Here is a 57,671-nt window from a genome sequence, read left to right on the forward strand (position 1 = left end):
TTTTAATGGCAGTCTTGTAAAGTAAAGATTGGGCGCATAGCTCAGCTGGATAGAGTACCTGGCTACGAACCAGGCGGTCGGAGGTTCGAATCCTCCTGCGCCCACCACTCTTTACACACTCTGCTTAGAGTATAAATAAGTTAAAGTGTTTGGTTTAAAACCAAATCGGTCGGAGGTTCATTCTTACAAGATACGTCCTGCTTCCAGCACTTTTTACACACTCTGCTTAGAGTATAAATAAGCAAACAGTAAAAGTGGGCGCATAGCTCAGCTGGATAGAGTACCTGGCTACGAACCAGGCGGTCGGAGGTTCGAATCCTCCTGCGCCCACCACTTTTACACACTCTGCTTAGAGTATAAACAAGTAGAAAGTGTTGGTTAAAGCCAAGCGGTCGGAGGTTCACTCTTAGAAGTTACGTCCTACGCCCACCACTTTTACACACTCTAACTTAGAGTATAAACAAGTAACTAATGAAAGTGGGCGCATAGCTCAGCTGGATAGAGTACCTGGCTACGAACCAGGCGGTCGGAGGTTCGAATCCTCCTGCGCCCACCACTTTCATAAATAAGCCGACAAAAGTCGGTTTTTTTGTGTCTGAAATAACATATGAGTTAAGCGCGTATTTTACGATGTATACTTATATTTATTGTTTCAGAAACTCCACTTAGAGTATAAATAAGAAAAAATGAAAGTGGGCGCATAGCTCAGCTGGATAGAGTACCTGGCTACGAACCAGGCGGTCGGAGGTTCGAATCCTCCTGCGCCCACCACTTTCATACATATGCCGACATTAAGTCGGTTTTTTTGTGTCTGAAATAAAGTAAAGCGTAGATATAGATAAAGTAGCTTACTGCGAGCCAAGCGGTCAGAGGTTCACTCTTAGAAGATACGTCCTGCGCCCACCACTTTCATACATATGCCGACATTAAGTCGGTTTTTTTGTGCCTGAATTTTGAGAAAGCTATCAGCTATCAGGTATTAGTAAAATCCAATTTTACATAGTGCCAAATCTTCTATTCAGTCACTTCTCTAAAAGCGCAGCGCCTCTTAACCTCTTTGTGAATAATTTGTTTTAAGAAACATTACAAAGAGAAGTGAAAGAGGAATAAATGAGAAGCTCAAAACCAACATTAGTATTTAACCCATTTACATGCGATGCTCGTCGCGCTAGCAAGCTTAGCGCCTACGGGGAAACTTTAACTCTGAGTTAAATCGTCGTAGACGTAAGCGTGCTCATGAAAGAAGCGCAGCCTCTAATTACTTACGTACAGCTCAAAACCATTCACTGCTCTTTAACTTAAGCTGTGGTATTTTAAACACCTTGTTTAAAAGGAACTTGCTGTATGTTTAAAGCTGTATTCATCACCTTTGTTTTACTATTTATCACTATTTTTAATGTGGGCGCGCACGCTCACACAGCTCAAACAACGCCAATTGTTGGCGCTGCTCAATACAAACATTATTTGCCGCAGCTACAAAATAAACGTGTTGGGCTTGTGGTAAATCAAACATCGCTTGTTGAAAATACTCATTTGGTTGATGCTTTACTCACTAAAAATATAACCATAACCAAAATTTTTGCACCTGAACATGGCTTTAGAGGCGATCACGACGCAGGAGCCCATGTTAAAAATGCGGTTGATAGTAAAACCGGTATCCCGCTTATTTCTATTTATGGCAAAAACAAAAAACCAAGCGCTGAGGCTCTAAGCGAAGTAGATGCTATTATTTTTGATATACAAGATGTGGGCGTGCGCTTTTATACCTACATAAGCTCTATGCATTACATGATGGAGGCCGCAGCCGAGCAGGGCATAGAATTTATTGTGCTTGATAGGCCAAACCCCAATATTGTCTACGTTGATGGGCCAATACTTGAGCGCCAATTTAAATCGTTTGTAGGTATGCACCCAATCCCCGTGCTGCACGGCATGACGGTAGGCGAGCTTGCAAAAATGATCAAAGGCGAAAGCTGGATCAATAAAGCGGCTGATTTAAAGCTTACGGTGATCCCAGTTGATCATTACACGCGCTCAACATCCTACAATTTACCTGTAAAACCCAGCCCTAATTTACCTAACGATCAATCAATTGCGCTGTATCCGTCGCTGTGCTTTTTTGAAGCAACCCCTGTAAGTATTGGCAGAGGCACCGACTTTGCGTTTCAAGTAATTGGCTACTCTCCCGTTGCGCTTGGGGGTTTTAGTTTTACACCGCGCTCGATAAAAGGGGCGGCAGCAAACCCTAAATTTAAAAATATAAAGGTAAAAGGGCTCGATCTACGCACAGCAAACACGCGCGGGCTTGATTTAAGCTATTTAATTACGGCTTATAATAAATTATCTAAAAACAATATTACCTTTTTTGAACGCGCTGATTTTATGGATAAATTGGCTGGCACTAACAAACTACGGTTAGCTATTGAAGCAGGGCAATCAGAGCGGCAAATAAAACAAAGTTGGCAGCAAGGGCTTGCAGCATTTAAAAAGCAACGAGCGCCTTATTTGCTGTACAAGTAAGGGGAGCAAATGGCTTTAGTAATAAACAAAAAATTAAGAAGCTGTTTTAAAACGGCTTTACTGGCGCTTGTTAGTATTACTCTTGTAGCGTGCAGTTCGGCAAATAAGCCAAATGAGTTTACAGCCAGTGAGCTTAAGCAAAGCAAATTAGTAACGCTTCCAAACGCCCAAGTTATTGTCACTTTTCCTGAGGCTAACCCAAGTAGCCGTGAGTACGTAAATAACCGTGGCACATTTAAAGCGTATAAAGGGCGAGGGCAGTTATTAATTCAAAATAATAACGCGATAAGCGCCGATATTTTTATAAATAACCAAAAGCTTAATATTACCAACCAATTAGCCGCCAATACTTTATATGAGTATTCGCTAGCAAGGCGCACCCACAACGGGGTAAATACGTTTAAGGTTGAAAATATTAAACCTAAAGGCGCAAGCCTTACCTTGCGCTTTGAGTTTCCGACCTTAAATACCGCTGCACAAAGTAATATAGACTTTAGCCAGGTCGATGCCCTTATTGAAAAAGACATACAAGCTGGTTTTCCTGGTGCGGTATTGGCTGTTATTAAAAGTGGTGAACTAATAAAGCTTAGCGCCTATGGCGATGCCAAACAGTACCAGCAAAGTGATTTAATGCTACTACGCCCAGAGCCAATGCAAACACATACTCTGTTTGATTTAGCCTCTAACACCAAAATATTTGCCACTAACTTTGCCCTTATGAAACTTGTAAGCGAAGGACTTTTAAATATAAACAAGCCCGTACAAAGTTACTTACCCGAATACAAAGGTGATGGCCGCGAGCTGCGCACAGTTAAAGATTTACTTACGCATACAGCGGGGTACCCGCCTGTGTTTGATTTTCATCGTAAAGGTGCTAAAAATGGCGATGCGTATTTTTCGCAAAATAGCCAAACCACAAAGCAGCTGTTACTTACGCAAGTGCCGCTGAGCAATAAATACCCCGCACAAGCCGTTTACTCCGATATTGATTACATGATTTTAGGCGTACTGGTTGAGCGTATAACCGGGCAACCACTTGATGACTACCTAGAGCAACACATTTACGCCCCACTTAAATTGACCAATACGGTATTTAATCCACTTAAAAAGGGTTTTAAACGCGCTGAATTTGCAGCAACCGAGCTTAGCGGCAATACCCGTGATGGCCGTATTACCTTTGATAATATTCGTACCAATGTTTTGCAGGGCGAAGTGCACGACGAGCGAGCATTTTATTCGTTTGATGGCGTAGCAGGGCATGCCGGTTTATTTAGTAACGCACCCGATTTAGCTGTGCTTTGCCAAGTACTATTAAACCAAGGTGGCTTTGGCAATATCCAGTTATTTAGCGCATCAACCTTAGCGCAGTTTGTAACGCCACAATTAAACAACGAAACCTATGGCCTAGGCTTTAGGCTTGCAGGTAACAACCAAGCTAGGCGTTGGCATTTTGGCCCTTATGCAAGTGCACAAGCGTATGGTCACACCGGCTGGACGGGCACAGTAACGGTTATTGATCCAACCTACGATTTAGCCATTATTTTATTGACCAATGCACGGCACACAAAAATAAAAGGAAGCCAAAAACATTACCAGTTTTTGGGCAAACAATACGAGACCGCGCAATATGGCTCGGTGGTATCGCTTATTTACGAAGCACTACTAAATCAATAAATTATCGTTTAGGCTAAAACGGCCTAAGTGCAGTGCCTTAAGTGATTTATTTGCAGGTGACTTAACTAAGCCAATCCATTAAGCTAAGCGGTTTACAAATTCAGGCCTCATTTTTAAAACGGCCTGTAAAATAAGCGTTTCAACGTGAATAAAGCGAACGCACTTCGCTATTAATAAAGGTTAATTTATGTCTTGGTATTCTATATTACCGCCGCTCATTGCTATCGCTATCGTATTTTGGCGAAAAGAAGTAATAATGGCACTTTTGGTGGCCGTGGCTTCGTCAGAATTTTTACTCGCTATACAAGGCGAGGGTAATACCTTATTTGCTACATTTTTAAATACCATTGAGCGCATAATATCGGTAGCCAGCTCGCCGGGTAACACTCGCATTTTAATATTTAGTATTATGATTGGTGCCTTGCTTGCCTACATACGCGAATCTGGCGGCGTAGCAGCCACCGTTAATATGCTTATGAATAAAGGCATTGCAAAAAGTAAGCGCCAAGTTGGCTTTTTAACCATGTTTACCGGCATCGCGGTATTTATAGAGTCAAACCTCAGCGTATTAACCTCAGGTATTGTATCGCGCGGCTTGTTCGACAAGTTTAAAATGAGCCGAGCGCGCCTTGCTTATATTATTGATAGTACCAGTGCACCGGTGTGTATTTTAATATTACTTAACGGTTGGGGCGCATTTGTACTGGGTTTACTTGGCAATTACGAACTAAGCGAATCGGCGGTATCTATTTTATGGGGCAGCGTAGGGTACAACTTTTACGCCATTATCACGTTAGTCATTGTGTTTTACACTATCGCGTTTGATAAAGTACATGGCCCAATGAAAGAAGCCGAGCAAAAGCTAGAGCTGCAAAAAACCGATCTAAAAGAAGAAGTAAAAGGCTCTAAAGCGCGTTACATGCTAGTGCCATTACTTACTTTAATTGTGAGCATGGTAGGCTTTATGTTTTACACCGGCAACGGCGTACTTGCAGAAGGCAGCGGCTCTAAATCGGTTTTATACGCAACGGTATTAGCCATTGTGGTTGCATATGTTTTAATGATTAGCTCGCGCCAATTTACTCACCATCAATTAGTCGACACCGGCTTTAAAGGCATGGGCGAGTTATTACCGCTGGTGAGCATTGTATTGCTTTCACTTACACTGGGCGCAAGCTTAAAAGAGCTAGGCACGGGCGTATTTGTCGCATCACTAGTGGGCGATTACCTACCTATTTACTTAATTGTACCAGTGCTGTTTTTAACCGGCGCGGTTATGTCGTTTACTACGGGTACCTCGTGGGGCACATTTGCCATACTTATTCCTATTGGTGTGCCGCTTATTCAAGCGTTAGGCTTACCACCTTCACTGGTGGTAGGCGCTATTTTAGGCGGCGGTATATTTGGCGATCACTGCTCCCCTATATCCGACACCAGCGCTGTATCGGCACTCGCCTCGGGGTGTGATTTGCTCACCCACGTCAAAACGCAGCTACCGTATGCATTATTCGGCGGCGCACTGACGTTTATAGCGTACTTAGTAACAAGCATAATAGTGTTATAAAATTTGCTCGTTTAAATACTCAAAGGCCTGCTTAATCGCAGGTTTTTTTGTTTTAAATATGCAGTTAAGTACCCGTATTTATATTTTTTAGGTTATTGTATGGCATGAGCTTTAAGCTTTTTAATAGCTATAAATTCTTACTTTTTAACTTATACAAGGCTGTAAACCCACACTATGTTTGTAATAGATAATATCATTCTTGTTAGTGCCATTTTAATTTTACTAGGGGTTATCTCGAGCAAGCTATCTGCGCGCGTTGGCTTACCCGTGCTGGTGCTATTTTTACTGGTGGGCATGCTTGCAGGTGAAGACGGTATTGCAGGTATATCATTTGATAACGCAGAGGCTGCGCATGCTCTGGGCACGTTAGCACTGGCTATTATTCTATTTGATGGTGGGCTACAAACGCCAACCAGCTCTATTAAACAAGTGTGGAAACCTGCTTCGGCTTTAGCAACGGTCGGGGTGCTTTTAACGGCTGTAATTACCGGCCTTGTCGCCACTTATATTTTAGACTTACCCGTATTACAAGGCGTTTTGCTGGGCGCGATTGTGGGCTCTACAGATGCCGCAGCCGTATTTGCACTTTTACGTAGCGCCGGTATTCACTTAAATAAAAAGCTTAAATCAACCCTTGAAATAGAAAGTGCCTCGAACGATCCAATGGCTATTTTTTTAACGGTTGGTTTGCTCGAAATGCTAGTGAACGACATGCCAATAGGGCTGGGTTTACTGCAGTTATTTGCCCAGCAAATGGGCGTAGGCGCCGTTTGTGGGTTTTTAATTGGTAAGGTGTCGGTGTGGTTTATTAATCGAATAAAATTAAATGCATCAGGTTTGTATTTAGTAATGGTAACCGCATTTGGGCTGCTTTCTTTTGGCCTTTCTGCAACGCTTGGCGGCAGTGGCTTTTTAGCCGTATTTATAACCGGCGTTATTTTAGGTAACAGTAAATTTGTATATAAACGCGGTATTTTTCTGTTTCACGATGGTTTAGCGTGGCTTGGGCAAATAACCATGTTTGTTGTGTTAGGGCTTTTAATTAACCCCTCGTCGTTGGTTGATGTATGGCTAGAAGGGTTGTTAATTGCACTGGCACTTATTTTTGTTGCTCGCCCACTAGCGGTAGCGCCAATTTTAAAATTATTTGGCTTTAATAATCGCGAAACTTTATTTGTATCTTGGGTGGGGCTAAGAGGCTCAGTGCCCATTATTTTAGCCATATTCCCACTGTTGTTTGGCCTTTCAGGGGCGGAGCTTATTTTTAATGTGGTTTTTTTCGTGGTGTTAATCTCGGCTACGTTGCAAGGCTCAACTATGCCTTGGATGGCTAAAAAGTTAAGTTTAATAGAGCCGCCACCCGATTTAGCAGCTGCAACGCTCGAAATTACCGCCTTAAACGATATTGATATAGAAATTGTAGAGTACACGTTAAGTGAGGTTTCTCGCGTTTCTGGGCGCAGTTTGTCACATGCTGCACTACCAGAAAGTGTAGTTGTAGCCATGATCACACGAGGGCCTTCAATTATACCGCCACGCGGCTCTACTAAATTAAAACCAAACGATCATTTATTTGTTGTTTTAAAACCCGCTAACAGACCTTTTGTTGATTTAGTTTTTACAGCAACCGATAAAACAAACCACCAAGACAGCCACTTAGCGCGCAACGAACTTAAAGTGAAAGGGGTTACGTTAGTAGGCGATATATTTTACTCATACCACATGAAAATAGACGCGCCAGAGGGTATAAGCTTGGAAGAGGTGATCAACCAAAAGCTCTCAGGAGAAATCAGTAAAGGCTCAATTGTGGTTATTGGTAATGTTCAACTACGCGTTATAACAATGGTACATACACGTATAGTGACCATCGGCTTAAAGTACTTACACAATCCAGAGCAACGACTTTTAAAGCAGTAGTCATTAACGCTGATTTATAAGATATTAGCGACGTAGGTTGGGTTGAGTGACACGAAACCCAACGTATCACCAATGTAATGAGCACACCCAAAGCTAATTATATGTAGTGTTTGTTGTAGGCGTACAGCTTGCTGGCGCGTCGGGCGTTAGCTCGGAGAACTCAGCGATAGAACGTTTTATATTGCACTATGTAAAAAAGACTATTTAAAGGGAATTAAATGAAAGAATTCAATTGGAGTAAAGCAACTAAGCCACCATTAGAAGAATATTTTCCTGCCGATAAATTAGATCGTGCTCGCTACGCCACTTTCTTATCAAGGCTATTGGCTCAAGAAGGTTATGACGAAAGTAGGCCTGATGCTGAGCAAAAGAAAAACTATGTATTAAATCTCAATGCTGAATGGGGGGCAGGTAAAACCTATTTTCTTAAGCGTTGGTCACGAGAATTAATAGTAGATTTTCCTGTTGTATATATTGATGCATGGCAGCAAGACTATTCAGACGACCCATTTTTAACTGTAATTGCAGGTATCATCAAGCAGCTTCAACGTCAGGCTAAGTTTAATATAACTATTCCTAAGAGTGCAGTTTCTATGTTTAAGGCCGTTGCACCTGCTATTGCACAAGGCCTAACTAAAAAAATATCAGGCATAGATTTAGATGAGTTACACACATTACTATTCTCTGATGAAGAAATTGAAGATGATCAAAAGCAAAATTCTAACAAGTTAACTGGCAGCGACTTTTCGCCTGCTGTAAAGGCGCTTGCGCAAAACTTAATTAAAGATCATGAAGCTAAGAACAAAAGTATTGAAGTAATAAAATCTAAGTTAGCTGATTGGGTAAATAAGTTTGAAGAGCAGGAAGGTAAATCGTTACCCATATTTATTTTTATTGATGAATTAGACCGTTGTCGCCCAAATTATGCAGTAGAAATGCTTGAGACTATTAAACATATTTTTGATGTAAAAGGTATCGTGTTTGTTGTGGCAACAGATACAGAACAACTCCAACATACAATAAAATCAATATACGGTGAAGGGTTTGGCGCTAAGGTTTATTTAGGCCGTTTTTTTAATAGTCGTTACAGTTTAAAGCGTCCTGCTTTGAAGGATTTTTTATCAGTACATAGTGATACAACTAAATTTGAAACTGCGTATTTAGAAAGTAAAAATATTGAGCTACTCCCCCGCACAGAAAACCCCGAAACTGCTTTAGCTAATATCTCTGTTGTATTAGATGCTTTTCAGGTGTCAGCAAGAACAGCTATTCAAATTACTGAACGTATTACTGCCATTATTATTAATTTACCAAGTGGCAAAAAAGTAGATGTTCTTGTGCTCGCTATTTTGTTTTGTATCCATGAAAAAGACCACCCACTTTATGAGGAGATAATAAATGGTAGGTTCAAAAGAACAGAACGAGGTGATGAAAATAAGATCATAGATATTAGCCTAGCTGACTTCTTACAAAAGGATATATCAAAAGAGTATTTATCAGCCGAGATAATCTATTTTATTGAGCCACAGAGATATATAAGTACATTTTATAATGACAATTTTGGTCCAAAAGAAAATAGCTATTCCACGGGGAATTATCCTATTTCACTATCAAAATTTATTAAGAATATTTTTTTTCGTGTTTTTGTCTCAGAATTAAACCCTTATGATGTTTGGATTCCTGATAGCGATGACGGTTTAACTGAGTTGCAAAACGCAGAAAAGAACCTAGCTCAGCATTCAATACGAATTTCTCCAGAAGTTACTTTATTATGGCTTAACTATATCTATATCAAAGATGAATACAACAAAATTACCAAAGAGCAATATCGTGATTTTATAGAGCTTTCCTCACCACTAGACTACATGGGCGATAGTTAACTACCTCTGTGCAGCGCGAAGCGCCTCTGTGTTCTCGGTGGTAATATTTATCTAAATTACCACCAACCTTAACTGAGACAAACCACCTAAACCCCACACTGCCTAACCCCAACTCCAGCATGTTTAAGCGCTACTATTTGCCCTTTACCGTTATGCGCCATAGCGAGCATATCACCGGTATTTATATTACTTTCCACTGCGTGCCTTCCCTTTAAATCACTTAAGAGCGACTGCTTAATTTGTACCAGTACCTCGTCATTACAGCTGGCTATGTACCAGTCGTTATCAACCTTTACGAGCGTGCCGTATTCTATGTGGCGTTGTTGGTGTAAACGCAAGCTATTAGCGTGCTGAGTATCGAGTGCGTGTTTTTGCTCGGTAATGGCGCTTGTGTAACTGCCCGATGGGGTTATTTCGTGGGTTTTAATAATTGAGTAGTCGTGAATGTCTATAGTTTTAAATGAGCTGTTAAGCACCGTTTTAGGTGCGTGGTTAATGCCCTCGTTACTATCAAACACAATAAATGCGAATACGCCCAGTGCGCAGGCAAGGCTGGTTAACTGTAGCGTAAAACTAAGCCTTGAGGGCTTTTTATGGCTGGCATTATTAAGTAACGCTTTTTTTTGGGAAGCGCTGAGTGTAGTGCATGCTTTTCGCTCTTTGTAGTGTTGAGTGAGCTTTTGATCAAACTGCTCATCAGGCTTGTTCATTGTTTGCTCCTAATAAACGTTTAAGGTTTTGCTTGGCATAGCGCAGCCTTGTTTTTACGCTCTCATGGTTGCTTTGCGTTATAAGCTCTATGTCGGCGAGGCTAAAGCCTTCTTGTTGTAAGGTAATGGCTTCGCGCTGTACAAAGCTCAGTTGCTTGAGTGCGCTATCGAACGCTTGGTAATTTATATTGCTAATACTGTTGTTATTACCTTGCTCATTTTGCTGCGCGGGTAGGTGGGTGTTTTCGTCAAGCTCTACAAAGCGCTGTTGTTTGCGGTATTCGTCTACTAATGTGTTGCGCGCGAGTTTAAATAACCACGCTTTTGGCGTGGTTTGCGCTTGGTAAAGGTGGCGTTTTTCGATTACTTTTAGCCAGGTTTGTTGGCTTACGTCGTATGCTAAATGCGTATTAGATTGCGTCACTAGGTAGTGATATAAATCGTTACTGTATAGGGCAATAAGCTGCTCTAAGTAGCGGTTGTCGCCACTTTTTGCGTAACTTGCCATGCAATCCTTGCTTGGCGTTTCAAATAACCATGACTTAATACTGAGTAGCATAGGCGTTTAGTCCGTTAAATAGAGTTATCTAATTTAAAATCGAGCTGTACGGTTTGATCTGTTTGTAATTGTGCCACACCTTCTATTACTTTGGGGCGATATTTCCAGCGTTTTATGGCTCTTATTGCTTCGCGGTCAAAGGTGCGTTTGGGCTCGGCGTTTATTACCACTGGGTTTATTACTTCGCCGGTGGGCGAAATACTAAAGCTCAGTTGTACCCAGCCTTCTATGCCGTTGCGCGCAGCAGATGTTGGGTATTTCGGATTTATGCGCACTATGGGGGTTGCATCGCCTGTTGGGCGGTTAATCGTGCTATTTATATCATCTCCAAAATCATCAATAGTGATTGGTGTTAATTCGTTAATCGCTATTACAGGGTCGTTTGAGGTATCGATTGGTGGTGCTTTAGGCGGCGTTTTTGGCACAGGCGGTGGTGGCTGTATTTTTTGTATATGCCTTACTTGTGAATCCTCTGGTGCCTGAAAAATCTCTACAATAATATCCTCGCCGGGTTTTATAGGTGCGCGCTGCTCGCCACTAATTAAGTATTGCATAAATGCAAAGGCGGCAAAGGTCATTACTGCGCCGCCAATAACGGCGGTTGATGTTTTAATAAATGCTGAATTATTGGGTACTTCAAGTGTGTGCATAAGCCGCTCCGAGTAAACTTATTGGGTTGTTTAAAAGCTATAACGGGGGGCAAATCAAAAAGGGGTTAAATAATTTTATAAAAATTGCGGGGTTTAGTTACAATAGCGTTCGCTATATTTTTACTTATTAATTTTTTAGGCTGTTATGCAACTCATACAAATAGATAAAGCACGTTACCGCAAACATTTAAATAGGGTAATTGCTGGGTGTGCGGCGGGTTTAGCTGTTGGCAGCTTGGCTATATCGCAAACGTTAATTGCGTTGTTTCCTGATGAAAGCGGGAGCCATTTTCATTGGAATTTAACCGGTGTTGTTATAACAAGTTTGGCCATTGGCTGGCTGTTAAATAAATACCGTACCCATAGTTTTATGACCGAAGTGGTATATGTGTGGGAGCTTAAACAAGCGCTTAATAAAATAACCCGCAAAATGCCAAAGCTAAAAGCGGCAGGGCGCGAGGGTAATGCCGATGCATTGTTAGCGATTCATTATAGTTATGCGGGCTCACGGCTTTTATGGCAGCTTGACGATAACACCATTACTATGGACGAGTTAGCTATAAAACAAGCGGAGCTTGATAGTGTGGCGGCCAAGTATAACCTGACTTTAAATGCTGATGACTATAACGAGGCTATATTAAAACAGTTTTAAAGCCTAGGTGGTTAAATTAGCTAAAGGAGCCTTAATGAAAAAAGTACTGATAGTGTGTTTAGGTAATATTTGCCGCTCGCCCACAGCAGAGGCGGTGTTAAAAGCGCGTGCTAAAAAATTAGGTGTTGAGGTTAAGGTAGACTCGGCAGGGACTATTGGCTACCACGAAGGTAAAACGCCAGATAGCCGCTCAATGGCTGCGGGTGAAAAACGCGGTTATAGCTTTAAAGGTATATTCTCGCGGCCAGTTCGCAGCAGCGATTTTACTGAGTTTGATTTAATTTTAGCGGCCGACACACAAAACTTAGCTGACTTAAAAGCGCAATGCCCCACCCATTTACATTACAAGCTGGCATTGTTTTTAGAATACGGCGAGCAAAGCCAAAGCGCCATACCCGACCCATACTACGGCGGCGATGATGGCTTTGAAAATGTGCTCGATTTAATTGAAGCCGCAAGCGATAAAATACTCGCAAAGCTTTGAATAAAGCTACCTGAACAAAAAAGACGCTATAATACCTTGCGTGTCATCTGGCTATTTTAAAGTCGAGCTGTACTTGCGTGCTTGCAACAACGGGTTGGCCATCTTCAAATTTTGGTGCATAACGCCACTTTTTAAGGGCTGTAAGTGCCGACCTTTCAAACTCTTTCCCCCCTTGTGAGCTAACTACCTCTGGGTTTTTAACAAAGCCTGCGGTATCTACGTCAAATTCAACAACGACAATACCGTCTCGCATTTGGCGCGCTTTGTTTTGTGGGTACTCAGGGTTTTTGCGATATATAGGTGTTTGCTCTTGTGTTTTTTTCCACGGCACCATTTTAGCAATTGCTAAACAATGCTTAGTGGCTTGTTCGCTTTGGCCTGTTTTTTCGTAAAGGTTAACAAGCTTTGAGTGCGCAGTAAGCTCAGCGCTGTGATCAAAGCTTAAGTTGTTATCAAATACCGATACAACATGGTTTAGTCGTTCAATGGCTTCATTGTATTTTTTCTTACCTTGAGCAAACGACGCCATTAAAAAGTCGGCTTTAATGCGCTCTACGGTGTTGTCGTCTAGGTTATTACGGTAGTAGTCATCGGCTTGGTTAAGCAGTGTTTTAGCTTTATGGTATTTTTTATGAGCAAATTTTTTGGCAAGCAGCGAGGCTGCTTCAAACTGCATGTCGGCAACAAATTTAGGGTTGTTTTGTGTTTTAGCTATTTCAATTATACGGTCGTAATCGTTATCGGCTTGATAGGCCGAGCTGGTGTTTTCAGCCTTGCCTATTAGGGCATCGATTGTTTCTATTGCATTTTTACCGTGGTTATTTGCCAGTATTGTATAGGCTTGCGAGTAAAGTTCGAAGCGTTGCTCTGATACATTTTTTTTGTCGTTGATAGAGCGCGGCGCTGTAATTGCTTTGGCGTAATTAATAGCAAGGCTTGCGGTGTTATCACTTTTATCACCATAAAGCGCAAGGCCTGTAATATAGGCATGTTTAGCTGCTTGCTCTATGTTTTCGTCTTTTTTAACAGCCGTTAAATAACTTTGGTATGCATCAGAAAAGGCGGCTTTATCATCGCTTACTTGGCTTGCATTGGCCTGGCTTGCAAAAGCCGTAAAGGTTAATCCGATAACTAAGGCGAGGTGTTGTGCTTTCATAATAATCCCTATTAGTGTTCAATCTAGAAACAAAATACCACAAGTGATAATGGTTTTCATTATCTTTTGTGTGGGCACTTGCTTATAAAACTAACTAATTACCTAATACCCATGTGCACTAAGCTGTAACTAATTTTCGTCATTAAACTGTACTAATAGTGCCTGCTGAGGTAACTAGGTAACACCGTTTTAGCTTTTTATAGGTGCGGTGTATTAACTTAATGTATAAGCAGCGTGGTAAAAGTAATAAAATTAAAATAGCAAATGCGTTCAAGTTTGTCATTGTTTTGGGGAAATAGCCCTAGGTAGTGGGAGTTTATTGCATATTAAGATTGAAAATAGCCTGTGTAATCGCCATATATTTGCCATAAACCTAGTGTACTACGATCTAACTTTAAACATTTGTGATATTATCACCTTATGGTGTCGTAGTTATTTAATTATTTGGATTTGTCGTGGCGCAAGTAAGAGCAAGAGCCCAGCTTAATGTTGGCAAAAATAGTGATATTCCCGCAGAAATAGTGTCTTTTAGTGGCTTAAAAGACGGCCAAGAACACGTTGCGTTTGTATTTAACAATGCTGATGTAAATCAAAATGTGCCGCTTATTCGCATGCACTCTGAGTGTTTAACCGGTGATGTGTTTCATTCATCGCGCTGCGATTGTGGCGAGCAGTTAAATGAGTGTATTGAAATGATGCACGAGCAAGGCGGGGTGTTATTGTATTTACGCCAAGAGGGCCGAGGTATTGGTTTATATAATAAAATTGATGCTTACGTGCTGCAATCTCAAGGTATGAACACTTACGAGGCTAATAACCACTTAGGCTTTGCCGATGACTTACGTGATTTTTCGGACGCGGTATTAATGCTCAACGCACTTAATTTAAGCCACGTTAAATTAATGACCAATAACCCTAAAAAGCTTAATGCATTAAAAGATGCCGGCATTGAAGTAGACACCGTTATTGGTACCCACGCGCACATTAAAGCAGGCCTTACAGGTAACAAAGCTTACCTAGAAACCAAAATAAAACACGGCGCACATATGTTAGATATTAAAAAAATTAAAAAACCTTAACTATTTAATCATGTAGTGTCTGTTAATCCCCCCTCACGCCAAGTTATACTTGGCGTGTTTTGTTTAATTTAAGAGCCAGTATGTCTAACGAATTACGAATTTTTAAAGCCGATGCCGGGCTAAAGTGGTTTAAAGCCGGTTGGCATATTTTTAAAACCCAGCCATTTACCTTTGTAGTTATGCACTTATTAATAGGCATAGTGGGCATACTGTCGTTATTTTTACCTTTGCTGCAAGTTGTTGCGGCACTTGCTACGCCTTTTTTAACCGCCGGCTTTTATCAGGCGGTGCTTAGCAAGCAGCAGGGCGGTAAAATTATGCTGGCCGACATACTCAAACCCTTTAGCGCAAAAGGTAACCGTTTAGGACTACTACGTTTAGCGCTTTACCAAATGGGGGCGGGTATTTTAATGGCCTTATTAGCTAATGGCCTATTTGCCGATGCGGTGGCTATTATGAGCCAAGAGGGTCTTGATCCTAACATTGCGCTTGAGCAAACCTTAAATAGTATTTCGGGCGCCAGTGTGGTGCTATTTTTAGTGGCAATGGCGGTGTATTTAATGGCGTTTGCTTACGCGGTACCGCTTATTTATTTTAGTAAAGAAAAACGCATTTTAACGGCGCTTAAAAATTCGCTATTGGTTTTTTATCATAACCTGTTCGCATTGAGTGTTTTTGGCATTATTTGTGTGTTATTTATGGCGCTTTCTATGTTCTTATCGTTCTTACCGCTGTTGATTTTAATGCCAATTTGCTACATTAGTTTCTTTGTATCTTATCAGGCTATTTTTATGCCAGTTGTACCGCCAAGTGACGATAGCAATGTTAAACCACTTAGCAGTGAACAAAGCGGGCGCTTTGACGCTTAATGGATGATAAGTTAAAACAAAAGCTTAAAAACTATGTACTGTGGTTACTTGGGCGCCAAGAATATTCGCGCCGTGAGTTAACCTTTAAGCTTCAGCAAAAAGAAGCCAGCGACGAGTTTATAGAAACCCTGCTTAATTGGTGCGAAGAGCACAATTTTATTAACGAGCAACGCTATTGCGAAGGGTTTGTCAGAAAACACATTTTTAAAGGCCATGGCTTAAAGCGCATTCAAAGCGAAGCCATAGGCAAAGGGATTGACCGTTCACTACTTGAAAGAGTGGTTGAAGAGCTTAAAATAGACTGGTTTGAGCTTGCGCAGGAAGCGTACAACAAAAAGTATTCAACTACACCGGCCAACCTCGAGTACAAAGATAAAGCTAAGCGCGTGCGCTACTTAATGTACCGAGGATTTAGCTACGAACAAATTGATTTTGCAATGCAAGCACAGTAAATACAGGTGAGATTTTCACATGCAGCACATGACTACGGCACAACTTAGGCAACAGTTTTTAGACTTTTTTGCCAGCAAACAGCACCAAATTGTCCAATCGGCTTCACTTATTCCGGGTAACGATGCCACGTTGTTATTTAACAATGCCGGTATGGTTCCTTTTAAGGATGTGTTTTTAGGCGCCGAAACTCGCCCTTACACGCGTGCTACAAGTGCACAGCGTTGTGTGCGTGCTGGTGGTAAACATAACGATTTAGAAAACGTAGGTTACACAGCGCGTCACCATACATTTTTTGAAATGCTAGGTAACTTTAGTTTTGGCGATTACTTTAAACAAGACGCTATTAAGTTTGCGTGGGAGTTTTTAACTGAGGTTGTTAAATTACCACAAGAAAAACTACTTGTTACTATTTATCACGACGATGAAGATGCATTTGGCTTTTGGCACAATGATATTGGCCTAAGCGAAGATCGTATTATTCGTATTGCTACCTCAGATAACTTTTGGTCAATGGGCGATACTGGCCCATGTGGTCCGTGTTCTGAAATATTTTACGATCACGGTGAGCACATTTGGGGTGGTCCTCCGGGCTCACCTGAAGAAGATGGCGACCGCTTTATCGAAATTTGGAACCTTGTATTTATGCAGTACAACCGTCAAAGCGACGGTACTATGGAGCCGCTGCCTAAACAATCTGTTGATACAGGTATGGGCCTTGAGCGTATTGCTGCTATTTTACAAGGCGTGCATTCAAACTACGAAATCGACTTGTTCCAAGGCTTAATTGCAGCTGCGGCAAGTGTAACTAACGCACAAGATTTAAACGATAAATCGCTACGCGTAGTGGCGGATCATATTCGTTCGTGTGCGTTTTTAATTTCTGATGGTGTTATGCCGTCAAACGAAGGCCGTGGTTATGTATTGCGTCGTATTATTCGTCGTGCAGTACGCCATGGTAACAAGCTTGGTGCACAAGGTGCGTTTTTCTATAAACTGGTTGCAGCGCTTATTGAACAAATGGGCCAAGCCTACCCAGAGCTTGCAAAGCAGCAAGAAATTATCGAAAAAGTACTGCGCATTGAAGAAGAACAATTTGGTAAAACCCTTGAGCGTGGCTTAGCTATTTTAGAAGAGAGCCTAAGCGAGCTTAAAGGCGATGTTATTCCTGGTGACTTAGTATTTAAATTATACGACACTTATGGTTTCCCCGCTGATTTAACGGCCGATGTAGCCCGTGAGCGCCAAATGACAATAGACCATGCAGGCTTTGAAGAGTGCATGGCTGTACAGCGTAAAACAGCGCAGCAAGCTGGTAAATTTGGTGCCGATTACAACGAGCAATTAAAGTCAGAAAAACACACTGAGTTTAAAGGCTACGACAGCACACATCATAGCGCTACAGTAGTAGAAGTGTTTGCAAATGGTGAGTCGGTTTCTATTTTAGAAGGCGGCCAACAAGGCATTGTTGTACTTAACCATACGCCATTTTATGCAGAATCTGGTGGCCAAACAGGCGATACCGGTACCATTACTGTTGCAGGTGGCGAGTTTACAGTGACTAACACTACTAAGCTGGGTAATGCGTTTGCGCACCACGGTAGCGTACAAGGGCGCATTGCGGTTAACGATAAAGTAGATGCAACTATTGATGATGCACGCCGTGAACGTATTAAGAAAAATCACACAGCTACGCATATTTTACACGAAGCTCTGCGCCAATTATTAGGTGAACACGTAAGCCAAAAAGGCTCGCTGGTTGAGCCTGAGCGTTTACGTTTTGACTTCTCGCACTTTGAAGCTGTTACTAAAGACGAGCTACGTGAAATTGAGCGTGTAGTTAACGATGAAATTCGTCGTAACTTTGCCCTAAACACTGAGCTTATGGCGATTGATGACGCTAAAGCAAAAGGGGCAATGGCGCTGTTTGGCGAAAAGTACGACGATGAAGTACGCGTAGTAACCATTGGCGATTACTCAATTGAACTGTGTGGCGGTACGCACGTAGAGCGCGCGGGTGATATTGGCTTATTTAAAATTGTATCTGAAAGCGGTATTGCCGCAGGCGTACGCCGTATTGAAGCTGTAACAGGTGCAGATGCAGTGGCGTATGTAAGCGAGCAAGAAAAACAGCTAAACGATGTAGCGGCGCTGGTAAAAGGTGATAGCGCATCGGTACTTGAAAAAGTAACTGCGCTTCTTGAAAAGTCTAAAGGCCTTGAAAAGCAAATTGCACAGCTTAACGATAAGCTAGCCAGTGCAGCGGGTGCGTCTTTACTTGATTCGATTGTTGAAATTAATGGCGTTAAGCTACTAGTGGCAAACGTTGAAGGTACTGAATCTAAAGCGCTTCGAGGTATGGTTGACGACCTTAAAAACAAGATTGGCTCAGGTGTTATTGCACTGGGTGTTGCCAGCGGCGAAAAAGTAAGCCTAATTGCCGGTGTAACGAAAGATTTAACCGGTAAAGTTAAAGCCGGTGAGCTTGTAAACCACATGGCAGGCCAAGTAGGCGGTAAAGGGGGCGGTCGTCCTGATATGGCACAAGCGGGTGGTTCACAGCCTGAAAACCTAAATGCCGCGCTTGAAAGCGTGACAGCCTGGGTAAGCGAGAAAGTTTAAGCTTACGTGGCACTTATTGTCCAAAAGTTTGGCGGCACTTCGGTTGGCTCTATTGAGCGAATAGAAGCGGTCGCCGACCTTGTTGTTAAAACTAAGCAGCAAGGTCATCAAGTGGTTGTGGTTCTTTCGGCCATGTCGGGAGAAACCAACCGCTTAATTAACCTCGCCAAGCAAATAGATACTCGCCCGAGTAGCCGAGAATTAGACGTACTTATTAGCACTGGAGAACAGGTTTCTGTTTCGCTCCTTGCTATGGCTATTATAAAACGTGGCCATTCGGCTGTAAGCCTACTAGCCGATCAGGTTAATATTCAAACCGATAACATGTTTGGTAAAGCCCGTATTGAAGAGGTTGCTGCGACGCGTTTAAAGCATGAGCTTGAGCATAATCGGATTGCGATTATTGCCGGTTTTCAGGGGCGCGATGTAGAGGGTAATATTACAACCCTTGGGCGCGGCGGCACCGATACCTCTGCGGTGGAAATAGCCGCGGCAATAAAAGCCGATGAATGTCAGATCTATACCGACGTTGATGGCGTATACACTACTGATCCTCGTGTAGAACCAAACGCACAGCGAATGCGCCATGTAACGTTTGCCGAAATGCTAGAGCTGGCAAGTTTAGGCGCAAAAGTATTGCATATTCGTGCTGTTGAGTCGGCTGGTAATCATAAAATGCCGCTAAGGGTGCTTTCGAGTTTTGAGCCCGATGAAGGAACGCTAATAAGTTTTGAGGAGAGCGATATGCCAACTAAGGTTGTGTCGGGGATTGCGTTTAATCGTGACGAATGCTTGATAAAGGTACATGGCGTACCATACTGTGTTCATTCTCTTACAAAAATTTTGAAACTTTTTGCAGAAAATGGCATCGAAATAGATATGATTAGTCAAGTTAATCATAACTTTGAAAAAATAGACTATGCTTTTACTGTGCATTCAAATGACTATTTGCAAGCACACGATTTACTAACTCAACAACAGGTAAATCTGCAGGCTGATAGCATTTCTAGTGATACAACAGTTGCAAAAGTGTCGGCTGTTGGCATAGGAATGAAGTCTCACAGTGGTGTAGCGCATCAATTTTTTGATGCATTGGCGCAAGAAGGCATACACATAGTTTTAGTATCGACGTCTGAAATCAAGGTATCGGTTTTAATTGACGAGAAGTATTTAGAACTAGCAGTAAGAGCGTTACACTCAGAATTTTTAACAGAAAATGGATAGTTTGGGAGTTTTTACTTACTTTTCAATCAATTTTTCATTAAAATGGTCAAGCGGAATCTTATAATTTATTGGAACATGGGAGCAAGAGAATGCTAATACTAACTCGTAGAGTAGGTGAAACCCTAATGATTGGTGACGAAGTAACTGTTACTGTATTAGGTGTTAAAGGAAATCAAGTTCGAATTGGTGTTAACGCACCTAAAGACGTTTCAGTGCATCGTGAAGAGATTTACATGCGTATACAAGCTGAAAAGTCTAACCCTAATCCGGGCAATGCTTAATCAACACGTATACCTAGCTGAGTAATGCACTTAGCTATACCAAAAGCCACTCACTGAGTGGCTTTTTTTTGTTCTTAGCTTGCTCTATTACGTCAAGCTCTATTCAATGAATTTTGTATAGAAAGTATTTAATTTACAAGGTGATAGGCGAAAGTAACCTATCTCAGGCAATATATAAGCTATCATAAAATACAATATGCTAAAGCATAAATTAAAGTTAAGGTACTTTGAGTAAGATTAGCTAATCCCCGAATCTAAATCTAGCTAACCGCCTTAAAGGTTATTTAATTATATTGAAACAGGTTATCCCAGCGCTCATCCAAAATGGTTTTGGCATGATCTAAATTTATTGCGCTATACACATCGTTAGTGCAGGTTACTAAACGCATCCGGGTGAGTTTTTCAAGCGCATCGCTAATTTCAAAGTCGAGTTCGCATTTATACTTTGTTTTAAACCACGCCTCTATTTGCTCATCAAGCATTTGTGCGCTTAAGCCATTTTTAGATTTTAGTAAAAACGTATAGGCCAGCAGAGCTTCTTTTATGTCTTCTTCTTCGGCTGCGTCTATAAGGGTATGAAAAACACCCGCGTTGTTATCAAGGTTTTTAAAGTAAAGATTATCGCTTAGGGCTTTCATAAATTTAATTTTACGGTTTTTAAATTTACTCCATTCTTTAAAAATAAAGCTGCCAAAAACCCCCATTCCAATAGCAAAGGTAATAAAGTGTTGTTGGGTCATTTCTACGGCTTCACTTCTAAAGCCTCCCCAAAAAGCAAATAAAGCAAATAACAATAAAATAGATGCGCCAAGCTTAGTAATTAATACCACAGCACCGCCTACTAAAGCCGATGAGCCAATAATCACTTTATCAATAGGGCGCATACGTACTTCGCTATTCGGAAATAGCATTTCAAGGTCGGCTTTTGGGACATTTTGAAACAGCTTAACTATGGTCGAGCTTGGCTCAAACCCTAAAGGCGTTTTATTTTTAGCCTCAAAGTAGGCTTTATCTTTAAAGCGAATAAACACCGCAACGCGGTCGTAATTGGTAAAGTGCAGGGGCTTTTTACGCAAGCCCCAAAAGCTGGTTATGGTTTCAGTGAGTTGTGATTCGCCACGGCGGTAAAAAACCACTTCTTCAAAGTCGTCAAACTCTACCTCAAGGCGTACTTTAAATAGTGACTCTTCGTTGAGTGCATCTTGCAGGTCTTGATGGGTGATCACTTCAAAGTTAGCTGAATTAAGTACCTTAGCAAAATCTTTAGCAAATTCGCGTTGGCACTGCGCTTTTTGATCAGCTGATACTGGCGCTAAAGATCGCGTATCGCTATTGGGATCAAAGGGCGCGTAGTTATTTTTGAGCGACTCGAGTGTTGAATGGTAATCGTAATGGATAAGGCTTGCTAATAAATCGCAAAATTGTTTAAACGATGTTTGCTCTGAGTTGTTTGTGAGCTCAGCGCTGCACATATCAACAATATCTTGTTTTCTAAAGGGAATAAAACGTGCACTTTGCATAAATTTTAACTGCTTTGGTAGGTATTTAACTGCATTGGCACATAATAAAATATTCTTATAAACATTGCTAATTTGTTAACAGTTATGTGGCTGTTAAATCTTTAACTGTTTTCAGCGTGTATTAACGTAAATATGTAAGAATTAACCCATTGAGCAACGGCTTATCATCACAAGCAAAAAAAGGATTTACATGGCTATTCAAAAAAAACTAAAAGAAAAAACACGGCACTTTATAGATTCTAAACATATGCTAACAGGCATTACCGTAGCGTCGTTTTTAGAATCTACGATAGTCCCTATTCCGCTTGAAGCAGTGCTTGTGCCTCTTATGCAAGCACGTCGTGAAAAGCTTTGGTTAATAGCGCTTATGGCAACAGTTGGGTGCGTGATTGGTGCTTTATTTGGTTATGCGCTGGGTTATTACCTATTTGACGCTGTAGGTGACTGGGTTATTGAAATGTTTTCAAGCCAAGAGCAATTTGAAAATGTTAAGCAGCAAATGCAAAGCCAAGGTTTTTGGTTTGTAATGACGCTGGGAATTGTGCCCATTCCGTTTCAAATTGCGATGCTTGCCGCTGGGGCTACAAAATACTCTATTGGTTTGTTTTTATTAGCCTCAGGTATTGCTCGTTCAATTCGCTATTTTAGTTTAGCCGTTGTTGTATATTACGCAGGTAATAAAGCCGAGCAAATAATCAGTAAACACAAAACTAAAGCAATGATTGCTATTACTATTTTAATATTAGCTTTATGGGGCCTTAGCACCTTAATATAGTTTTATACTTAGTTGTTATAAGTAAGCTGCTCAGCGCGACTAAAACTGTGTGGACACTAATGCAAATGTGGGTTTTTAGCTTTGCATTGTATTTGTGTCTGCTTTGCTCAACTCTTTGTATTCAAGGTGGTGAAATAACCCTGCAAGTACAGGGTAAGTTAACCTTTTATAGCGGTTTTTTCTGGTGTGCTATAGTTTGTTAATAACGCATTAAAAAGCGCCACCCTATGATTGAAACTGTAAAACTTACCGTTAGGCTGTCTAACTTTTATAAAATGAGTTGGATAAATAAGGCGGTAAGTATAGCGTTACTTCTCTACATTATTGTTTTTTCACTTTATGCTTTAAATACTTTCCCCCCTTTAAACGTGCAAAACAATGTGTATGGTTTTACTACCGATTTTTGCAATCTCATCGTGCTCGTATTTTTATTTTGGATAGTGCAATGCTCTGAGCTTTCAAAACAAGCGTACGTGTTTTCTACTTTAGGTTTATTGCTATGGAGTATGGGTACAACGGCTGATGTAATAGATGAATTAGTTGTGCAGCCTTATTGGATGAGTGTTTATTTTGAAGACTTATGCAGAACCATGGGAATGCTTTTTACCGCCTATGGGTTATTTAAGACCATGCGTTTTGTACAAAGTATACATAACCGTTTAGCGCACGAGTTGATAACGGACGATCTTACACAAGTACATAATAGACGCTATTTTTATCGGCATGTTAAAACTGCCCCTAGTACGCCTTACGTTATTTTAATTATAGATATTGATCATTTTAAGGCTATTAATGATGAGTTTGGCCATGATGAGGGTGACTTAGTGCTACAGCAGTTAGCTACTAAGTATAATAGTGCATTTGTTAATAATGCAGTATTTGCTCGTTTAGGCGGTGAGGAGTTTGGCGGCTATTTGCCTACCGGAAATATAAGCCAAGCGGCTGAATTTTGTGGGCAACTAATAGACATTGCACACAATATTAAAGTTAAACAGGTCAAACAGCTTACCGTAAGTATTGGTATGGCGCTGCAAAGCGCTAACGAGCACCTCGACAAGGTAATGAAGCGGGCAGACATGGCTTTATACGTTGCTAAAAATAATGGCCGAGATCAATATAAAATAGCCCCTTAAGCTTTCTACGCAAATATCCTTATTATTTGCACATTTATTACACTTTTAAACGTTTTCGTAAAGAACTGTCAGCGAGGGTAATACTTTGTAAACTATGAAATTAAAATGCAGCAAAGAAGTCATAATAGTGATTTTAATAATAAGGAAACTTTAATGACCAACTCTCTGTTGAAAGCTGCTTTACCTCTAAGTTTAATGTCTATTCTAGTTGGTTGTGGCGGCAGCGACGGCTCAAGTGATACAGGCTACGTACAATTATATAATGGCTCTTATAACAGCCCTTATACGCGTTTATTTGTAGACGAAACTGAGCGCTCAGGCACTGATTTTGCTGATGTAACCACGCGTCATAATTACAGCACCGGCACTTACGATTTAAGCTTTGAATACTTAGATGCAAACGACAGCTACATTACAATTAGCGAACAAGAAGTATCAATCAAAGGTGACAAAACCGAACTAATTGTAATGAGCGGTAACTTTGACGAACCTACGTTCACAGAGCTAAGTGTGCCCATTTCAAGTGATACAGATGAGTTCAACTTAGGTTTTTACAATATCACCAGTGAAGACACTAGCTACGATATTTACCTAGCAACCGATGATGGCGTATTTGAAAGTGCTGAACTATTTACATCAACACAGTATTTAAGTGAGCTAGATTTACAAACCCTTGATGAGGGTTACTACACAATTTATATCACTGAGGCAGGTAGCACTGATGTAGTGTATGAGTCGGAGTCGGTTTATTTTTACGATGAAGAAAGCTACGTAGCCATGATCCGCCCAAGCTATGCAACAGAAGAAAACGGTATCACGCTCGATATTGTGACTGACAATAACTATGTTACAGCACTAAAGCACCAATCAGCGTTAGGCCAATTGCGCTTTATAAATACCGTTGACGATTACTCGCCAGTTAGCTTTAGCACGACCCGTGGCACTACAGTTAACGATACTAATACGGTAGCAAGCGATACCTATACCGATTACATTGAGCTTTCGCCAAACAGTTACAGCGTTGCAATGTACGACGAAGAGGGCACTAAGCTTGCCGATAACTTTTTAATGACCCTAGAGCGCGAGCAAAGTGCGGTAGGCGTTTTTTACAACGATGTCGATAATGGTTTACGCATGATGAGTGTTGAGGAAAACCTAACACCTAGCAGCTACAGCCATACTATTTCGGTTGTTAACCTAATTGAAAGCTACGCAGGGCAAACAGTAAGCGAAGTTGACGTGTACTTTACCTTAAATGGTGAAACTGTTGATGACGCCACCAATGTAATTGATGGCTTAGATAGATACGATCAAGAAGAAATTGATGTAGATGATGAAGCTTACACTGTGTATGCCGTATACGAAGATAACGGCCAACAAATAGTGTTAATTCAACAAAGCGATATAGATTTTACCGAAGAAGGTAACTATATCTTAATTTTAGAGCACGATGAGACAACCAGTTCAGGCTTTAAAATGAGTGTAACGCGCACAATTACAGACAGCGTAGAATAAGCAACTTGTAACACGTTCTAGAAAGTAAAAGCCCTAAGCTTTATTGTTTGGGGCTTTTTTTTGCCTAGCTGTAGCGTGATTTTGTTTACATTAAATAAACCCATATATAAGCAGATTGCTATAACTTTTAAAAATTTTAGGTACACTCATAACATAATAAATAAAAAGAGCGTGCCATGGATGAGTTTTTAGGGATAGTGGGTTTATTTGCATTTGCAATAATGGCCGGTGCTATTTGCGGTATTGTCGCAATTGCACAACTTAGTAATTTAAAGCAAGAAATTGCCCAATTAAAAGCAAAAGTACTTAGTTTAGAATTAGCTAACAACGCACAAAGCCACGGTGAAAACGCCGATAAAAGCACCGATTGCTCCACAGCTGAACATGCATACACGGCCCAAGCAAATAGCAATGAAGCGACTTTTAATCAAGTTAGTCCTAATCAATCCAATCAGCCTCGTGACCAGGTAAAAACGCCAGCTTCAGCAATAAAGCCTTCCGCTAAAGCTTCTGCCAATAAACATAAGCAAGGCAGTAAAAATCTCAAACCCACACTTGTTACTTCTTTTTTTGAAAAATTGCGTAGCGACTTTGAACAAAACTGGATGACCTGGATAGGCGCAATCGCATTGGCGCTAGGCGGTATATTTTTAGCAAAGTACAGTTTAGAAGCCGGGTTGCTCTCTCCTACGATGCGATTAACCCTAGGCGGTTTATTTGGTGGAGGCTTAATTGCAGCCGCAGCTTATATGCATTACAAAAATAGTGTATTTGAAGGGTTTAAGAACTATATACCTGCAGCGCTTGCCAGTGGGGGTTTTATTACGTGCTTTGCACTGACCTTATTAGCGTATAGCAGCTATAACATGATCAGCCCTTTAACAGCATTTGTTGTACTTGGGGTTATTGCCATAAGTGCGAGCGCTATGGCAATAATGCTTGGCCCAGTATTAGCCGTACTAGGTATTATTGGTGCTTATTGTGTCCCCGTGCTGATTAATACCGGCAGCAATAATTTATTTGCGCTTTATATGTACATTGGGTTTGTGAGCTTATCTGCTGCGCTGGTCGCGTATAAAGTACAGCGTGCATGGCTGTGGTATTTACTTTGGGCGGGGCATTTGAGCTGGTATGTTGTTGGCTTTACTTTAGCTAACAGCAGCACCATTTGGCTTATGGGTACGTATGGGCTATTAAGTGTTATTGGTTTAATTGCCGTGCCACGCTTGGGGTTAAAACTTGCGGTGGTTGAAACTCGCCCACATAGTTTAAAGCGCCTAATAAACGCACTGCCTAGTAACCCTTTAATGCTTGCCTGTATTGTCCCTTTGTTACTGGCTATGCTTTTTGATAGTACTAACTACTTACAGTGGCAAATAATAAATGCGTTAAGCATATTAACATTGCTGTTTTTAGTGCTTAAAAATAGCCGCTGGGATTTATGGCAAGGGGTGGCGATGTTAATAGCAGTACTCTGGCTATTAAGCACGCCTTCTTATTATGCTGATTATTCTGACTCGCTATTTATATTTAGGCACCAATATGGTGGCGCTATATTTTTAGGGTTAGCGCTCGGCGTATATGGGCTTTATTTTGGTATAAAGTGGCAACCTAAACGATTGGCTTTTCATATTACTGCCTCGTTTAGCGTATTTATAATGATTGCCACCTTATACGCTATAATCCCAAACCATGCGTTGGCCGCAGCCTATCCATTGTGGGCAGTGATACTACTTACAAGTAGCGCCATTTTAATTAGGTGCGCAATAGGTGGCGCAACGCTTTTTCAGCGCTTTACATATTGGGTGGGGGCAAATGCCAACATCACGCTTGCTATCACTATGTTATTAAATGACAGCGGGCTAACCATTGCACTGGCTATTCAAGTTTTACTTATTAGCGTGTTAATAAACCGCTATCGGGTGCCTATGCCACATTGGCCAATTAAAGCGCTGGTGGCTGCATTACTACTTCGCCTTACACTGTCACCGTGGACCCCAAGTTACGAGGCGCTTAGTGTATTGGGTGTGCACTGGAGCTTAGTAGTTTATCCTTTGTGTGTGGTGTTATTTTACACTGCAGCCAAATGCTTTAACGCATCGCAGTTAAAAGTTTGGCTTGAAGGCGCAGCGCTGCATTGCTTGGCGTTATTTATTACCACCGAAACCAGCTATCAACTGGTAGGGCACTATCCGCAGTTTGATTCTTTGAGCTTTTATGAACAAGCTTTACTCACCTGTAATTGGCTTGCGCTGGGTTGTGTATATTTACACCGTGCTCGTATTGCCGGTAGCTTAGCTAAATTATACCAAGTGGCAGGCATAGCATTAGCAGGTGCTGCGGGTGTTACTGCACTGAGCACCTTACTAAACGCTAATCCATTTTTAAGCTCTATTTATATTGGCGAATATTTTGTATTTAATTGGCTATTTTTGCTTTGGTTAGTGCCTGCGGGTCTCGTGCTTTGGCTTTATACGTTAATTAAACCGCTGTATACAAAAGCTGCGCCATTTATACTCACAGTAGCGGGTGTATTGAGTGTGTTGGCAATTAATGGCTTTATACGCCAATACTGGCAAGGCCCTTATATTTACTTATCAACAGGTGCAAGCAACGCAGAGCTTTATAGCTACTCGGTTATTTGGCTTGTGTTAGGGGCTATTACTGTGGTGCTAGGGCATTTAAAAAATCAGCTATTAATCCAAAAGATAGGGTTAGGATTATTGGCAGCGGTTATTTTAAAAGTATTCTTAGTGGACATGGCTAATTTAACGGGGCTTTTAAAAGCGCTGTCGTTTATTGGCTTAGGCTTGTCGTTAGTGGGGCTAAGTTGGTTATTTCAAAAACTACGCAGCCAAGCCAAACCAGCCTAATAATTTAGGGTTCCAACGCTTTGTTAAGCACATAAATAAGCCCAGCTAATACTGGGCTTATTTTTTGCTGCCAATTGGCTATTACGTGCTGTGATTAAGTAAAGCTTTAAGCTTACCTGGCTTAATAGGCTTACTTAAATAATGAATATTAGCCGCTTTGGTTTCTTGTTTAAGCTCGGTGTCGCGTACGGCAGTTATAAGTATGGCGGGCACTTCGCTTTGCCATGTATCACGCAGTGTTTTTATAAGCGAAATACCATCGCAGTCATTACCTAATTGGTAATCCATTAAAATTACATCGGGCGCTGTGTGCTGTTTAGCGTGCGCGAGTACTTTATTTACATCGTCAAACAAGGTGTAATTGGCTTGCCACTTTTTAAGTAAACTGGCCATTGCTGCTAGGTTTTCGGGGTCATCGTCTACCGCGACTATGTTAATCGCGTCGCGGTTTTCTACTAAACTGCTGGCCGTTGCTTTTTGTTGAACAAACTGCGCATCGCCATAGGGTACTTCAATACTAAAGCGACTGCCTTTACCGGGCTCTGAGTGCACATCAAGCTCTAAGCTAAGTAAATCGGCCATACGTTTTACAACGCCAAGCCCTAAACCAACGCCTTTGTTATCACCGGCTTCTATACGGTAAAAGTCGTTAAATATTTTAGCTTGTTCTATTTGGCTAATACCTGGGCCGGTGTCCCATACTTCTATACGTAAATTATGTTTACGGTTTCTGCATGCTATTAATACTCGCCCTGTTTCGGTGTATTTAACCGCATTAGACACCAAGTTTTGTATAATTCGGCGCAAGTAGGTAATGTCGCTATGCACAATTTGTGCGTTTGAACGCACGGTTAGTTTTAAGCCTTTATCGCTTGATAAAATAGCGTACTCGCTTTGCAGTGGCATAAGTATATCGTTTATACAAAAGTGCCGAGGGGTTGGGGTCATTGCGCCTTGCTCTAACTTGGCAATTTCTAGTAAGGCTGACATTAAATGCACGGTTGAGTCTAAACTGTGGCCAAGCTTATTAAAGCTATTTTGGTTAGTTGTATCAAGCTGCTTTTCATCAATGGCTGCAAGGTATAAACGCGCCGCGTTAAGGGGCTGTAAAATATCGTGGCTAGCCAGTGCTAAAAATCGCGTTTTACTGTCGTTGGCTTGCTCTGCTTCGCGCTTGGCTAAAGTAAGTGCTTGCTCTGTTTTTACTCAGCTATCTATTTGGGCTTGTAAGTCTTTATTAATGGTTTGCACTTCTTGAGTTCGCGCCTCAATGCGGTTTTCAAGATCCATGTTAATTTCTTCAAGCGCATTTTGCGTACTTATATGGTTTGTAATGTCTGAAAAACTCGTTACAAAGCCGCCATCGGGTAGGGGGTTACCTATCATTTCGTACACTTGGCCATTACGGCGGTGACGAATAAAGTGATGCGAGCTACCATTTTTTAAATGCTGAACGCGTTTTTCTACTTGGCGCTCTATTTCGCCTGGGCCACATTCACCGCGTACTGCGTTGTACCTTATTATATCTTCTATGGGTTGCCCCACTTCTAAAAAGCCGTCGGGGTAGCCAAACATTTGGCTGTAGCGCTTATTCCATGCCACCAGTTTTAAATCTTTATCGACCACCGAAATACCATGGCTTAAGTTTTCGAGCGAGGTATACAAAAGGTTTTGGTTAAACTGCAGTGCTTGTGTGGTTTCGTCAAAAAAGTTAACCACCTCTTCAAAGGCCATACGTTTACCCGATGAAACCGTACGGATTAGCGCCTGCGCCGAAGACGCCCCTAACACCCCAGTTAACGCACGTTCGCAGTAGGCTATAAATTCGGGCTCGGGGTGGGCATTATTGTCACTTAGCTGGTGCGAAAGTGAAAAGTGCGCCAGTACTTGTTGGCTGCGCTGAATACCTAAAAAGGTTTGCAACAGTATTTTAAAGTCGTAAACCGTGGCTTTAACATTTTTGTTTAAGCGGCGCGATAAAATAGCCTGATCTTTAGGGTTAACAAATGCAGCGGCCTGAATTTTATCTATCAAGCGCTCTTCTGCCCCTAACGAAAAGCTAATATAACAACCAATGTTAGCAAATAAGGCAATCAGAGTGCCGCGTGTAATAAGGGTTTGCTGAAGCTCGCTATCAAGCGCGCTACCGGCATCTAAAATTGGCATCATTAAAAATAATACCCAACAAATAAAACCCGCTAATAGCCCCGCATATACACCATAAGCATGGCCTTTTCGCCAGTAAAGCCCGCCCACAATAGCCGGGAGCAGCTGCGTTACTAACGAAAACGCCACCAGCCCCATACTAGCCAGCGCACTACCATGGCCAAACCATTGCTGATAAAAATAAGCCAATATAAGTATGCCGGCTATGGTAAAACGCCTGACTAATAAAATTTGCGATTTATAACTGCTGGTAATTAAGTTGCGCTTAAATTTACGGCGTAGCAGAAGCGGCAGCACTACATCGTTAGAGATCATGGTGCTAAGCGTAAGTGTGGCCACCACTATCATGGCGGTGGCTGCAGAAAGCCCGCCAATAAATACAAAGGTACTTAAAAAAGCTTGGTCGTGAATAAGCGGTAGCGCTAATACAAAGCTGTCGGGTGAAAAACTGCTACCAATACTTGGGTGAATTGCGGCAGTAGCAATAGGAATTATCATCGCGGCGGTGAGTAATAAATACAGCGGAAAAGCCCAGCGAGCAGTAAATAAATGGCGTTTGTCTTGGTTATCTACCACGGTGACATGAAATTGTCGTGGTAAACAAATTATGGCCGCGGCAGCCATAAGTGACTGGCCAATAAAGTTAAAACTAAAAAAGTTAAAGTTGCCCCAGTGTTGCCAAATCGACTCTGTGACTTTGTCGCCGCTAAGGGTGGGTAAATTAAATAAGGTGTACAAGGCTAAGCCAGCGACGGCAATAAGCGCAATAAGCTTTATCATTGACTCAAAGGCGACTGCTAGCATAAGCCCAGAGCGGTACTCGGTAACATCTACCTTACGGGTACCAAAAAATATTGCAAACAGCGCCATAATTAACGTGGCGGTGAGGGTAAGCATTTCGCCAGATATTTGATTGCTGTTTTGCAAAAGCAAAAAGCTAGTACTGAGTGCTTTTAACTGCAGCGCAATATAGGGAATGGTAGCAAGTAGGGCAATAACAGTGACCAGTATTGCACTGGTTTGACGTTTACCGTAGCGGGCAGAAATAAAATCGGCAATGGTGGTAATGTTTTGTTTTTTACTTACTAATACCAGTTTGCGTAAAAAGCCTTGGCCAAAAAAGAACAACAAGGAAGGCCCCAATAAAATGGGTAAATAGCTCCAACTACTGGTGGCGGCGGTACCAACCGAACCATAGTACGTCCACGAGGTACAATAAATCCCTAACGATAACGAATACACAAAAGGATGATGGCTAATCCGTTTAGCAAGTGGTGTTGTTTTATCGCCCCAATTAGCAAGCCAAAACAGCACCCCAATATAGCCTAATGCTACAAAAATCAGTACAGCAGTCATGTTGTTATTAAACCTTATTATTTATACCCACACACAATAACAGAGATAACTTTAAGTGTGCGTGCACAATTTTATGCAAAATATTAACGTTGTTTTTATTGTATTGATTTTAAATGATTATTTATATTGTTGATGATTTATTAGACTAATGTCGCATTTTTACACAAAGCCACTTAAATTTTGCCGTTAACGCGCTTAGGAAAAAGCTAACCTACTGAAAATTATGTGTAATTGTATTTTTAAATACAATTGCATTTGCAGTTTACGTAAACGTTAACAGGCTGTTACGACTATGGTCTCACTTCACTCTTCACGCCGCGTTGCTAAATTAATAACCGACTATAAAAAAACCACTCATTGCAATTATGCAATGCTTAAAGGGGAAAATAAAAATGGCTTTTAAAGATGAAGAACAAGCAAAAGCTTATTGGGCAGAAAACATTTCACTACTGTTTAAGTTACTAGCAGTGTGGTTTGTGGTCTCATTTGGCTTTGGCATATTACTGGTAGATGTACTGAATGAAGTACGTTTTTTTGGGTTTAAACTTGGCTTCTGGTTTTCACAACAGGGCGCTATTTACACCTTTGTAGCTTTGATTTTTGTTTACGTTTTCAAAATGAACACGTTAGATAAAAAATACGGCGTAGACGAATAGGAGCTAGGTAATGGATGTTCAAACACTCACATTTATAATTGTTGGTTTAAGTTTTGCGCTTTATATCGGCATTGCAATTTGGGCGCGTGCAGGCTCTACAAATGAGTTTTACGTGGCAGGGGGCGGCGTACCTCCGCTTGCCAATGGTATGGCAACCGCAGCCGATTGGATGAGCGCAGCGTCGTTTATTTCAATGGCGGGTATTATTTCGTTTGCAGGTTACGATGGCGGTGTTTACTTAATGGGGTGGACTGGCGGCTATGTATTACTCGCTATGTGTTTAGCGCCTTACTTACGTAAATTTGGCAAATTCACTGTACCTGACTTTATAGGCGACCGTTACTACTCACAAACAGCACGTGTTGTTGCTATTTTGTGTGCCATCTTTATTTGTTTTACTTATATTGCTGGACAAATGCGTGGCGTAGGCGTGGTATTTTCGCGCTTTTTAGAAGTAGAAATTGAAACCGGTGTTTACATTGGAATGGTGATTGTATTCTTTTATGCGGTACTTGGCGGCATGAAAGGCATTACCTACACGCAAGTAGCGCAGTACTGTGTGCTTGTGTTTGCCTACCTTGTGCCCGCTATCTTTATTTCAATGATGATGACAGGCCACTTCTTCCCGCAAACCGGCTTTGGTGCCACATTGAGTGATGGCTCAGGCATGTATGTACTTGATAAGCTAGACGGGTTAAGCGCAGAGCTGGGCTTTGCACAATACACCGAAGGCTCTAAAAGCATGATTGACGTATTTGCTATTACCGGCGCTTTAATGGTGGGTACTGCAGGTTTACCGCATGTAATTGTTCGCTTTTTCACTGTACCACGCGTTAAAGATACCCGTATTTCAGCAGCGTGGACACTGGTATTTATTGCTATTGTTTACACTACTGCACCGGCGGTTGCCTCGTTTGCACGCGTAAACATGATTGACACCATTAACGGTAAAGATGGTAGCGGTACAGAGTACGCTCAAGCACCAGCGTGGATCAAAAACTGGGAACGCACGGGCTTAATTACCTTTAATGATAAAAACGGCGACGGCAAAATGTTTTACACCGCCGGCAAGGTAGAAGACCCAACAAGCGCAAACGAAGTAAAAGTAGACCGCGATATTATGGTACTGGCTAACCCTGAAATTGCTGATTTACCAGCATGGGTAATCGCATTAGTTGCGGCCGGTGGTATTGCTGCTGCGCTTTCAACCACAGCGGGGTTATTGCTGGTTATTTCAACATCAGTGTCGCACGATTTACTTAAACGCACCCTTAAACCCGACATAAGCGATAAACAAGAGCTACTAGCTGCTCGGTTAGCCGCGATGATTGCCATTGTTATATCAGCTTACTTTGGGATTAACCCGCCTGGGTTTGTTGCATCGGTGGTCGCCTTTGCCTTTGGTTTAGCGGCGGCGAGTTTCTTCCCGGCAATTATTATGGGGATATTCTCTAAAACAATGAATAAAGAAGGCGCAATTGCTGGCATGGTGACCGGTATAGGCTTTACCGCTGCGTATATTATCTTCTTTAAATTTGTAAGCCCTGAGCTTAATAGCCCAGAAAATTGGTTCTTAGGTATTTCGCCCGAAGGAATTGGCTTAGTGGGGATGATCATTAACTTTGTGGTTGCTGCAACCGTACTTAAATTAACAAAATCGACACCGCTTGAAATACAACAAATGGTGGAAGGTATTCGTAATCCTAAAGGGTCAGGTGAAGCACACGCACATTAATGCGCTAAGCCTACTTAAAAATAAAGCACCAAAAGCCCGACTTTAGTCGGGCTTTTTATTTGTTCAAATAATGAGTACATTAGATTTTGTGTATACTTTTTAAGAGTACAGCAATGAGTGTAGAGCAGCAGGAAGTTGCCCAGTTTGTGTGTATGCAGGCGCCATTTAGCATGCTACACGACAGTGCGTGTGAGTATTTTGTAAGCCATATTGATAGTGTTTATTTAACCCGAGAAAACCAAGCGCAGTGGCTGCAAACGCAAACCCCAAAGCTTTTTTTAATTCGCTCTGGTTTATACGACCTAGTGGATGCAAAAGGTGATGTAGTAAAGCGTTTAGCGCAGGGGGATTACTTTGGCTATCCTTCTTTGTTAACCGGAGAGGCGATTCAAAATAGGTTACAGGTACAAAAAGAGGGCATAGTGTATATGCTTGCGCAAACGCATTTTGACTTTTTACGTCATCAATACAAACCGTTTGAGCAATATTTTGTACGCGCGCACGCCAATCGTTTACTTTCATCACATTATAAAAGTAAAAACGATAGCTGGTCTGAGCGCAGAATATCTGAGCTGATGACCCGCACCGCCATAACCTTAGCACCCGATGCCAGTATTAGGCAAACCGCTAAAAAAATGAAAAAACACGGTGTATCGTCAATTATGATCACCGAACACGCCATTTTAGTTGGCGTAGTGACCGACCGCGACTTACGTAACCGTGTACTGGCCGATGAAGTCGACCCACAAGATGCGGTTAGCAGCATAATGAGTGCAAAGCCTAAATTTATATTTGAAAACAATCGGGTGTTTTCTGCTTTGCATTTAATGCTTAAATACAATATTCATCATTTACCTGTACTTGATGAAAACCATAAGCCTTTGGGTATGCTTACTAGTACCGATTTACTGCGCCAGCAAAAAAGTGACCCTGTGCAGCTTATTGGCCGCATTTATAAAGCCCACAGCATTGCCGATTTAAAACGTTATGCAGGCGAAATCCCTGAGTTACTGCGAAGTTTTTCGTACAACATAGAAGACATATCGCTAATTGGTAAACTGCTCAGCGGCTTAACCGATGCACTCACCTCGCGTCTTATTCATTTATTTCAAGAAGAAAATGGCGCAGCGCCCACCAGTTTTTGCTTTATATGTTTTGGCTCGCAAGCACGCGAAGAGCAAACCTTACATTCAGATCAAGACAACGGCTTATTACTCCCAAATGATTTAAGCGAGCAACACCAAGCTTACTTTAAACACATGGGGGAGTTTGTATGTGAGCAGTTAGTAGAATGTGGCATTAGGCGTTGCCCGGGGAATATTATGGCCAGCAGCGATGAATGCAGAATGAGTGTAAGCCAGTGGTGCGAGCGCTTTTTTAAATGGATAAAAAGCCCAACCCCAAGCGCCATGCTTAACTGCAAAATATTTTTTGATTTGCGCTTTATAGAAGGCTCCAATGCTCTATACAGCGGCTTTTGCGAGCAGTTAAACAGGATATCGCGCGATGAGTTATTTTATGCTGCTATGGCAACCGATATAAGAGCCAGCTCAGTGCCTATAGGTTTATTTAATAAGCTTAAAACGCAAAAAAGCGACAACAACCATAAGTACATAGATTTAAAAAAACGCGGTGTGGTGATCATTAACGACATAGTGCGTTTATATGCGTTAAAAGCCGGAATAAAACGCGCCAATACCCAAGAGCGCTTAGATGCTTTACTTAAGCATTCACTGCTAAATAAAGACGATATTTATAATTTAAAAGATTGCTGGCGATTTTTAACTCAGTTACGTTTTAGTACGCAAATAAACGAAGAAGGTTTGCCAAGTAACTGTATAAACCCCGATAAATTAAGTTCATTAGAGCGCCATCAGCTTAAAGAGGCTTTTTATTTAGTAAAACAAGCGCAGCAAGCCGCGGCGTTTAAATTTGCCCGTGGCAGTTTGTAATAAGAGGTAAGCGCTGTGGTAAAAAAATGGCTCAGTAAGTATATAAAAAGGCGTAATTTATTAAGTCAAAATGCGTTAACGCAACGCTATTTAGTGATTGATTTAGAGCTTACTGGGCTTGATGTAAACCAGCATGAAATTGTCTCAGTAGCCTGGGTTAAAATAGACAACCAATGTATAAAAATGAGCGAGTCGCAGCATTTAATAAACAAGGATGTAAAAAGCCTAGAGCAAAGCCCTGTTTTTCACGGCATTATTGACGACACAGTGGCTAAAGGACAAAGCCTGCACACTATATTAACGCAGCTAAGCCGTGATTTTAGTGACCATATTTTGGTTTTTCATAACGCCATACTGGATTGGGGGTTTTTAAAAGCAGCCCTTAAAGGTTCCAATATAAACGCACAACCTAAGTTGATACTCGACACCCTCCACATAGAAAAAAAGCGCCTTATTTGCCAAGGTGCAGAAATAAAACAAGATGATTTAACCCTAAGTGCGTGTCGCAAACGTTATGAGTTACCAAGCTATCATTGTCATAACGCACTTACAGACGCACAGGCCACCGCCGAATTATTACTAGCCCAGTGCTACCAAATAAACCGTGGGAAGGAGTTGCAGTTGAGGTCAATAATTTAACAAAGCTACAGCATTTACTAATTATTTTGTTAAGATAAGAATTTTAAAAGGATTTATTATGGTAATTGAAGCCGCCAGTAAGTATTACAACCAGTTAAACAATGACCTTAAAGCAGTTAAAAAGTACATTCACAATAATTTTGGTGTGTTTCTTACTATTCTTTACTTACTGGGTAGTTTATCAGGCGTTGTGTATCTTTACGTTTTACTTAATAACTTCTCGGTTGATATATTCAATTTCATTGAAATAAGTGACTTTTTACTGGCACTGATTTCAAATTTTTTACTTATTACTCTTTATACTACGATCATCGTTTTAACAGCTATTTATTTAAATTGGCGCTCAGGACACATGCCAGATCCTAGTAAAACAACCGTGTTAAAAAAACTTTATTATGGCTTTGGTTACCCGTTCTATTTATTAAAACCTAGTTACTCATTAATGTTATTTTTAGCACTTATAATATCTACATACCCTACTATGTTGGCGCATTCACACAGTAAAGATATAATAAATGAAAGAACAATGAATTATCACTTGTCATTAAATTATCCAATTGCTCAGAGTAAAGTAACTCAACTTCAAAATGTTCAAATAGTAGCCTCAACAATGCGGAATTTATTTGTTTATGATAATAAACAAGATGAGTTACTTATTATTTCACAAGAAAATATTTCAGCTTTGATACCTAATCTACACCAAGAAAAAACGATTAAGCCAAAGTCAAAAGCTGCATCAAGCACACAGTAATTAAACATTCGCTGAAACACGATTGGCTGCTATTTATTAGTATGGACGCATAACCAAGCATGGCACTTATTCAGGACAAATTATGAGACTCATTACCACTATTCTTCTAACCTTATTCCCTGTGATCGCTTGTGCTAATTCGAGCTTACCTGCCAATCGTCATATCTCAGTGCAAGGCACTGCTGAGGTATTAGTTGAGCCTGACATGGCTAAAATACTATTTAAGGTGAATAGTGTTAAAAATGAGCCGAATGCCGCCAATAACGCGCTTGAGAATAAAGTGAAGTTATTAATAGATGGGCTCAATCAATTTGAAATAAGCGCCGATGACGTAGTTGCCTCAAACGTTAAAATTGAAAAAACAGGAATGGATTATATTGAAACAGGGCATCAGGCACTTAGCGAATACGCAGCGATAAGAACGTTTGAAGTAACGCTAAACAGTATTGAGCGTGTGAGCGATTTAACCGATTTTTTATTGAACCAAGAAGTAAATGCGATTCAAAATATTGCGTTTTTATCTTCAAAATTTGAGCAATTACAAGCGCAAGCCACACAGTTAGCAATTGAAGATGCAAAAATAAAAGCGGATTTACTTGCTGATTCATTCAATGCAAAAGTAGGTGAAGTACGCACTATTCGCTCAACTAAAAACAACTATGACAGTGGTTTTAGTACAGCTATAACCAAGATGCACAGGGCGCAGTATGATAATAACTCTTTTCCTCAAATACTTAGTAACGATTTACAGGCAACAATAAGCTTTAAATCATCCATAAACGTGGTGTTTGATTTAGAGATAACTGATTAAATTAATAATTTCATTTCAAATACATGTTCGTACTGTAAGCTAGTTTTATGTTTTTGATTAATTTGAAGGTAGCAATACTATGAGCGATGAAAGCAACACATTAAAAGCACAAACCGAAGCAAAAATAGCAGCAGGGCGAAAAGGTAATCCTGATTTTATGAAAGGCGTTGATGAAACCATTGCTCAGGCAAAAGCGTTTCAAGAAGGGGCAAATGCACTTAATTTAGATCAAAATGCCCCACGCTTTGAACTGCCTAACCAGCACGGTGAGCAAGTTTTATTAGATGAGCTACTTGCAAAAGGGCCTGTGGTTATAACTTTTTATCGTGGTAGTTGGTGCCCTTATTGTAATTTACAGCTAAAAGCATTGCAGTCACGCCTACCTGAAATTCACGCATTAGGCGCACAGCTGGTGGCTATTAGCCCACAAGCGCCCGATGGCTCAATGAGCGAAAACGACATACGTAATATGGATTTTGTTGTGCTGAGTGACCAAAATGCAGATATAGCAGCAAGCTATGGCGTAGCGTGGCAAGTACCTGCATTTTTATTAGAGCATATGCGCGAAGACCGCGGCCTTGATTTAGAGTCGCTTAATAACGGCAACGGCAGTATTTTACCTATCCCTGCCACGTTTGTTTTAGATAGCGAAGGTAAAGTGACGTGGCGCTATGTCGATGTTGATTACCGCACCCGCTCAGAGCCACAAGATATAATTAATGCTTTAAAAGCACTACAGTAAGCACTCAAGCAAGCTCGCTTTATGCCCAAAAGTAGCCAAGTAAATTAGCTACTTTTGGGTTAATTTAAAGTTTCTAATCGCTCCCTCTTATAATAATGTTCAAGGTCGATTACAATACAGCCATCTAAAAGGCATCGATGCCTTTGTCTGCACGTAAAGAGAGTGGATTTTATATTTCATGGCAATCAAACTTGCAATTAATGGTTTTGGTCGTATTGGTCGAAATATTGTCCGCGCGTTGTACGAGTCAGGTTTGAGCAACGAGATAAAAATTGTTGCGATTAACGAACTTGCTGACCCTGAAGCTATTGCTCATTTATTAAAATACGACACGTCCCACGGTCGTTTTTCTTTTCCTGTAAAACTTGGTGAAGACACCATTAGCGTTGCAAGCGATACCATTGCACTATTTTGTGAAGAAAACCCAGTAGAATTACCTTGGCAAACCCTTGATGTAGATGTAGTGCTTGAATGTACCGGTGTTTATCACTCGCGCGAGCATGCACAATTACACATTACTGCGGGTGCTAAAAAGGTGTTGTTTTCGCACCCAGCTGATAACGATGTAGATGCCACCATTGTGTATGGCATTAACGATGATGAGCTCAAACGCGAGCACACTATAGTATCTAACGGCTCATGTACTACAAACTGTGTGGTGCCTGTTATTAAAGTGCTAGATGATGCGTTTGGCATTGAATCGGGCGCTATTACCACTATTCACGCGTCGATGAACGATCAACAAGTGATTGATGCGTACCATCATGATTTACGTCGTACCCGCGCTGCGAGTCAGTCTATTATTCCAGTTGATACAAAATTAGCACGAGGAATAGACCGCATTTTACCCAAATTTGAAGGGCGCTTTGAAGCCATTGCGGTTCGCGTGCCGACAATTAACGTAACGGCAATGGATTTAAGTGTTACAGTAAATGCCGATGTAGATTTAAACGCGGTAAATACGGCACTTAAAGCCCAAGCAAAAGACCGCTTAGAAGGTATTTTAAGTTACACCGAAGAGCCATTGGTATCGGTTGATTTTAATCACGACCCACATTCTTGTATTATTGATGGCACGCAGACACGCGTTAGTCACAAACGCCTGATAAAGTTACTTGTTTGGTGTGATAACGAATGGGGTTTTGCCAATCGCATGCTAGATACAGCACGTGCGATGATGGCTAAGTAAGCATTTTATAATAATTTTAAAATTTATTTTTCAGGTTCAAGTATCGTTAACTAAGGAGATGTTATGTCGGTCATAAAAATGGCAGATTTAGATTTAAACGGCAAGCGCGTATTAATTCGTGAAGATTTAAATGTACCAGTTAAAGCAGGTAAAGTGACCTCAGATGCACGTATTCGTGCTGCACTACCTACTATTAAGCTAGCTCTTGAAAAAGGCGCTAAAGTAATGGTTATGTCGCACCTTGGCCGCCCTACGGAAGGCGAGTACGATGACGAATTTTCACTTGCCCCTGTAGCCGATTACCTAAACGATGCACTTGAGCAAAATGTACGCCTTGAAAAAGACTACTTAAACGGCGTTGAAGTTGCCGATAACGAAGTAGTTGTATTTGAAAACGTACGATTTAATAAAGGCGAGAAGAAAAACGACGAAGCCTTATCAAAACAACTTGCTGCACTGTGTGATGTGTATGTAATGGATGCATTTGGCACCGCGCACCGCGCACAAGCGTCTACTCATGGCGTTGGCTTATTTGCAGATGTTGCCTGTGCTGGCCCGTTATTATCAGCAGAACTTGAAGCACTAGGTAAAGCACTAGATAACCCAGCACGCCCATTAGTGGCCATTGTAGGTGGTTCTAAAGTATCAACTAAATTAACTGTTTTAGACTCGCTTTCAACGATTGTAGATCAGCTTGTAACAGGTGGCGGTATTGCTAATACCTTTATTGCTGCTGCGGGTCATCCGGTTGGTAAATCACTTTATGAAGCTGATTTAATGGATGAAGCAAATCGTTTATGTGCAGCAGCTAAAGCAAACGATGGTGAAATTCCGGTACCGACTGATGTTGTGGTAGGTAATGAATTTTCAGACTCTGCAGTCGCTACGCTTAAAGATGTAAGCGAAGTAACAAGCGATGACATGATTTTTGATATTGGCCCTGATACAGCCAGCCAGCTTGCAAAAATTATTGCAAACGCCGGTACTGTTGTATGGAATGGCCCAGTTGGCGTATTTGAGTTTGATCAGTTTGGTAATGGTACACGTGCTATTGCTCAGGCAATTGCTAACTCTAATGCGTTTTCGATTGCAGGCGGTGGTGACACTTTAGCGGCAATTGATAAATACGGCATTGCCGATAAAGTATCTTACATTTCTACCGGTGGTGGTGCGTTCTTAGAGTTTTTAGAAGGCAAAAAACTTCCAGCAGTAGAAATGCTAGAGTCGCGCGCTAAATAATAAATTTTTAGCCGCATTAGGTGAGGGGAAACCCTCACCAACGATTAATTATTAAATACCTCTCACCCTTATTTAATAGTTAATTAAGACAAAACTAAGCAGTGTAAATTGCTTTATTTTGTGGCGCAGTGATTGCGTCAAACTAACATATCCGTTCAAACTAGATGGCAGGAGACTGCTGTCGATAAATTGGAGAATACCCAATGGCTTTAATCAGTATGCGACAACTTTTAGATCATGCAGCTGAACACGGTTACGGCGTTCCAGCCTTTAACGTGAATAACCAAGAGCAAATGCGCGCAATAATGGAAGCGGCTGATAAAACAAACAGCCCAGTAATTGTTCAAGGATCAGCAGGCGCACGTGCTTATGCTGGTGCTCCATTTATCCGCCACATGATTTTAGCAGCCGTTGAAGAATGGCCGCACATTCCAGTAGTAATGCACCAAGATCACGGTACCTCACCCGGTGTTTGCCAACGCTCAATTCAACTTGGCTTTTCATCAGTTATGATGGATGGCTCATTAATGACTGACGGAAAAACCCCATCAAGCTACGAATATAATGTAGAAGTAACACGCGAAACCGTGGCTATGGCACATGCTTGTGGCGTATCGGTAGAGGGCGAGCTAGGTGTACTTGGCTCACTTGAAACCGGTGAAGCGGGCGAAGAAGATGGTGTAGGCGCAGAAGGTAAACTAACTACTGATCAAATGCTTACCGACCCAGAAGAAGCCGCTGATTTTGTAAATAAAACCCATGTTGATGCCTTGGCAATTGCTTGTGGAACATCGCACGGTGCGTATAAATTTACGCGCCCACCCACAGATGACATTTTAGCGATTGATCGTATTAAAGAAATTCACGCACGTATCCCGAACACGCACTTAGTAATGCACGGATCGTCGTCTGTACCACAAGAGTGGTTAGAGATCATAAATCAATACGGTGGCGAAATTCCTGAAACGTACGGTGTACCTGTTGAGCAAATTGTAGAAGGGATCAAATACGGTGTACGTAAAGTAAATATTGATACCGATTTACGCCTGGCCTCTACCGGTGCTATTCGCCGTCATATGGCGCTTAACCCATCTAACTTCGATCCGCGTAAATACCTAGCAGAAGCAACTAAAGCAATGACAGAGATTTGTGTTGCGCGTTACAACGCGTTTGGTACAGCTGGTCAAGCAGGTAAAATTAAGCCAATTTCACTTGATGACATGCACCTTAAATATTTAAGTGGTGAGTTAGACCCACAAATTAAATAATGATCTTTGATTAATAAATAGCGTTATAAAAACCAGCTGGCGTAATCCAGCTGGTTTTTTTATACCGCAAAGCACTGGGATCACTGTTGTACCAACTTAATAAAATGGGATCACTGATTTACTAACCGCCCCGCATTCGGATCATTTATTTACCAACTAGCGCATAAATTTACGCCATGTTAGGCGCTCAATCAATCAGATCGTTTTTTATTTGTACAATAGATCAGATGCTTAGTTGTTTGACTAAGTATAACCGTGATCCCAAACCCGATCGGCTTAGTAAAAATCTGATCTTTTTATAGGCTGCTTAGTAAAAAACAGATCTATTTTTAACCACGTAATGACATCTTCCAGTGCAAACTCAGTTTCGTATCTGGTTTTTTACTGTGTTAGTAAAGCAATGATCCCGCTATGAGTATCTACTTAGAAATAAAACTGTCATCTTTTTGTAAATATGTTTTGATTAACCGTAATTTGCAAAATAGTTTTAAAAATATGACGTTAATGAGGTTTTTTGTCACTATTTTGTGTTTTTTTTACCAGGATTTTAATTTACACGTTACACTTTCATAAAAATGTCATACTTAGTCATAATAATGAAAACTAATTCGATAGCGTAAGAGATAATTTGGAATGTCACGTAAAGTACTAGTCGTAGATGATGAAGCTCCTATCAGAGAGATGTTAGTTTTTGTTTTAGAGCAAAATGGATTTCAAGCAATTGAAGCAGAAGATTACGATTCTGCAATTGCAGCTATGGTTGAACCATACCCAGATATGGTTTTACTCGATTGGATGTTACCAGGTGGTAGCGGTATTCAAATTGCTAAGCAATTTAAGCAAAGTGAATACACACGCCAAATTCCAATCATTATGCTTACAGCCCGCGGCGAAGAAGAAGACAAAGTACGCGGCCTAGAAGTAGGGGCAGATGACTACGTCACTAAACCTTTTTCTCCTAAAGAGTTAATGGCTCGTATTAAAGCGGTTATTCGCCGTGTATCGCCTACCTCATTAGAAGAAGCCATAGAAGTACATGGCTTGCGTTTAGACCCAATATCGCACCGCGTTACCTCTGAGGGAAGCGAGCTTGATATGGGCCCAACCGAATTTAGATTATTACATTTTTTTATGACTCACCCAGAGCGTGTTTATAGCCGTGAGCAACTGCTTGACCATGTTTGGGGAACTAATGTGTACGTAGAAGACCGTACAGTTGATGTGCACATACGTCGTTTACGCAAAGCGATTGCACCGCTGGGGCATGATCGCTTAGTACAAACAGTACGTGGTGCAGGTTATCGTTTTTCTAGTAAATTATAAGGTACCGCAGCTAGGGTGTGAGTACGCATAAATTACTACTCAAAGGTAAAGTGAGTGTATGTATCGAGTTATTAATAAACAGGCGTTAGTAAAACGTCTGTTTATCTATTTTTTACCCCTGTTATTAGTTGGTGTGCTTATTGGTGCACCATTTTTGCTTTTATTTTTAGGCACTTCTTCTCTTTTAGTCTGGCATTATCATCAACTTTATCGCTTAAGCGATTGGCTTTTAAATCAACGTAGCTTTAACCCACCAGAGGGCGAGGGTGCGTGGGAACAAGTATTTGAAGGCATTTATCATTTACAGCACCGTAATCGTAAAAAACGCAATGAACTGGCCGATTTAATTCGTCGCTTTCGCGATGGAGCTGAAGCCGTACCCGATGCCGTAGTGGTGTTGCAAAGTGATTTAAGCATTGTTTGGTGTAACCAACTTGCACTTAAAGTATTGGGGCTCCAATGGCCGACCGATCATGGCCAGCGCCTAGATAACCTAATACGCGAACCTAAATTTGCCAAGTACATGCTGCGCGGTGAATTTGAAGAGCCATTAGAGCTTGATAACGGACATATTGTTGACCAAGTGCTTGAATTTAGGGTAATGCCGTATGCCAACACGCAGCTTATGGTGGTAGTACGTGATGTAACACGCCTAAAGCAGCTAGAGCAAATGCGCAAAGATTTTGTTGCCAATGTATCACATGAGCTGCGTACGCCACTTACGGTTGTTACTGGCTACCTTGAGATGATGGATGGCGATATGATGCCACCGCCTGCAATGTGGAATAAAGCGCAAAATACCATGCTTGAGCAATGTAAGCGTATGGACAGCTTAGTTAATCAGCTTTTATCTCTTTCGCGTATTGAAGGGGCGCGTAGGCAAGACAACGACAAAGCCATTAATGTGCCGCAAATGCTCAACTACATTAAAACCGAAGCGCAATCTATAAACCAAGATAAAGGCCATGAGCTTATTTTTGATATAGATAATGAGCTTGATATTAAAGGCTCTGAAGATGAGCTACGCAGTGCATTTTCTAATTTAGTGTTTAACGCTATACATTACACTAAAGCGGGCGGAAAAATTGTTGTTACCTGGCAGCGTAAAGAGGGGCTTGCGCATTTTAGCGTAAATGATAATGGCGATGGTATTGCACCAGAGCATATAAATCGTTTAACTGAGCGCTTTTACCGCGTAGATAAAGCAAGGAGTCGCACAACCGGTGGCTCAGGTTTAGGCTTAGCAATTACTAAACATGTGCTTACACGTCACGATAGTAAATTAAATATAAGCAGTGAGCTTGGTAAAGGCTCGTGTTTTTCTTTCGACTTTTCAAAGGATAAGCTTGTTAACTTAGCAAGTTAAAGGCAATAAAAAGCAAAGTCATAAAAGTGTCATTTAAGAGTAATGTAACTGTCATCTACTCACTTTACAGTAGACGACAGTTAGGAAATGGGACGAACAAATCGGAGAACCCCGCATGAAATTTAAAAACTTAGTTGCCGCAATGGGTGTGGCTGTTACAACATTAGTATCTGCACAGGCTGTTGCTCTTGACGACGCAATTCCTGAATATCAAAAAATTAACGGCGTTTCAGGTAACTTTTCATCTGTAGGCTCTGATACTTTAGCTAACATGATGACTTTCTGGGCTGAAGAGTACAAACGTATTTACCCTAATGTAAATATTCAAATTCAAGCGGCAGGTTCGTCTACTGCTCCACCAGCGCTTACCGAAGGCACCTCTAACATGGGTCCTATGAGCCGTAAAATGAAATCAAAAGAAATCGAAGCGTTCGAAAAACGCTACGGTTACAAGCCTACAGAAGTACGTGTAGCGATTGATGCACTAGCGGTATTTGTACACAAAGATAACCCAATTGAAGGCTTACGTATTGACCAAGTAGATGCTATTTTTTCATCTACTCGTAAATGTGGTGCGTCTGAGCAAGTTAACCGCTGGAGCGATGTTGGCCTAACGGGCGACTGGGCTGCAAAAGACATTCAATTATACGGACGTAACTCTGTATCAGGTACTTACGGTTACTTTAAAAAGAAAGCGCTGTGTAAAGGTGACTTCCGTAACAACGTAAATGAACAACCAGGTTCAGCCTCTGTTGTACAGTCAATCTCATCTTCATTAAACGCGATTGGTTACTCAGGTATTGGTTACAAAACGTCGGGTGTACGTACGGTTCCTTTATCTAAAAAAGGCACTAACTACGTAGATGCAACGCTTGATAATGTTGCTAAAGGTAAATACCCACTTTCTCGTTTCTTATACGTGTACGTGAACAAGCACCCTAATAAGCCGCTTTCACCAATTGAAGCTGAGTTCTTAAAAATGGTACTTTCTAAAGACGGTCAAAAAATCGTTGAAAAAGATGGTTACGTACCACTATCTGCTAAGTTAGTAGAAGCAGAGCTTAAAAAGTTAGGTTTATAATTTAAACCCAACCAATAAAAAAACCGCTCAATGAGCGGTTTTTTTTTGTGTAAAATTTAAAACGTAAAACAGACTAACTTACTAAAAAGCGATTACAGATCAGTCAGCTTTTGCGCTTGTGCTTTACACTGATTATAGCTCTCTACACATTTGGCAGAGCACACTTGCTGTTTTAAACCTTTGTCAATTGATTGCTGATCGCAACTATTTTCGCACTGATAGTTTTGTTGTGCACATTGGTTTAACTCAGGGTTTTTCACTTGATTTTGGCAAGCTGCTAACAATGAAAATGAAAGGGCGAGGGCACTCGTTTTAATAAATGTTTGCATGCTTATCCTTAACGTTGAACTGCGCTTTTGTTAAATCTCAACTTGTAAGTTGTCGATTAATCTAACATTGCCTAAAAAGGCGGCAGCTAAAATAACAAGTTGTGTATCATCAAGTGTAGCAGCTTTTAATGTATCTCGTTGAGCTATCTCAAAATAATCAGGCTTTAAGCCGGCTTGCTCTAAACTAAGCTGTGCGCTTTGCTCAAGTGCTTTATAATCGGTATTGCCTGCTTTGAGCTGCTCAGCGCAACTGTTTAGTGTTTTAAATAATGCGGTAGCCGTGGCTTTTTGCTCTGCAGATAAATAGCCATTTCGCGAGCTCATAGCTAAGCCTGAAACTTCACGCATGGTCGGTACACCAACAATTTCAACCGGAATTGATAAATCGCGTACCATGGTTTTAATCACTTGCAGCTGCTGAAAGTCTTTTTCGCCAAAGCATGCATAATCTGGTTGTACTAAATTAAATAACTTAGTCACTACCGTGGCTACGCCTCTAAAGTGTCCTGGGCGCGTGCCGCCACAATACCCCATAGATACGCCAGGTACATCTACAAAGCTTTGCTCACCAAGCCCATTTGGGTAAATGGTGTCTACGCTTGGGGTAAACACAATATCGGTGTTTAAGTCGGCTAAGCCTTGTTTGTCTTCGTTTAATGTACGCGGGTAGCTATCTAAATCTTCGTTGGCACCAAATTGCATTGGGTTGACAAAAATACTCACAACCACTTTATCGGCCATTGTTTTTGCTTTTTCAACCAATGAAAAGTGGCCGCGGTGTAAGTTGCCCATGGTTGGCACTAAAGCCACGCTTAAACCTGCTTGGCGCCAAGCTTTAATTTGACTACGTAATGATTTAATTTCAGTAATTGACTGCATTATTTAAACTCATGTTCGGCGCTTGGAAATGCGCCACTTTTAACGTCTGTACAATATTTTTTAACTGCATCTGGCATGTTGCCAGTTTCCAGTAAAAAGTTTTTAGAAAATTTAGGAATGTATCCTGCCGAAATACCGACTAAGTCGTGCATTACCAGTATTTGGCCATCCGTTACATTACCTGCGCCAATACCTATGGTAGGAATGGTGACGGCATCGGTAATGCGTTTAGCGAGCGCACTTGGGATACACTCAAGCACTAATAATTGAGCACCTGCGGCTTCTAGGGCTTTTGCATCATCAATCATTTTTTGCGCTTTGTCGTCTTCGCGGCCTTGAATTTTAAAGCCTCCAAATACGTGTACTGATTGCGGCGTTAATCCTAAATGGCCACAAACAGGAATCCCTTGCTGCGTTAAACTTTTAATGCTGTCGTAAAGCCATTCACCGCCCTCAAGTTTTACCATATTAGCGCCTGCACGCATTAACTCTGCTGCATTTTTACAGGTGTCGCTAACATTTGAATAGCTCATAAAGGGCATATCGGCTATTACAAAAAGCTCACGGCTGCCACCGCGTACACAGCGGGTATGATAGGCTATATCTTGATTGGTTACGCCTAGGGTATCGTCGCCACCTTGCAGCACCATGCCCAAAGAGTCGCCAACTAAAATAACGTCCACACCGTTATCATGAAATAACTTAGCAAAACTGGCATCGTAAGCGGTTAATGCGGTGATTTTGTTATTTTCTGCTTTCATTTTATTTAAAGTAGAAACGGTTATTTTAGACATAATATCCTCGCAGGCATAAGCCTTGGTTAATTACAGAGGTAATTGTTGTAAGTCGTTGAGCGGTAAGTCTTGCGCAATGGTTTTTAATGCAATGCCGCTTGGTAAAATCAGTTCTGGGGCAAGCTCAAGTAAAGGGTAAACTACAAACTCACGTTCGCACAGGCCATAATGTGGCACAGTTAAGCGCTGGGTATTAATCACTTGCTGACCAAACAGTAAGGTATCTATATCGAGCGTACGCGGCCCCCAACGTTCGGCTTTTCTTACCCGCCCATGTTCAAGCTCTATGGCTTGAGTTAAATCAAGTAATTGCTCAGGTTCAAGCGCGGTTTTAATACACGCTACGGCATTTACATAGTCGGGTTGATCTTGTGGGCCCATTGGTTTGCTTGCATAGTAATGCGATACACTTATAAATTCACAATGAGGCAGCTTTTTAAGCGCACAAACGGCGTTATCAAGCTGCTCTTTGGGTGAGTTTAGGTTGGCACCTAAACCCAAATATACACACTGCATGCAATTACTCAGCTGGCTTTTTAGTGGTGCGGCGGCGCGGACGTTTACGTGGTTTTGGTCCACCTTGGTGGCCTAGGTTTTTTACCATTTCTTTTTGGCCATTAATATCTAGGCTCAAGTATTGTGTCCACCACTGGGCAAGCTCACTATGTTGGTGCTCACCGGCATCCACTCGTAATAATAAAAAGTCATAAGCGGCTTTAAATCGTGGCTGCTGGGTAAGTCTGTAAGCGCGTTGGCCGGCACGTTTATCTAAACGTTGCTGTATATGCCAAATGTCGCGCGCGCCTAAGGTAAAGCGTTTAGGTACTGCAATATGCTGGGCATTTTCGCTCAGAACTTTATTCATGGCTTGAGCAAAGGCATCAAAGTAAGACAGCTGTTCTTGTTGTTTAATTTTAGTTGTGCGCTCAAGCAGCGGAAACCACATTAAAGCAGCAAATATAAACGCAGGCGTTACTTTTTTATCTGCATTTATGCGTTTATCGGTGTTTTGAAACATTTGCTGAATAAACGCCGCTTCTAAGCCGTCAGGGTTTTTATCTAAAATTTTATCAAGCACCGGAAATAACGACTTAAACAAGCCGTATTGGCGTAGCATTAAATAGTTAGCTTCGGCTTTACCGTTTAAAAACAGCTTTAGAACTTCTTCAAATAAACGCGCTGGCGGTATGTTATCAAGTAGGCTGGCAAGCGCAGTAATTGGCTTTTCGCTTTTTGGCGCTATGCTCATATCAAGCTTAGTTGCAAAGCGCACCGCACGTAGCATACGTACAGGGTCTTCGCGGTAGCGTGTTTCTGGGTCGCCAATTAACTCAATTTGTTTTGCTTGTATGGCCGCTAAGCCATTGGCGTAATCGTATATACAAAAATCGTTAATAGAGTAATACAGCGCGTTGATAGAAAAATCACGGCGCTCGGCGTCTTCTTCAATGCTACCAAACACGTTATCGCGCAGTAACTGCCCGTGCTCGCTTGATTGGCTAATTTGGTTTTTATCTTCTTGCGCTTCGTGGTGCCCGCGCATGGTGGCTACTTCTATAATTTCGCGACCAAAAACAATATGTGCTAAGCGAAAACGACGGCCAATTAGGCGGCAATTTCTAAATAGTTTTTTAACTTGCTCTGGGGTGGCATTGGTAACAACGTCAAAGTCTTTTGGTTGTTGACCTAACAATATATCGCGAATACAACCACCTACAAGGTAAGCGTCGTAACCACCGTCTTTTAAACGGTAAAGTACTTTGATTGCATTTGGGCTAAATTGTTTACGTGAAATACCATGTTCGCCGCGTGTTACAACAACCGGTTCATCACTTGTTTGAGTGCTTTGCACATCGGCATTTGGGCCGATTATTTGCCTGCAAAATTGAAAAAGCTTGGAAATAATAATCTGTCTCCTACAGAAATGATGATTGGCTGGTCATCGCAATCAAAAAGCACATAAATTAGGTATTATAGTGCGGTGCTTTGTATTTATTGTAAATAGCCTCTATTTAGGCGGCTATCATATACCAGCGCGGTATAAAAATTAAGTTGATGGACTGAAATTAAGCCGTTTTTAAGTTTTTTATTTGCTTAAATGCGTAAATTTAGTGCTGTTTGGATGCTGACCTTGCGAAATTTGAATTTCGGGTATGTTTGGCACCGCTGTTAAGCTAAATTCGTTAATAGCCCACACCATTAATTGCTCCACAGACAAATCATTCAATTGGCTATGTACAGGTAAGTTTAAAAATTCAAACGCATCAATAAGCGCGGGCTTTGGGTTGTCTGTGCTAATAGCGGGCGCATAATTTTGTTTAGAGAGTTTAAAACCTGGCTCGGCCACCGCAAGGGGTAAATGTGCGTATTGGGGAATAGGCGCATTAAGCTGTTTAAATAAACTGATTTGCCGTGCTGTAGGCTCGATTAAATCGGCGCCACGTACCACACGATTAATACCTTGCTCTATGTCATCAATAACCACCACTAGTTGGTAGGCAAATAATCCGTCACTGCGCTTTATTATGTAATCTTCATGGGCTAATGCACTATTTACAGTAATATCGCCTTGAATCAAATCGTTAAAATGGCATGTTGGGTGCTGTTGGCTAAGACGAAGTGCGCCTTGCTCTGTTGACAAGTTAAGTGTTTTGCAGTGACCTTGGTAAATGCCACCCATGGCTTTTATTTGTTTGCGAGAACAGCGACAACCATATACACATTGTTGGTGGATCAGCTTATTTGTTACCTCTTGATAAAGAGGTAGGCGCTGGGTTTGATAAACAACGGATTCGTCCCAGTAAAGGCCGTAGGCTTGTAAGGTATTTAGAATATGGGTGTCGGCATTTTTAACCACGCGGGTGGTGTCTATGTCTTCAATGCGCACTAACCATTTACCCTGATTTACTTTAGCATCAAGGTAGCTGCCCACAGCCGCCACAAGCGAGCCAAAGTGAAGTGGCCCAGAAGGAGACGGTGCAAATCGACCGCGATAGTCACGCTTTGGCGTGGTAACGGCTGTAGGAGACATAGTTAACTAATTTTAATTAACCGCGCCCAGCTTGTTTTTCTTTAATTTCTGCAAGGGTTTTACAGTCTACGCATAAATCTGCAGTTGGACGCGCCTCTAAACGACGAATACCAATTTCGATTCCGCATGACTCACAAAAGCCAAAATCATCTTCTTTAATTAAGATAATTGTTTTTTCAATTTTTTTGATCAGTTTACGTTCGCGGTCGCGAGTACGAAGTTCTAAAGAGAACTCTTCTTCTTGCGCAGCGCGGTCAACTGGATCAGGAAAGTTGGCAGCTTCGTCTTGCATATGCGATTTTGTGCGGTCAACTTCATTACGTAAGTCGTTACGCCACGCTTCTAAAATCGCTTTAAAATGAGCACGTTGTGCTTCATTCATATACTCTTCGCCCGGCTTTTCTTGGTATGGTTCTAAACCGGCTTGAGCCAATAAACCATGTCTTTGTTGGTCTGGCATAACTCTCTCCTAAATCCTTAATTTAATGCCTCAGCATTAGCCGGCGGTATAAATAGCAGAATCTTATACCCTAGGCAAATTTATTTTTTAATTAATCGAATTAGCTTCAACCAGTGTGTTGACTAAAAAGGCTCATATTTTGATTTTGATGCTTTATTAATCGTTATTTCGGTATTTAAACTTGCCTAGTTATATGGGCATAAAGTTTAAAAGCAAGTTAAATTTTTTATTTAAAGGCCACTTTCTCACTAAGCGTTACTTCACTAGGCGTAATAGATGCCTTATAAGCGTATACCTCCAAGCCTTTTTTAATCGCGTGCTTTAATAAGTCGCTGTATTTTTTATCTATGTGGCTTGCTGCACTCACCGTATTAATACCTTGGTGTAAAACAGCGAACAGTAATACTGCGCGGTGGCCTTGTTCGATCATTTCTATTAATTCGCGAATGTGTTTTTGCCCACGCACGGTTTGCGCATCCGGAAAGTAGCCTTGCCCACTTTGTGGTGCGGTTTCGCTTAACAAAGTGACTGACTTTACCTCTACATAGCAAGCGGGTTTATTGTCGCCGGTGAGTAAAAAGTCGATACGGCTGTTTTCGCTGCCGTATTTTACTTCACTTTGAAGCTGCTCATAGCCGTTAAGCTCTGTAATAACCTGGTTGTTGATAGCCTCTTCGACCACTTTATTCGCCACGGCGGTATTAACACATATTAACTGCGAGAGGGAGTTTTGAGTGAGCTCTAACGACTGAGGGTATTTTCGTTTACTGTTATCGCTGGTTGAATAAAAAGCGCTAAAGCCAGGCTCTGCGCAACCTGTCATTTTACCGGTGTTGGCGCAGTGGGCGGTAAATTCAGTTCCATCGTTAAGTTGGAGATCGGCTAAAAAGCGTTTATAGCGTTTTAATAACGTGGCGGGCTGTAAAGCTGGGGTGTATTTCATTTAAATTCCAATGCTAAACGCTGCAGATGCGTTGGTTTATGTTATTTATCTCAAGCTGTTGGGAACTTGTACTCACTATAGTAAACTCGGTGGCACATTTAAGTGTAAGGGTATTCTAACATGAGTGAAAAATTTGTTGTTCAACTAAGCGAGCAAGCAGCACCAAGCCATTGGGGCGAAAACGCGGCGTTGTCTTTTAACGAGCAAGGCGCAACGGTTCATTTATCTGAGCAAGAAACATTAAAAAATGTTCAAAAAGCGGCGCGAACAATTGCAAGCCAAGGTGTTAAACAGGTTGAGCTTGCGGGCGATACATGGTGCACAGAAAGCCAATGGGCTTTTTACCAAGGTTTTGTAACACCTAAATCATTACATGGTGTTGAATTTGTTGATAACGCACAATCAGATCTAAACGAGCTGGCGCATTTAAAAGCCTCAGCTACGTGGGCACGAGAAATGGTAAACGGCACAGCGGATGACATTTACCCTGAAAGCCTTGCTGAAAAAGCCGCCGAATTTATTCAATCGTTAGCGCCTGAACACGTAAGCTACCAAATTATTAAAGGCGATGCGTTATTAGAGCAACAGTGGATTGGTATTCATGCTGTGGGCCGTGGCTCTGAGCGTCCACCTGTTTTACTTGAGCTTGATTACAACCCAACAGGCGATGAAAACGCACCGGTAAGCGCTGCGCTTGTAGGTAAAGGTATTACGTTTGACTCTGGTGGTTACTCAATTAAATCTAGCGAAGGTATGCTAGGAATGAAGTGCGACATGGGTGGCGCGGCAACGGTAACAGCGGGTTTAGCACTGGCTATTAACCGCGGTATAGAAAAACGCATTAAGCTGTTTTTATGCTGTGCAGAGAACTTAATTTCGGGCCACGCTTACAAACTAGGTGATATTTTAACCTACAAAAATGGCACAACCGTTGAAATTGTAAACACCGATGCTGAAGGGCGTTTAGTGCTTGCTGATGGTCTAATGGCTGCAGGCGAAACTGGCGCAGAGCTAATTATAGATGCGGCAACACTAACCGGTGCTGCACTCGTTGCTGTAGGTCAAGAGTACAACGCATTATTTGCCCTTGATAAAGAGCTGGTACGCGAAGTAGAAGACTTTGCATCGCAAGAAATGGAAGCTGCATGGCCTCTTCCGCTTGAAAAATGGCACCAGCAAAACTGCCCATCTCCATATGCTGATACGGCAAATAGCCGCGCTCAAAAAGGTGGCGGTTACGGCGGCGCATCAAATGCAGCAGGCTTTTTATCTCGCTTTGTACCAAACGATGGTAAAGGTTGGGTACACATTGATTTAGCTGCAGCATTTAATATGGGTAGCACTAGCCAATGGGCTGCAGGTGCAACTACGCAAGGTATGCGCACAGTGGCACGTACATTGTTAGAAAAAGCTTAATAGTACGTAACTAGGCGTTTAATACATAAAATAGGCACCAATTGGTGCCTATTTTGCTATTTGCAGGCAAGCAATTTATTTTTATTTACGGTAAAATCCTTCGCCAATACCTGTTTGGGTGTTTAATTATTGGCTAAAGTGCCTACACTCAAATGTTATACTCACCACTGGGGTTCTAAACTATGTCAGATAAGTGCTACATCACAGCTCAACAGCTACTTGAAGATTCATTCCGCGTAGCGGCACAAGTTTATAAAGATGGCTTTCGTCCAGACTTTATAATTGGTATTTGGCGAGGTGGTGCACCTATTGGTATTGCTGTGCAAGAATACTACGACTACAAAGGCATTGAGACTGATCACATTGCGGTGCGTACGTCGTCTTATTACGGTATTGGCAAGCAATCTAAAGAAATAAAAGTACACGGCCTACACTACATTGTAGAAAACGCTAATGCTGGTGACTCACTGCTTATTGTTGATGATGTGTTTGATTCTGGCCGCAGTATATTTGCACTAAAAGAAAAGCTTTCTGAGCTTATGCGCTTAAACTTACCACGCGATATTCGTGTGGCATGTCCGTACTATAAGCCTAAAAACTCAAAAGTAGAGATGGTGCCAGATTACTTTATTCATGAGTCAGAAGAGTGGTTAGTGTTCCCGCATGAGTTATCGGGTTTAACGCCAGATGAAATAATTGAAGGTAAATCTGATTTAGTAAATATCCAAGATATTTTATTAGATAAGTAATTGCCTAAGCGTTAAGTAGGAGTTTATTTGCGCGGGGGCGTGTTTGTGTACTCGTTTTAAATAAATTGCTGCTATAGCGCAGTGCTAATAAATACCATAAAAACTAAAAAAGGCCATTACGGCCTTTTTTTGTGTCTGATTTTTTTACAGCTGCGCAAAACTGTCTACATAATCACTTAAACTTTGCGTATCGACCGCTTTTAGCCCATGGGAGCTGCGCTGCACTAAGCCTTTTTCAACAAGTTCGGTAACTACGCGGCGATAAGCTCGCTCAGTGGTTGCAAAGCGCTCTGCTTCGGCGTTAACGGTTGGGTATGCGCGCAGTAGCGTTGGGTTATTGTTCTCGGCTCGTAGTAAGCAGTCTTTAGCTATGTTGTAGCTTAAAGGCAGCAGTAACTTATCTAAATTAATTTTTTGGTTTTCTTGAAACTTAGCCGCAATGGTTTGCGCGGTATATAAGCTCAGCTCTGGCTTTTCGAGTAGTAATGCTCGCCAGTGGCGAAGCTCTATTAAATTATAGGTTACATCGCTAAAACAGGTGACCGTATAAATACATGGGTTATTGTTTAGTGCTTCTATTTCACCAATTAGGGTGTTGTTGCAATCTAATTGGCCTAATAATAGGCGGCGTCCGTTACCTACATCATAACTAAATGAAATAGTACCGCTGCGCACCAGCACAAGTTTACTAAGTGGTTGATCTTGGTGGATCAGCACTTCTTTTTTTGATTGTTGATAGCTACTCCCTGCAAAAGTGAGTAATTGTTCAACAAGGTAACTAGAAAAATGGTATTGAAACATCAATATGCTCTTCGGACAATTGTCCTATTTATTACACCTTAATGACGATATTATTAAGGCTCTAAGAATTTACGCTAACTTGCTACTGTATTTAGCCTTGCTAAGTACGTAATACCTTCATTTCCCGTGCAATGATTTAGGAAGCTATTGGCTACAACCAATATACTTTTTAAGGTTTTTTAAGCAAGTTAGTTTTTTTATTTTATACCAATCTGCCTAATAATTAAGTGATCAATTTTAAGGCTAGGAAAGCGTGTTGATAGCTAGGCAAAAAATAGCTATTTAGTCGTTCTCGGCAATTGCTCCTGCATTGTTCTACCTTCTGCATCCATGCAGTCGTAAATGAGCATTTTTTAACACAGGTAGCGACACGTTTAGCCCCGCAAAATGATTGAGTATTATTGCGCATTGGTATTAAACGTTGTAACACTGACAAGTGCCACACGTTAGCATTAGCGTAATGCTAACCTAAAGGGTAGGAGAGAACAATTGAGTTGGGAATATTTAGGTTATATTGCATCAGCTTTCTTGGTTGCATCGTTAACAATGACCGATGTAGTAAAACTGCGTTGGTATAATATGTTTGGTTGTATTGTATTTACTATTTACGGTGTGGCTATTGGTGCAGTGCCTGTTGCGTTTACTAATGGCTTATTAGCGCTGGTAAATATGTACCATATTGTAAAGCTCTACCGGCAGCCTAAAGTCAAAGAAGCGTGAAGCTAAAAATTCAAAAAAAGGGTTAACATTTAAGTTAACCCTTTTTTGTTTTAAAGCACCGCGTCTAAAACAATGCCATCAGTTCTACGAGTTGGATAAAGTGACTCAACAACAAAGCTTGGGATAAATCCTTTAGCCGATGAGACCACTACTTTAGACTTTGCCCCAATAATACGAGCGTTAACTATTACACCACGATTCGTGTAAGTTAGAGTGCCTGATAAAGTGTATTCAATATGTGGGTAACCTTTAATTTCTTTACCATTACGACTAAACGAGAAATCACCTAACGGGGTTACATGCACAGCGCCTGTGTGTTTGTAATCAACTACCGATAAGCCAAACTCCTGCATTTCAGTAATAAAGCTTTCAGCCAAGTGATTACCAAATATATTTGTGGTTTGTAAATTGTCATCTAAGTTCACAAACGAAGTAATTGCAACAGGCGTCCCACTGTTGATGTAGTTCATATTTTCAATCAGCTTCATTGCTAATTGTTCTGTATAGTTACTTAATAATTTACTGCTGTTAATAGGGCGGTAGTTATTTTCTGGGAACTGCCAGTTATTTACGCGTGGCTGATGAACGTCTGTGTAACGATTATGGCTATTGTGATGGCCAATATTATTATGCGAAGCGTGGCCGTTATAAACTGGGTGAGTAGAGCATGCACTAAGTGATAAAGTAAAAAGAGCCGATAAAGTAAGAGATAGTTTTTTTGAAAACATGTTTTCTTCCTGAAACATAAGAGATTTTTTAAATTCCCTCACTTATCGACACACTTTTTAATTACTTTAGTAAATATCCATAATTACTTTGTTTATTTTTAAGTTTGTATGCTTTATAAGCTATTCTTTTTTAAAGCGTAATTCTCCAGCTACCCAACTCTGTAAAACCTGTGTTTTATAAATCTCATCGACAGGGACTTTAAAGTAGTCTTTGTCTATTAAAATAAAGTCTGCCCATTTTCCGTTTTCTAAGCTGCCTATTTTAAACTCTTGGTGCGCTGCATACGCGCCGCCGAGGGTAAACGCTCTTAAGGCTTGTTCGCGGCTTAGCACTTCGCTTGCGCGCCAGCCGTTCTCAGGCAGCATATTATGATCCATACGGGTAATGGCTGAATACAAGCCATCAAAAGGGTTTGCCAGCTCTACAGGGTAGTCAGAGC

The 57,671-nt window shown here is 41.3% G+C and carries 49 protein-coding genes, 4 tRNA genes and 1 pseudogene (1 of these 54 running past the window's edge); 37 read left to right on the forward strand and 17 right to left on the reverse strand.

Annotated elements, in window-relative coordinates; genetic code table 11:
* Nucleotides 1–30: 30 nt before the first annotated feature.
* The 9 genes from PAT01_RS06240 (at nucleotide 31) to PAT01_RS06280 (ending at nucleotide 9,555) form a co-directional block, all read left to right on the forward strand.
* Nucleotides 31–107: transfer RNA gene (locus PAT01_RS06240), tRNA-Arg, on the forward strand.
* 149 nt (nucleotides 108–256) lie between these two features.
* Nucleotides 257–333 (forward strand) — tRNA-Arg (locus PAT01_RS06245).
* 146 nt (nucleotides 334–479) lie between these two features.
* A tRNA-Arg gene (locus tag PAT01_RS06250) sits at nucleotides 480–556 on the forward strand.
* A 138-nt stretch (nucleotides 557–694) separates the two neighbouring features.
* Nucleotides 695–771: transfer RNA gene (locus PAT01_RS06255), tRNA-Arg, on the forward strand.
* A gap of 573 nt (nucleotides 772–1,344) precedes the next feature.
* Nucleotides 1,345–2,520, forward strand: coding sequence for an exo-beta-N-acetylmuramidase NamZ family protein (locus tag PAT01_RS06260; RefSeq protein ID WP_154945171.1), 1,176 nt, complete (start codon nucleotides 1,345–1,347; stop codon nucleotides 2,518–2,520).
* A gap of 9 nt (nucleotides 2,521–2,529) precedes the next feature.
* Nucleotides 2,530–4,194, forward strand: coding sequence for a penicillin binding protein PBP4B (gene pbp4b / locus PAT01_RS06265; RefSeq protein ID WP_154945173.1), 1,665 nt, complete (start codon nucleotides 2,530–2,532; stop codon nucleotides 4,192–4,194).
* A gap of 187 nt (nucleotides 4,195–4,381) precedes the next feature.
* Entirely contained in the window at nucleotides 4,382–5,758 is a 1,377-nt protein-coding gene (locus PAT01_RS06270; protein WP_029773935.1) for a Na+/H+ antiporter NhaC family protein, read from the forward strand.
* A 174-nt stretch (nucleotides 5,759–5,932) separates the two neighbouring features.
* The gene (locus tag PAT01_RS06275; RefSeq protein ID WP_004587502.1) at nucleotides 5,933–7,675 is read left to right on the forward strand and encodes a potassium/proton antiporter; all 1,743 of its coding nucleotides are present in this window, start codon (nucleotides 5,933–5,935) and stop codon (nucleotides 7,673–7,675) included.
* A gap of 218 nt (nucleotides 7,676–7,893) precedes the next feature.
* Nucleotides 7,894–9,555 (forward strand): KAP family P-loop NTPase fold protein, encoded by a 1,662-nt coding sequence (locus PAT01_RS06280; protein WP_154945175.1) that lies wholly within the window; start codon nucleotides 7,894–7,896, stop codon nucleotides 9,553–9,555.
* Between the two features lie 86 nt (nucleotides 9,556–9,641).
* Here PAT01_RS06280 and PAT01_RS06285 read toward each other — a convergent pair whose 3' ends face one another.
* Genes PAT01_RS06285 through PAT01_RS06295 form a run of 3 tightly spaced genes read right to left on the reverse strand, consistent with a single transcriptional unit; the run spans nucleotide 9,642 to nucleotide 11,474 of the window.
* On the reverse strand, nucleotides 9,642–10,265 hold the full coding sequence (locus tag PAT01_RS06285) for a hypothetical protein (protein ID WP_154945177.1): 624 nt from the start codon (nucleotides 10,263–10,265) through the stop codon (nucleotides 9,642–9,644).
* Nucleotides 10,252–10,824: a sigma-70 family RNA polymerase sigma factor gene (locus tag PAT01_RS06290; RefSeq protein WP_024031593.1), complete on the reverse strand. Its 573-nt coding sequence runs from the start codon at nucleotides 10,822–10,824 to the stop codon at nucleotides 10,252–10,254. The genes PAT01_RS06285 and PAT01_RS06290 overlap by 14 nt, the downstream gene beginning before the upstream one ends.
* A gap of 14 nt (nucleotides 10,825–10,838) precedes the next feature.
* Nucleotides 10,839–11,474 (reverse strand): energy transducer TonB, encoded by a 636-nt coding sequence (locus PAT01_RS06295; RefSeq protein ID WP_154945179.1) that lies wholly within the window; start codon nucleotides 11,472–11,474, stop codon nucleotides 10,839–10,841.
* 145 nt (nucleotides 11,475–11,619) lie between these two features.
* Between PAT01_RS06295 and PAT01_RS06300 the strand changes: the two genes are divergently transcribed.
* Complete coding sequence (locus tag PAT01_RS06300; RefSeq protein ID WP_004587507.1) at nucleotides 11,620–12,126, forward strand: DUF3087 domain-containing protein; 507 nt, start codon at nucleotides 11,620–11,622, stop codon at nucleotides 12,124–12,126.
* 34 nt (nucleotides 12,127–12,160) lie between these two features.
* On the forward strand, nucleotides 12,161–12,610 hold the full coding sequence (locus PAT01_RS06305) for a low molecular weight protein-tyrosine-phosphatase (RefSeq protein WP_024031596.1): 450 nt from the start codon (nucleotides 12,161–12,163) through the stop codon (nucleotides 12,608–12,610).
* Between the two features lie 43 nt (nucleotides 12,611–12,653).
* On the opposite strand, the gene PAT01_RS06310 is transcribed toward PAT01_RS06305, so the two are convergent.
* Nucleotides 12,654–13,766 carry an energy transducer TonB gene (locus PAT01_RS06310; protein WP_154945180.1) on the reverse strand — a complete coding sequence of 371 codons (1,113 nt, stop codon included), beginning with the start codon at nucleotides 13,764–13,766 and terminating at the stop codon, nucleotides 12,654–12,656.
* A 455-nt stretch (nucleotides 13,767–14,221) separates the two neighbouring features.
* Between PAT01_RS06310 and PAT01_RS06315 the strand changes: the two genes are divergently transcribed.
* From PAT01_RS06315 to csrA, 6 genes are all read left to right on the forward strand, one after another.
* Nucleotides 14,222–14,845 carry a GTP cyclohydrolase II gene (locus PAT01_RS06315; protein WP_024031598.1) on the forward strand — a complete coding sequence of 208 codons (624 nt, stop codon included), beginning with the start codon at nucleotides 14,222–14,224 and terminating at the stop codon, nucleotides 14,843–14,845.
* Nucleotides 14,846–14,925: 80 nt separating this feature from the next.
* Entirely contained in the window at nucleotides 14,926–15,714 is a 789-nt protein-coding gene (locus PAT01_RS06320; RefSeq protein WP_004587511.1) for a BPSS1780 family membrane protein, read from the forward strand.
* Nucleotides 15,714–16,166 carry a regulatory protein RecX gene (locus tag PAT01_RS06325; protein WP_154945181.1) on the forward strand — a complete coding sequence of 151 codons (453 nt, stop codon included), beginning with the start codon at nucleotides 15,714–15,716 and terminating at the stop codon, nucleotides 16,164–16,166. Before PAT01_RS06320 ends, PAT01_RS06325 begins: the two co-directional genes overlap by 1 nt.
* Before the next feature lie 19 nt (nucleotides 16,167–16,185).
* Complete coding sequence (alaS, locus tag PAT01_RS06330; RefSeq protein ID WP_154945182.1) at nucleotides 16,186–18,786, forward strand: alanine--tRNA ligase; 2,601 nt, start codon at nucleotides 16,186–16,188, stop codon at nucleotides 18,784–18,786.
* 6 nt (nucleotides 18,787–18,792) lie between these two features.
* Nucleotides 18,793–20,010 (forward strand): aspartate kinase, encoded by a 1,218-nt coding sequence (locus tag PAT01_RS06335; protein ID WP_054983851.1) that lies wholly within the window; start codon nucleotides 18,793–18,795, stop codon nucleotides 20,008–20,010.
* Between the two features lie 89 nt (nucleotides 20,011–20,099).
* Complete coding sequence (gene csrA / locus PAT01_RS06340; RefSeq protein ID WP_004587515.1) at nucleotides 20,100–20,291, forward strand: carbon storage regulator CsrA; 192 nt, start codon at nucleotides 20,100–20,102, stop codon at nucleotides 20,289–20,291.
* A gap of 284 nt (nucleotides 20,292–20,575) precedes the next feature.
* Here the strand turns inward: csrA and PAT01_RS06345 are convergent, their stop codons facing one another.
* Nucleotides 20,576–21,811, reverse strand: coding sequence for a TMEM143 family protein (locus PAT01_RS06345; RefSeq protein ID WP_138576911.1), 1,236 nt, complete (start codon nucleotides 21,809–21,811; stop codon nucleotides 20,576–20,578).
* Between the two features lie 190 nt (nucleotides 21,812–22,001).
* Between PAT01_RS06345 and PAT01_RS06350 the strand changes: the two genes are divergently transcribed.
* From PAT01_RS06350 to PAT01_RS06365, 4 genes are all read left to right on the forward strand, one after another.
* Nucleotides 22,002–22,586, forward strand: a complete 585-nt coding sequence (locus tag PAT01_RS06350) for a YqaA family protein (protein WP_024033203.1) — start codon at nucleotides 22,002–22,004, stop codon at nucleotides 22,584–22,586.
* A 227-nt stretch (nucleotides 22,587–22,813) separates the two neighbouring features.
* Nucleotides 22,814–23,719, forward strand: coding sequence for a GGDEF domain-containing protein (locus PAT01_RS06355; protein ID WP_154945183.1), 906 nt, complete (start codon nucleotides 22,814–22,816; stop codon nucleotides 23,717–23,719).
* Nucleotides 23,720–23,872: 153 nt separating this feature from the next.
* A complete protein-coding gene (locus PAT01_RS06360) occupies nucleotides 23,873–25,234 on the forward strand; it encodes a DUF4397 domain-containing protein (RefSeq protein WP_121637898.1) in 1,362 nt (453 codons plus the stop codon).
* 176 nt (nucleotides 25,235–25,410) lie between these two features.
* Nucleotides 25,411–28,107, forward strand: a complete 2,697-nt coding sequence (locus tag PAT01_RS06365) for a DUF2339 domain-containing protein (RefSeq protein WP_154945184.1) — start codon at nucleotides 25,411–25,413, stop codon at nucleotides 28,105–28,107.
* Between the two features lie 81 nt (nucleotides 28,108–28,188).
* Here PAT01_RS06365 and PAT01_RS06370 read toward each other — a convergent pair.
* Nucleotides 28,189–31,629 (reverse strand): annotated as a pseudogene (locus PAT01_RS06370) (PAS domain-containing hybrid sensor histidine kinase/response regulator).
* A 392-nt stretch (nucleotides 31,630–32,021) separates the two neighbouring features.
* On the opposite strand from PAT01_RS06370, the gene PAT01_RS06375 reads away from it, so the two are divergent.
* From PAT01_RS06375 to PAT01_RS06435, 13 genes are all read left to right on the forward strand, one after another.
* Nucleotides 32,022–32,285: a DUF4212 domain-containing protein gene (locus tag PAT01_RS06375; protein ID WP_004586074.1), complete on the forward strand. Its 264-nt coding sequence runs from the start codon at nucleotides 32,022–32,024 to the stop codon at nucleotides 32,283–32,285.
* A 10-nt stretch (nucleotides 32,286–32,295) separates the two neighbouring features.
* The gene (locus PAT01_RS06380; RefSeq protein WP_004586075.1) at nucleotides 32,296–34,020 is read left to right on the forward strand and encodes a sodium:solute symporter family protein; all 1,725 of its coding nucleotides are present in this window, start codon (nucleotides 32,296–32,298) and stop codon (nucleotides 34,018–34,020) included.
* Nucleotides 34,021–34,133: 113 nt separating this feature from the next.
* Nucleotides 34,134–35,972: a DUF294 nucleotidyltransferase-like domain-containing protein gene (locus PAT01_RS06385; protein ID WP_055252794.1), complete on the forward strand. Its 1,839-nt coding sequence runs from the start codon at nucleotides 34,134–34,136 to the stop codon at nucleotides 35,970–35,972.
* 15 nt (nucleotides 35,973–35,987) lie between these two features.
* Nucleotides 35,988–36,611 carry a 3'-5' exonuclease gene (locus PAT01_RS06390; protein WP_055252795.1) on the forward strand — a complete coding sequence of 208 codons (624 nt, stop codon included), beginning with the start codon at nucleotides 35,988–35,990 and terminating at the stop codon, nucleotides 36,609–36,611.
* Nucleotides 36,612–36,669: 58 nt separating this feature from the next.
* Nucleotides 36,670–37,362: a hypothetical protein gene (locus PAT01_RS06395; protein WP_029773917.1), complete on the forward strand. Its 693-nt coding sequence runs from the start codon at nucleotides 36,670–36,672 to the stop codon at nucleotides 37,360–37,362.
* Nucleotides 37,363–37,444: 82 nt separating this feature from the next.
* Nucleotides 37,445–38,173, forward strand: coding sequence for an SIMPL domain-containing protein (locus PAT01_RS06400; protein ID WP_055252796.1), 729 nt, complete (start codon nucleotides 37,445–37,447; stop codon nucleotides 38,171–38,173).
* A gap of 79 nt (nucleotides 38,174–38,252) precedes the next feature.
* Nucleotides 38,253–38,915: a peroxiredoxin-like family protein gene (locus PAT01_RS06405; RefSeq protein ID WP_055252797.1), complete on the forward strand. Its 663-nt coding sequence runs from the start codon at nucleotides 38,253–38,255 to the stop codon at nucleotides 38,913–38,915.
* 178 nt (nucleotides 38,916–39,093) lie between these two features.
* Nucleotides 39,094–40,104, forward strand: a complete 1,011-nt coding sequence (gene epd, locus PAT01_RS06410; protein WP_055252798.1) for an erythrose-4-phosphate dehydrogenase — start codon at nucleotides 39,094–39,096, stop codon at nucleotides 40,102–40,104.
* Nucleotides 40,105–40,167: 63 nt separating this feature from the next.
* Nucleotides 40,168–41,343 carry a phosphoglycerate kinase gene (locus PAT01_RS06415; protein WP_004586081.1) on the forward strand — a complete coding sequence of 392 codons (1,176 nt, stop codon included), beginning with the start codon at nucleotides 40,168–40,170 and terminating at the stop codon, nucleotides 41,341–41,343.
* 203 nt (nucleotides 41,344–41,546) lie between these two features.
* Complete coding sequence (gene fba, locus PAT01_RS06420; protein ID WP_004586082.1) at nucleotides 41,547–42,611, forward strand: class II fructose-bisphosphate aldolase; 1,065 nt, start codon at nucleotides 41,547–41,549, stop codon at nucleotides 42,609–42,611.
* A gap of 633 nt (nucleotides 42,612–43,244) precedes the next feature.
* A complete protein-coding gene (gene phoB, locus PAT01_RS06425) occupies nucleotides 43,245–43,934 on the forward strand; it encodes a phosphate regulon transcriptional regulator PhoB (protein ID WP_004586083.1) in 690 nt (229 codons plus the stop codon).
* Nucleotides 43,935–43,992: 58 nt separating this feature from the next.
* Nucleotides 43,993–45,300, forward strand: coding sequence for a phosphate regulon sensor histidine kinase PhoR (gene phoR, locus PAT01_RS06430; RefSeq protein WP_004586084.1), 1,308 nt, complete (start codon nucleotides 43,993–43,995; stop codon nucleotides 45,298–45,300).
* Nucleotides 45,301–45,415: 115 nt separating this feature from the next.
* Nucleotides 45,416–46,381 (forward strand): PstS family phosphate ABC transporter substrate-binding protein, encoded by a 966-nt coding sequence (locus PAT01_RS06435; protein WP_004586085.1) that lies wholly within the window; start codon nucleotides 45,416–45,418, stop codon nucleotides 46,379–46,381.
* A 92-nt stretch (nucleotides 46,382–46,473) separates the two neighbouring features.
* Here the strand turns inward: PAT01_RS06435 and PAT01_RS06440 are convergent, their stop codons facing one another.
* From PAT01_RS06440 to sfsA, 8 genes are all read right to left on the reverse strand, one after another.
* Entirely contained in the window at nucleotides 46,474–46,710 is a 237-nt protein-coding gene (locus PAT01_RS06440; RefSeq protein ID WP_024033192.1) for a hypothetical protein, read from the reverse strand.
* A 30-nt stretch (nucleotides 46,711–46,740) separates the two neighbouring features.
* Entirely contained in the window at nucleotides 46,741–47,589 is an 849-nt protein-coding gene (panC, locus tag PAT01_RS06445) for a pantoate--beta-alanine ligase (protein ID WP_004586087.1), read from the reverse strand.
* Nucleotides 47,589–48,383: a 3-methyl-2-oxobutanoate hydroxymethyltransferase gene (panB, locus tag PAT01_RS06450; RefSeq protein WP_055252800.1), complete on the reverse strand. Its 795-nt coding sequence runs from the start codon at nucleotides 48,381–48,383 to the stop codon at nucleotides 47,589–47,591. Before panB ends, panC begins: the two co-directional genes overlap by 1 nt.
* A gap of 30 nt (nucleotides 48,384–48,413) precedes the next feature.
* Nucleotides 48,414–48,899, reverse strand: a complete 486-nt coding sequence (gene folK / locus PAT01_RS06455; RefSeq protein ID WP_029773910.1) for a 2-amino-4-hydroxy-6-hydroxymethyldihydropteridine diphosphokinase — start codon at nucleotides 48,897–48,899, stop codon at nucleotides 48,414–48,416.
* Between the two features lie 4 nt (nucleotides 48,900–48,903).
* On the reverse strand, nucleotides 48,904–50,235 hold the full coding sequence (pcnB, locus tag PAT01_RS06460) for a polynucleotide adenylyltransferase PcnB (protein ID WP_004586090.1): 1,332 nt from the start codon (nucleotides 50,233–50,235) through the stop codon (nucleotides 48,904–48,906).
* 234 nt (nucleotides 50,236–50,469) lie between these two features.
* The gene (gluQRS, locus tag PAT01_RS06465) at nucleotides 50,470–51,414 is read right to left on the reverse strand and encodes a tRNA glutamyl-Q(34) synthetase GluQRS (RefSeq protein ID WP_138576901.1); all 945 of its coding nucleotides are present in this window, start codon (nucleotides 51,412–51,414) and stop codon (nucleotides 50,470–50,472) included.
* A 16-nt stretch (nucleotides 51,415–51,430) separates the two neighbouring features.
* Nucleotides 51,431–51,874 carry an RNA polymerase-binding protein DksA gene (gene dksA, locus PAT01_RS06470; protein WP_004586092.1) on the reverse strand — a complete coding sequence of 148 codons (444 nt, stop codon included), beginning with the start codon at nucleotides 51,872–51,874 and terminating at the stop codon, nucleotides 51,431–51,433.
* A gap of 226 nt (nucleotides 51,875–52,100) precedes the next feature.
* Entirely contained in the window at nucleotides 52,101–52,817 is a 717-nt protein-coding gene (sfsA, locus tag PAT01_RS06475; protein WP_138576900.1) for a DNA/RNA nuclease SfsA, read from the reverse strand.
* A gap of 120 nt (nucleotides 52,818–52,937) precedes the next feature.
* Here sfsA and pepB point away from each other — a divergent pair, with 120 nt between their 5' ends.
* Both pepB and PAT01_RS06485 read left to right on the forward strand, forming a co-directional pair.
* Entirely contained in the window at nucleotides 52,938–54,233 is a 1,296-nt protein-coding gene (pepB, locus tag PAT01_RS06480) for an aminopeptidase PepB (protein WP_054982768.1), read from the forward strand.
* 182 nt (nucleotides 54,234–54,415) lie between these two features.
* Nucleotides 54,416–54,982 (forward strand): phosphoribosyltransferase, encoded by a 567-nt coding sequence (locus tag PAT01_RS06485; protein ID WP_004586095.1) that lies wholly within the window; start codon nucleotides 54,416–54,418, stop codon nucleotides 54,980–54,982.
* A gap of 144 nt (nucleotides 54,983–55,126) precedes the next feature.
* On the opposite strand, the gene PAT01_RS06490 is transcribed toward PAT01_RS06485, so the two are convergent.
* Nucleotides 55,127–55,783 carry a Crp/Fnr family transcriptional regulator gene (locus PAT01_RS06490; RefSeq protein ID WP_004586096.1) on the reverse strand — a complete coding sequence of 219 codons (657 nt, stop codon included), beginning with the start codon at nucleotides 55,781–55,783 and terminating at the stop codon, nucleotides 55,127–55,129.
* A 489-nt stretch (nucleotides 55,784–56,272) separates the two neighbouring features.
* Between PAT01_RS06490 and PAT01_RS06495 the strand changes: the two genes are divergently transcribed.
* Nucleotides 56,273–56,503 carry a YgjV family protein gene (locus PAT01_RS06495; RefSeq protein WP_096041230.1) on the forward strand — a complete coding sequence of 77 codons (231 nt, stop codon included), beginning with the start codon at nucleotides 56,273–56,275 and terminating at the stop codon, nucleotides 56,501–56,503.
* A gap of 50 nt (nucleotides 56,504–56,553) precedes the next feature.
* Here the strand turns inward: PAT01_RS06495 and PAT01_RS06500 are convergent, their stop codons facing one another.
* Entirely contained in the window at nucleotides 56,554–57,231 is a 678-nt protein-coding gene (locus tag PAT01_RS06500; RefSeq protein WP_004586098.1) for a FlgO family outer membrane protein, read from the reverse strand.
* Between the two features lie 120 nt (nucleotides 57,232–57,351).
* A protein-coding gene (locus PAT01_RS06505; RefSeq protein WP_138576898.1) for an amidohydrolase crosses the window boundary here: on the reverse strand, nucleotides 57,352–57,671 show its 3' portion. It continues 1,336 nt past the right edge of the window; the window shows 320 of its 1,656 coding nt (coding positions 1,337–1,656); its start codon lies off the right edge, out of view; the stop codon is at nucleotides 57,352–57,354.

Origin of the sequence: Pseudoalteromonas atlantica (assembly GCA_007988745.1) — a bacterium.
Lineage (GTDB): Bacteria > Pseudomonadota > Gammaproteobacteria > Enterobacterales > Alteromonadaceae > Pseudoalteromonas > Pseudoalteromonas atlantica.

What these genes read in the sequence shown, in the direction of transcription:
- panC (WP_004586087.1), bottom strand. Translation starts at nt 47,589, where the DNA reads ATGCAGTCAATTACTGAAATTAAATCATTACGTAGTCAAATTAAAGCT.
- PAT01_RS06300 (WP_004587507.1), top strand. Translation starts at nt 11,620, where the DNA reads ATGCAACTCATACAAATAGATAAAGCACGTTACCGCAAACATTTAAAT.
- PAT01_RS06345 (WP_138576911.1), bottom strand. Translation starts at nt 21,811, where the DNA reads ATGCAAAGTGCACGTTTTATTCCCTTTAGAAAACAAGATATTGTTGAT.
- fba (WP_004586082.1), top strand. Translation starts at nt 41,547, where the DNA reads ATGGCTTTAATCAGTATGCGACAACTTTTAGATCATGCAGCTGAACAC.
- PAT01_RS06365 (WP_154945184.1), top strand. Translation starts at nt 25,411, where the DNA reads ATGGATGAGTTTTTAGGGATAGTGGGTTTATTTGCATTTGCAATAATG.
- PAT01_RS06490 (WP_004586096.1), bottom strand. Translation starts at nt 55,783, where the DNA reads ATGTTTCAATACCATTTTTCTAGTTACCTTGTTGAACAATTACTCACT.
- sfsA (WP_138576900.1), bottom strand. Translation starts at nt 52,817, where the DNA reads ATGAAATACACCCCAGCTTTACAGCCCGCCACGTTATTAAAACGCTAT.
- PAT01_RS06500 (WP_004586098.1), bottom strand. Translation starts at nt 57,231, where the DNA reads ATGTTTTCAAAAAAACTATCTCTTACTTTATCGGCTCTTTTTACTTTA.
- PAT01_RS06305 (WP_024031596.1), top strand. Translation starts at nt 12,161, where the DNA reads ATGAAAAAAGTACTGATAGTGTGTTTAGGTAATATTTGCCGCTCGCCC.
- PAT01_RS06375 (WP_004586074.1), top strand. Translation starts at nt 32,022, where the DNA reads ATGGCTTTTAAAGATGAAGAACAAGCAAAAGCTTATTGGGCAGAAAAC.
- PAT01_RS06355 (WP_154945183.1), top strand. Translation starts at nt 22,814, where the DNA reads ATGATTGAAACTGTAAAACTTACCGTTAGGCTGTCTAACTTTTATAAA.
- PAT01_RS06405 (WP_055252797.1), top strand. Translation starts at nt 38,253, where the DNA reads ATGAGCGATGAAAGCAACACATTAAAAGCACAAACCGAAGCAAAAATA.
- PAT01_RS06435 (WP_004586085.1), top strand. Translation starts at nt 45,416, where the DNA reads ATGAAATTTAAAAACTTAGTTGCCGCAATGGGTGTGGCTGTTACAACA.
- epd (WP_055252798.1), top strand. Translation starts at nt 39,094, where the DNA reads ATGGCAATCAAACTTGCAATTAATGGTTTTGGTCGTATTGGTCGAAAT.
- panB (WP_055252800.1), bottom strand. Translation starts at nt 48,383, where the DNA reads ATGTCTAAAATAACCGTTTCTACTTTAAATAAAATGAAAGCAGAAAAT.
- PAT01_RS06395 (WP_029773917.1), top strand. Translation starts at nt 36,670, where the DNA reads ATGGTAATTGAAGCCGCCAGTAAGTATTACAACCAGTTAAACAATGAC.
- alaS (WP_154945182.1), top strand. Translation starts at nt 16,186, where the DNA reads ATGCAGCACATGACTACGGCACAACTTAGGCAACAGTTTTTAGACTTT.
- folK (WP_029773910.1), bottom strand. Translation starts at nt 48,899, where the DNA reads ATGCAGTGTGTATATTTGGGTTTAGGTGCCAACCTAAACTCACCCAAA.
- PAT01_RS06440 (WP_024033192.1), bottom strand. Translation starts at nt 46,710, where the DNA reads ATGCAAACATTTATTAAAACGAGTGCCCTCGCCCTTTCATTTTCATTG.
- PAT01_RS06290 (WP_024031593.1), bottom strand. Translation starts at nt 10,824, where the DNA reads ATGCTACTCAGTATTAAGTCATGGTTATTTGAAACGCCAAGCAAGGAT.
- PAT01_RS06275 (WP_004587502.1), top strand. Translation starts at nt 5,933, where the DNA reads ATGTTTGTAATAGATAATATCATTCTTGTTAGTGCCATTTTAATTTTA.
- PAT01_RS06400 (WP_055252796.1), top strand. Translation starts at nt 37,445, where the DNA reads ATGAGACTCATTACCACTATTCTTCTAACCTTATTCCCTGTGATCGCT.
- pbp4b (WP_154945173.1), top strand. Translation starts at nt 2,530, where the DNA reads ATGGCTTTAGTAATAAACAAAAAATTAAGAAGCTGTTTTAAAACGGCT.
- PAT01_RS06385 (WP_055252794.1), top strand. Translation starts at nt 34,134, where the DNA reads ATGAGTGTAGAGCAGCAGGAAGTTGCCCAGTTTGTGTGTATGCAGGCG.
- phoB (WP_004586083.1), top strand. Translation starts at nt 43,245, where the DNA reads ATGTCACGTAAAGTACTAGTCGTAGATGATGAAGCTCCTATCAGAGAG.
- pepB (WP_054982768.1), top strand. Translation starts at nt 52,938, where the DNA reads ATGAGTGAAAAATTTGTTGTTCAACTAAGCGAGCAAGCAGCACCAAGC.
- dksA (WP_004586092.1), bottom strand. Translation starts at nt 51,874, where the DNA reads ATGCCAGACCAACAAAGACATGGTTTATTGGCTCAAGCCGGTTTAGAA.
- PAT01_RS06485 (WP_004586095.1), top strand. Translation starts at nt 54,416, where the DNA reads ATGTCAGATAAGTGCTACATCACAGCTCAACAGCTACTTGAAGATTCA.
- PAT01_RS06310 (WP_154945180.1), bottom strand. Translation starts at nt 13,766, where the DNA reads ATGAAAGCACAACACCTCGCCTTAGTTATCGGATTAACCTTTACGGCT.
- PAT01_RS06415 (WP_004586081.1), top strand. Translation starts at nt 40,168, where the DNA reads ATGTCGGTCATAAAAATGGCAGATTTAGATTTAAACGGCAAGCGCGTA.
- PAT01_RS06280 (WP_154945175.1), top strand. Translation starts at nt 7,894, where the DNA reads ATGAAAGAATTCAATTGGAGTAAAGCAACTAAGCCACCATTAGAAGAA.
- csrA (WP_004587515.1), top strand. Translation starts at nt 20,100, where the DNA reads ATGCTAATACTAACTCGTAGAGTAGGTGAAACCCTAATGATTGGTGAC.
- PAT01_RS06270 (WP_029773935.1), top strand. Translation starts at nt 4,382, where the DNA reads ATGTCTTGGTATTCTATATTACCGCCGCTCATTGCTATCGCTATCGTA.
- PAT01_RS06360 (WP_121637898.1), top strand. Translation starts at nt 23,873, where the DNA reads ATGACCAACTCTCTGTTGAAAGCTGCTTTACCTCTAAGTTTAATGTCT.
- gluQRS (WP_138576901.1), bottom strand. Translation starts at nt 51,414, where the DNA reads ATGTCTCCTACAGCCGTTACCACGCCAAAGCGTGACTATCGCGGTCGA.
- PAT01_RS06380 (WP_004586075.1), top strand. Translation starts at nt 32,296, where the DNA reads ATGGATGTTCAAACACTCACATTTATAATTGTTGGTTTAAGTTTTGCG.
- PAT01_RS06350 (WP_024033203.1), top strand. Translation starts at nt 22,002, where the DNA reads ATGGCTATTCAAAAAAAACTAAAAGAAAAAACACGGCACTTTATAGAT.
- PAT01_RS06320 (WP_004587511.1), top strand. Translation starts at nt 14,926, where the DNA reads ATGTCTAACGAATTACGAATTTTTAAAGCCGATGCCGGGCTAAAGTGG.
- PAT01_RS06295 (WP_154945179.1), bottom strand. Translation starts at nt 11,474, where the DNA reads ATGCACACACTTGAAGTACCCAATAATTCAGCATTTATTAAAACATCA.
- PAT01_RS06325 (WP_154945181.1), top strand. Translation starts at nt 15,714, where the DNA reads ATGGATGATAAGTTAAAACAAAAGCTTAAAAACTATGTACTGTGGTTA.
- PAT01_RS06285 (WP_154945177.1), bottom strand. Translation starts at nt 10,265, where the DNA reads ATGAACAAGCCTGATGAGCAGTTTGATCAAAAGCTCACTCAACACTAC.
- phoR (WP_004586084.1), top strand. Translation starts at nt 43,993, where the DNA reads ATGTATCGAGTTATTAATAAACAGGCGTTAGTAAAACGTCTGTTTATC.
- PAT01_RS06260 (WP_154945171.1), top strand. Translation starts at nt 1,345, where the DNA reads ATGTTTAAAGCTGTATTCATCACCTTTGTTTTACTATTTATCACTATT.